Origin of the sequence: Saccharopolyspora elongata, from assembly GCF_004348985.1 — a bacterium.
Lineage (GTDB): Bacteria > Actinomycetota > Actinomycetes > Mycobacteriales > Pseudonocardiaceae > Saccharopolyspora > Saccharopolyspora elongata.
In genome coordinates this window covers 57,672-115,342 of sequence record NZ_SMKW01000023.1, presented here as the reverse complement: position 1 = coordinate 115,342, position 57,671 = coordinate 57,672, and the positions used below count along the sequence as shown (strand labels likewise).

The 57,671-nt window shown below is 71.3% G+C and carries 47 protein-coding genes (1 of these 47 only partly in view); 27 read left to right on the top strand and 20 right to left on the bottom strand.

The window, feature by feature from the left end; all coding sequences use genetic code 11:
• Positions 1–1,740, top strand: partial view of an acyclic terpene utilization AtuA family protein gene (locus E1288_RS18895; RefSeq protein WP_132486849.1) — the 3' portion only. Its footprint begins 21 nt before the window's first position; only the last 1,740 of its 1,761 coding nucleotides appear in the window; the start codon falls outside the window, past its left edge; its stop codon occupies positions 1,738–1,740.
• Between the two features lie 145 nt (positions 1,741–1,885).
• Here E1288_RS18895 and E1288_RS18890 read toward each other — a convergent pair whose 3' ends face one another.
• Together E1288_RS18890 and E1288_RS18885 are read right to left on the bottom strand one after the other, a co-directional pair.
• Positions 1,886–3,187 carry an MFS transporter gene (locus tag E1288_RS18890; protein ID WP_132486847.1) on the bottom strand — a complete coding sequence of 434 codons (1,302 nt, stop codon included), beginning with the start codon at positions 3,185–3,187 and terminating at the stop codon, positions 1,886–1,888.
• Between the two features lie 153 nt (positions 3,188–3,340).
• Positions 3,341–4,225: an NAD(P)H-binding protein gene (locus E1288_RS18885; RefSeq protein ID WP_132486845.1), complete on the bottom strand. Its 885-nt coding sequence runs from the start codon at positions 4,223–4,225 to the stop codon at positions 3,341–3,343.
• Positions 4,226–4,273: 48 nt separating this feature from the next.
• On the opposite strand from E1288_RS18885, the gene E1288_RS18880 reads away from it, so the two are divergent.
• Entirely contained in the window at positions 4,274–4,645 is a 372-nt protein-coding gene (locus E1288_RS18880) for a MerR family transcriptional regulator (RefSeq protein ID WP_207954432.1), read from the top strand.
• 4 nt (positions 4,646–4,649) lie between these two features.
• Here E1288_RS18880 and E1288_RS18875 read toward each other — a convergent pair whose 3' ends face one another.
• The 8 genes from E1288_RS18875 to E1288_RS18845 form a co-directional block, all read right to left on the bottom strand.
• Complete coding sequence (locus E1288_RS18875; RefSeq protein ID WP_132486841.1) at positions 4,650–5,267, bottom strand: TetR/AcrR family transcriptional regulator; 618 nt, start codon at positions 5,265–5,267, stop codon at positions 4,650–4,652.
• Positions 5,268–5,528: 261 nt separating this feature from the next.
• Positions 5,529–6,476 (bottom strand): acyl-CoA dehydrogenase family protein, encoded by a 948-nt coding sequence (locus E1288_RS47975; RefSeq protein ID WP_207954431.1) that lies wholly within the window; start codon positions 6,474–6,476, stop codon positions 5,529–5,531.
• Complete coding sequence (locus E1288_RS47970) at positions 6,473–7,561, bottom strand: acyl-CoA dehydrogenase family protein (protein WP_207954430.1); 1,089 nt, start codon at positions 7,559–7,561, stop codon at positions 6,473–6,475. The genes E1288_RS47975 and E1288_RS47970 overlap by 4 nt, the downstream gene beginning before the upstream one ends.
• On the bottom strand, positions 7,558–8,889 hold the full coding sequence (locus tag E1288_RS18865; protein WP_132486839.1) for an MFS transporter: 1,332 nt from the start codon (positions 8,887–8,889) through the stop codon (positions 7,558–7,560). Before E1288_RS18865 ends, E1288_RS47970 begins: the two co-directional genes overlap by 4 nt.
• A gap of 3 nt (positions 8,890–8,892) precedes the next feature.
• Positions 8,893–10,968: an acetate--CoA ligase family protein gene (locus E1288_RS18860; protein ID WP_132486837.1), complete on the bottom strand. Its 2,076-nt coding sequence runs from the start codon at positions 10,966–10,968 to the stop codon at positions 8,893–8,895.
• On the bottom strand, positions 10,965–11,747 hold the full coding sequence (locus tag E1288_RS18855) for an enoyl-CoA hydratase/isomerase family protein (protein WP_132486835.1): 783 nt from the start codon (positions 11,745–11,747) through the stop codon (positions 10,965–10,967). Before E1288_RS18855 ends, E1288_RS18860 begins: the two co-directional genes overlap by 4 nt.
• A 149-nt stretch (positions 11,748–11,896) precedes the next feature.
• Positions 11,897–13,225, bottom strand: a complete 1,329-nt coding sequence (locus E1288_RS18850; RefSeq protein ID WP_268951846.1) for an MFS transporter — start codon at positions 13,223–13,225, stop codon at positions 11,897–11,899.
• 109 nt (positions 13,226–13,334) lie between these two features.
• Positions 13,335–13,988 (bottom strand): GntR family transcriptional regulator, encoded by a 654-nt coding sequence (locus E1288_RS18845; RefSeq protein WP_132486831.1) that lies wholly within the window; start codon positions 13,986–13,988, stop codon positions 13,335–13,337.
• Between the two features lie 164 nt (positions 13,989–14,152).
• Between E1288_RS18845 and E1288_RS18840 the strand changes: the two genes are divergently transcribed.
• From E1288_RS18840 to E1288_RS18820, 5 genes are all read left to right on the top strand, one after another.
• On the top strand, positions 14,153–14,941 hold the full coding sequence (locus tag E1288_RS18840) for an IclR family transcriptional regulator (RefSeq protein WP_207954429.1): 789 nt from the start codon (positions 14,153–14,155) through the stop codon (positions 14,939–14,941).
• Positions 14,942–14,967: 26 nt separating this feature from the next.
• On the top strand, positions 14,968–16,581 hold the full coding sequence (locus E1288_RS18835) for an OPT/YSL family transporter (RefSeq protein ID WP_132486829.1): 1,614 nt from the start codon (positions 14,968–14,970) through the stop codon (positions 16,579–16,581).
• Between the two features lie 146 nt (positions 16,582–16,727).
• The gene (locus E1288_RS18830; protein ID WP_132486827.1) at positions 16,728–17,792 is read left to right on the top strand and encodes a M29 family metallopeptidase; all 1,065 of its coding nucleotides are present in this window, start codon (positions 16,728–16,730) and stop codon (positions 17,790–17,792) included.
• A gap of 186 nt (positions 17,793–17,978) precedes the next feature.
• Positions 17,979–19,250 carry an alpha/beta fold hydrolase gene (locus E1288_RS18825; RefSeq protein WP_132486825.1) on the top strand — a complete coding sequence of 424 codons (1,272 nt, stop codon included), beginning with the start codon at positions 17,979–17,981 and terminating at the stop codon, positions 19,248–19,250.
• Positions 19,251–19,312: 62 nt separating this feature from the next.
• Positions 19,313–20,548: a PAS domain S-box protein gene (locus tag E1288_RS18820; protein ID WP_132486823.1), complete on the top strand. Its 1,236-nt coding sequence runs from the start codon at positions 19,313–19,315 to the stop codon at positions 20,546–20,548.
• An 8-nt stretch (positions 20,549–20,556) separates the two neighbouring features.
• On the opposite strand, the gene E1288_RS18815 is transcribed toward E1288_RS18820, so the two are convergent.
• The 3 genes from E1288_RS18815 to E1288_RS18805 all read right to left on the bottom strand — a co-directional run bounded on the left by E1288_RS18815 (position 20,557) and on the right by E1288_RS18805 (position 23,899).
• Positions 20,557–21,924 carry a dihydrolipoyl dehydrogenase family protein gene (locus E1288_RS18815; protein ID WP_132486821.1) on the bottom strand — a complete coding sequence of 456 codons (1,368 nt, stop codon included), beginning with the start codon at positions 21,922–21,924 and terminating at the stop codon, positions 20,557–20,559.
• Positions 21,925–22,271: 347 nt separating this feature from the next.
• A complete protein-coding gene (locus E1288_RS18810) occupies positions 22,272–22,955 on the bottom strand; it encodes a nitroreductase family protein (RefSeq protein ID WP_132486819.1) in 684 nt (227 codons plus the stop codon).
• Positions 22,952–23,899: an alpha/beta hydrolase gene (locus E1288_RS18805; protein WP_132486817.1), complete on the bottom strand. Its 948-nt coding sequence runs from the start codon at positions 23,897–23,899 to the stop codon at positions 22,952–22,954. The genes E1288_RS18810 and E1288_RS18805 overlap by 4 nt, the downstream gene beginning before the upstream one ends.
• Before the next feature lie 409 nt (positions 23,900–24,308).
• Here E1288_RS18805 and E1288_RS18800 point away from each other — a divergent pair, with 409 nt between their 5' ends.
• The 3 genes from E1288_RS18800 to E1288_RS18790 all read left to right on the top strand — a co-directional run bounded on the left by E1288_RS18800 (position 24,309) and on the right by E1288_RS18790 (position 27,756).
• Entirely contained in the window at positions 24,309–26,186 is a 1,878-nt protein-coding gene (locus E1288_RS18800; RefSeq protein ID WP_132486816.1) for a 2-oxoacid:acceptor oxidoreductase subunit alpha, read from the top strand.
• Positions 26,183–27,244 (top strand): 2-oxoacid:ferredoxin oxidoreductase subunit beta, encoded by a 1,062-nt coding sequence (locus E1288_RS18795; RefSeq protein WP_132486814.1) that lies wholly within the window; start codon positions 26,183–26,185, stop codon positions 27,242–27,244. The genes E1288_RS18800 and E1288_RS18795 overlap by 4 nt, the downstream gene beginning before the upstream one ends.
• Positions 27,245–27,366: 122 nt before the next feature.
• Entirely contained in the window at positions 27,367–27,756 is a 390-nt protein-coding gene (locus tag E1288_RS18790; protein WP_132486812.1) for a hypothetical protein, read from the top strand.
• A 143-nt stretch (positions 27,757–27,899) separates the two neighbouring features.
• Here E1288_RS18790 and E1288_RS18785 read toward each other — a convergent pair whose 3' ends face one another.
• From E1288_RS18785 to E1288_RS18775, 3 genes are all read right to left on the bottom strand, one after another.
• Entirely contained in the window at positions 27,900–28,091 is a 192-nt protein-coding gene (locus E1288_RS18785) for a hypothetical protein (RefSeq protein ID WP_132486810.1), read from the bottom strand.
• Positions 28,092–28,107: 16 nt separating this feature from the next.
• Entirely contained in the window at positions 28,108–28,938 is an 831-nt protein-coding gene (locus E1288_RS18780; protein ID WP_132486808.1) for an LLM class flavin-dependent oxidoreductase, read from the bottom strand.
• 206 nt (positions 28,939–29,144) lie between these two features.
• Positions 29,145–30,230: a hypothetical protein gene (locus E1288_RS18775; protein WP_132486806.1), complete on the bottom strand. Its 1,086-nt coding sequence runs from the start codon at positions 30,228–30,230 to the stop codon at positions 29,145–29,147.
• A gap of 311 nt (positions 30,231–30,541) precedes the next feature.
• On the opposite strand from E1288_RS18775, the gene E1288_RS18770 reads away from it, so the two are divergent.
• From E1288_RS18770 to E1288_RS18705, 14 genes are all read left to right on the top strand, one after another.
• On the top strand, positions 30,542–32,227 hold the full coding sequence (locus E1288_RS18770) for an amidohydrolase (RefSeq protein WP_235883650.1): 1,686 nt from the start codon (positions 30,542–30,544) through the stop codon (positions 32,225–32,227).
• A 301-nt stretch (positions 32,228–32,528) separates the two neighbouring features.
• Positions 32,529–33,269, top strand: a complete 741-nt coding sequence (locus E1288_RS18765) for a polysaccharide deacetylase family protein (protein WP_132486803.1) — start codon at positions 32,529–32,531, stop codon at positions 33,267–33,269.
• A gap of 318 nt (positions 33,270–33,587) precedes the next feature.
• The gene (locus tag E1288_RS18760) at positions 33,588–34,934 is read left to right on the top strand and encodes a nucleotide sugar dehydrogenase (RefSeq protein WP_132486801.1); all 1,347 of its coding nucleotides are present in this window, start codon (positions 33,588–33,590) and stop codon (positions 34,932–34,934) included.
• 15 nt (positions 34,935–34,949) lie between these two features.
• On the top strand, positions 34,950–36,260 hold the full coding sequence (locus E1288_RS18755) for a carboxylate--amine ligase (protein WP_235883649.1): 1,311 nt from the start codon (positions 34,950–34,952) through the stop codon (positions 36,258–36,260).
• Complete coding sequence (locus E1288_RS18750) at positions 36,257–37,480, top strand: NAD(P)-binding domain-containing protein (protein ID WP_132486799.1); 1,224 nt, start codon at positions 36,257–36,259, stop codon at positions 37,478–37,480. The genes E1288_RS18755 and E1288_RS18750 overlap by 4 nt, the downstream gene beginning before the upstream one ends.
• Entirely contained in the window at positions 37,477–38,802 is a 1,326-nt protein-coding gene (locus E1288_RS18745; protein ID WP_235883648.1) for a sugar transferase, read from the top strand. Before E1288_RS18750 ends, E1288_RS18745 begins: the two co-directional genes overlap by 4 nt.
• A gap of 26 nt (positions 38,803–38,828) precedes the next feature.
• On the top strand, positions 38,829–39,941 hold the full coding sequence (locus E1288_RS18740) for a glycosyltransferase (RefSeq protein ID WP_132486797.1): 1,113 nt from the start codon (positions 38,829–38,831) through the stop codon (positions 39,939–39,941).
• Positions 39,941–40,915 carry an NAD-dependent epimerase/dehydratase family protein gene (locus tag E1288_RS18735; protein ID WP_132486795.1) on the top strand — a complete coding sequence of 325 codons (975 nt, stop codon included), beginning with the start codon at positions 39,941–39,943 and terminating at the stop codon, positions 40,913–40,915. Before E1288_RS18740 ends, E1288_RS18735 begins: the two co-directional genes overlap by 1 nt.
• A 12-nt stretch (positions 40,916–40,927) precedes the next feature.
• Complete coding sequence (locus E1288_RS18730; protein WP_132486793.1) at positions 40,928–42,136, top strand: glycosyl hydrolase family 18 protein; 1,209 nt, start codon at positions 40,928–40,930, stop codon at positions 42,134–42,136.
• Positions 42,137–42,163: 27 nt separating this feature from the next.
• The gene (locus E1288_RS18725; RefSeq protein WP_132486791.1) at positions 42,164–43,519 is read left to right on the top strand and encodes a glycosyltransferase family 2 protein; all 1,356 of its coding nucleotides are present in this window, start codon (positions 42,164–42,166) and stop codon (positions 43,517–43,519) included.
• 135 nt (positions 43,520–43,654) lie between these two features.
• Positions 43,655–44,323 (top strand): LuxR C-terminal-related transcriptional regulator, encoded by a 669-nt coding sequence (locus E1288_RS18720; RefSeq protein WP_132486789.1) that lies wholly within the window; start codon positions 43,655–43,657, stop codon positions 44,321–44,323.
• A complete protein-coding gene (locus E1288_RS18715; RefSeq protein WP_132486787.1) occupies positions 44,320–45,444 on the top strand; it encodes a glycosyltransferase in 1,125 nt (374 codons plus the stop codon). The genes E1288_RS18720 and E1288_RS18715 overlap by 4 nt, the downstream gene beginning before the upstream one ends.
• Before the next feature lie 242 nt (positions 45,445–45,686).
• Positions 45,687–46,265, top strand: coding sequence for a sensor histidine kinase (locus E1288_RS18710; protein ID WP_132486785.1), 579 nt, complete (start codon positions 45,687–45,689; stop codon positions 46,263–46,265).
• Positions 46,266–46,283: 18 nt separating this feature from the next.
• Positions 46,284–46,934 (top strand): LuxR C-terminal-related transcriptional regulator, encoded by a 651-nt coding sequence (locus tag E1288_RS18705; protein ID WP_132486783.1) that lies wholly within the window; start codon positions 46,284–46,286, stop codon positions 46,932–46,934.
• Between the two features lie 443 nt (positions 46,935–47,377).
• Here the strand turns inward: E1288_RS18705 and E1288_RS18700 are convergent, their stop codons facing one another.
• Positions 47,378–48,922 (bottom strand): acetolactate synthase large subunit, encoded by a 1,545-nt coding sequence (locus E1288_RS18700; protein WP_132486781.1) that lies wholly within the window; start codon positions 48,920–48,922, stop codon positions 47,378–47,380.
• Positions 48,923–49,367: 445 nt separating this feature from the next.
• Between E1288_RS18700 and E1288_RS18695 the strand changes: the two genes are divergently transcribed.
• The gene (locus E1288_RS18695; protein WP_207954428.1) at positions 49,368–50,252 is read left to right on the top strand and encodes an alpha/beta hydrolase-fold protein; all 885 of its coding nucleotides are present in this window, start codon (positions 49,368–49,370) and stop codon (positions 50,250–50,252) included.
• A gap of 15 nt (positions 50,253–50,267) precedes the next feature.
• Here the strand turns inward: E1288_RS18695 and E1288_RS18690 are convergent, their stop codons facing one another.
• Positions 50,268–51,107, bottom strand: a complete 840-nt coding sequence (locus E1288_RS18690) for an alpha/beta fold hydrolase (protein ID WP_132486779.1) — start codon at positions 51,105–51,107, stop codon at positions 50,268–50,270.
• A 167-nt stretch (positions 51,108–51,274) separates the two neighbouring features.
• On the opposite strand from E1288_RS18690, the gene E1288_RS18685 reads away from it, so the two are divergent.
• Positions 51,275–52,255: an ABC transporter substrate-binding protein gene (locus tag E1288_RS18685; protein WP_132486777.1), complete on the top strand. Its 981-nt coding sequence runs from the start codon at positions 51,275–51,277 to the stop codon at positions 52,253–52,255.
• Between the two features lie 58 nt (positions 52,256–52,313).
• Here E1288_RS18685 and E1288_RS18680 read toward each other — a convergent pair whose 3' ends face one another.
• On the bottom strand, positions 52,314–53,336 hold the full coding sequence (locus E1288_RS18680) for an aldose 1-epimerase family protein (protein ID WP_132486775.1): 1,023 nt from the start codon (positions 53,334–53,336) through the stop codon (positions 52,314–52,316).
• Between the two features lie 165 nt (positions 53,337–53,501).
• Positions 53,502–55,319 carry a glycoside hydrolase family 2 protein gene (locus E1288_RS18675; protein WP_132486774.1) on the bottom strand — a complete coding sequence of 606 codons (1,818 nt, stop codon included), beginning with the start codon at positions 55,317–55,319 and terminating at the stop codon, positions 53,502–53,504.
• Positions 55,320–55,520: 201 nt separating this feature from the next.
• On the opposite strand from E1288_RS18675, the gene E1288_RS18670 reads away from it, so the two are divergent.
• Positions 55,521–57,269 carry an AMP-binding protein gene (locus E1288_RS18670; protein WP_207954427.1) on the top strand — a complete coding sequence of 583 codons (1,749 nt, stop codon included), beginning with the start codon at positions 55,521–55,523 and terminating at the stop codon, positions 57,267–57,269.
• Positions 57,270–57,671: the final 402 nt, after the last annotated feature.

Here is a 57,671-nt window from a genome sequence, read left to right as displayed (position 1 = left end):
GCCGGCTTCTCCGGCTACCTCGGTGACCGGCGCAGCGCCTTCGCGGAAGCGGTGGCCGGCGATCCGTGCGACGTGCTGATCGGCGACTACCTCGCCGAGTTCACGCTGGCCATGCTGGCGGCCCGGCACCGCAGCGACCCGTCGAAGGGCTTCGTCGAGTACTTCCTCGACCAGCTGCGCCCGCACCTGGCGACGCTGGCCGAACGCGGCACGCGGGTCGTGGTCAACGCCGGCGGCTTCAACCCGGCCGGCCTGGCCGACGCCGTGCGGGCGCTGATCGATGAGGCGGGCGTGCGGCTGCGCGTCGCGCACGTCGAAGGCGACAACGTGCTGTGCGCATTGGACGATCTGCAGGCCGCCGGGCACCCGTTGCAGAGCCTCGACAGCGGCGCGCCGCTGACGGACTGGGGAGTCCGGCCGATCGCGGCCAACGCCTACCTGGGCGGCTGGGGCATCGCGGCCGCGCTGCGCGAAGGCGCCGACATCGTGGTCTGCGGTCGCGTCACCGACGCCTCGCTGACCGTCGGCCCGGCTGCCTGGTGGCACGGCTGGCGCAACACCGACTGGGACGAACTCGCCGCCGCGGTGGTGGCCGGGCACATCATCGAGTGCGGCCCGCAGGCGGTCGGCGGCAACTTCTCCGGGTTCACCCAGGTGCCAGGCATGGTCGCGCCGGGATTCCCGGTCGCCGAGATCGCCGCCGACGGCACCGCGATCATCACCAAGCACGCCCGCGACGGCGGAATGGTCACAGTGGACACCGTGACAGCGCAGCTGGTGTACGAGATCCAGGGCCCTCGCTACCTGAACCCGGACGTCACCGCGCACCTGGACACCGTGCGACTGCGGCAGATCGGCCCGGACCGGGTGGAGCTCTCCGGCACCACCGGCTCGCCGCCACCGCCCACAACCAAGGTCGCGGTGTTCGCCCCTATCGGCCACCAGTTCGTCTCGACGCTCTACGCCACCGGGCTGGACATCGACGAGAAGGTCGCGCTGATCCGCGCCCAGGCCGAGGCGCTGCTCGACGGCGCGGATGCGGAGCTCGACGTGAGCGCCCTCGGCACCGCGGCGGAAGACCCGGAACGGCAATGGGACGCCACGGTCCAGGTGCGCATCATGGCCACCGCCGCGGAGCGGGCGCCGCTGGAGAAGCTGGCGGAAGGACTCGGCGGCCTGTTCCTGTCGAGCATCCCCGGCTTCTACACCGACAGTGCCGCCCGCCAGTCCGGCACGCCCAAGCCGCGCATCGACTACTGGCCGTCGCTGCTGGCGATGGACGCCGTACCGCACGAGGCGGTGCTCGACGACGGCACCCGGATCCAGATCGCCCCGCCGCCGGCCACCGAACAACCGGCGCAGCCCGCGCATCCCGAGCCCGAGCCGAACCCGGCGGGCGAAACGCGCCGCGTCCCGCTCGGCCGGATCGCGCACGCGCGCAGCGGCGACAAGGGCGGCAACAGCAACGTGGGCCTGTGGGTCGACGACCCGAAGGCCTGGCCGTGGCTGCGCGGCCTGCTGAGCACGGAGGAGCTGCGACGGCTGATGCCGGAGGCGAAGGACCTGGAGATCGTCCGGCACGAGTTCCCCAACCTCCGCGCGGTGCACTTCGTCCTGCGTGGACTGCTGGGCACCGGCGGTTCCAGCAACCTGCGGGTCGACCCGATCGGCAAGGCGGTCGGCGAATTCCTCCGAGCCCGCCACGTAGAAGTCCCGGTGGAGCTGCTGGACGGGCCATGACGGCCGCGACCGACCGGCTCGTGGCCGGGTGGTGAGCGCCGGTTTCGCGCGAAACCGCCGATCCCACGCATGCGAGGTGACGATTCCGCGCGAAATCGCCCTGATTTCCAGGCGGTCACGGCTCACATGTGCCCGCACCGCGTTCCTAAAGTGCGCGCTCTGGGGCGAGCGGATGCGCGAGCTCGTCCGCGGGCAGCCTGCCCAAGACGATCGCCGCCACGGCCGCGATCGCCGGCACCGTTCCGGCGGCCAAGAAGGTCGCCGGCGTCCCGATCAGCTCCGCGACCGGGCCCGCCACCGCCATCGAGACGGGCAGGAACGCGATCGACACGAAGAAGTCGAGGCTGGTGATCCGGCCCAGCAGGTGCGGCGGAACCCGGCGCTGGAGCAGCGTTCCCCACAGGACCATCGGGCTGGAGAACATCGCACCGACGGCGAACGCGGCCGCGATGATGATCCAGAGCTCGCCCGCGAACGCGATGGCCACGAGCGGCAGGCAACTCACCCCCCACAGCCCGATCAGCACCGTCAGGTAGCGGCGGGGCATCCGCAGCGACCCCATGACCAGCGAGCCGACGGCGCCGCCGATTCCCCACGCGGCCAGCACCAACGCGTGCTGCTCCGCCCCGCCGCCGAGCCGGTCCTTGATGAGGAACGGCAGCACCACCTGCAGCGGGCCCATCAGCATCATCACCATGAGCGAGGCGAAGATCAGCGACGCGAGCAGCCACCGCGTGGCCACCATGTAGCGGAATCCCTCGGCGATGTCGGCGACGACGCTGCGCGCATCGTCCCGTCTGCGCACCGGCGTGCGCGGAACCGCCAGGAACGCGCAGAAGGCGGCGAAGGCCGTCGCCGCGGCCACGGCCATCGCGGCGCCGGGGGAGGCGGCGGCGATGATGACGCTGCCGACCGCGGGCCCGGCGGCCTGCTGGATGGTCGGCCGCAGCATTCCCTCGAACCCGTTGACCGCCATGAGCTCGTCCTCGGCCAGCAAGGCGGGCAACCACGCGGAGTACGCGGGGAAGTAGAACGCCGTGGCGGTGCCGCCCAGGAACGCGACCACGACGAGGTGCCACAACCGGAGCTGGTCGGTCAGCGCCAGCAAGGCTGCGGTGGTCAGGACGAGCGTGTGGGCGCCCTGGACGACGATCAGGATCGTCTTCTGCGCCACCCGGTCGGCGACCGCGCCGCCGAGCAGGAGGGGCAGCAGCGCGCCGAGCGACGCCGCTGACGCGACGAAGGACAGCTCGCTGGCGCCGCCGCCGATCCGCACCACTTCCCAGACCTGCGCGACCACCCACAGCCCGCTCGTGCACAGCGCGAAGAACAGGGCGGCGGCGAGCCTGCGGTAGGAGGAACGGCGGAAGGGCAGCAGCACGCGGGGAAATCCAGGCGGCGCGGGCGTCGGTGCCAAGGTGTCGGCCGCGGTGTCGTTTTTCGTCATGGCCGCTCACGACTCCGGGAGTCGGCGGATAAGTTCTCGATCACGCGGTCGACGCTAGAACCTCGACAATGCTGGAGGTCAACTTCGCGGCCCGGAAACTGCGGCCCGGTGGCGGGAGAGGGGGCGATTTCGCGCGAAATCCCCATCCCGCTCTCACGCGGAGTGATGATTTCGTGCGAAATCGGCGGCGTGGTCGACGGCCCAGCGCCCGAAGGTGCCAGGCGGCCGGCCGGTCAGGCGCTCCACGTGGTCGGTGATGAGGCGCGACTCCGGGCGGTGCACCGAAGCGGCGACCAGCGCCTCCACCAGGTGCTCGGGACGACCGTCCGCGAGCATCCGGGATCGCGCCAGATCCCGGGGAACGGCCTCGAAGCGCAGGCGGCGGCCCAGCGCGGCACCGAGCAACGCGACCTGATCGGCACGTCCGAGGATCTCGGGGCCGGTCAACACGTACGGTCCACGTTGGTCGTCGTCCGCGAGCAGCACGGCCGCAGCCGCATCGGCCACGTCGCGCTCGTCCACGACGGCCGTCCGCGCGATGTCCGGGCCGGACACCACATCACCCGCCTTCAACTGAGCCGCCCAGCCCCGGGCGTTGGACGCCAACGTGTCGCTGCGCAATGCCACCCACCGCAGGCCCGAATCTCCGAGCAGGGCTTCCACGTCCGAATGCACCTGAACGATGGGATCGCTCTGGCGGGCGGCCTCGTCGTCGATGGCCGTCGAGGACACGTAGACGACGCGAGGCGCCGCCGCGGCGAGCTCGGCGACCAGGTCATGGGCAGGGGTCGCATCGAGCAGCGGCCACATGAGGAGCACGGCGTCCACACCTCCGAGCGCGGAGCGGACGACGGCGGGGTCGGTGAGGTCGCCGCGCACCGACTCGACGCCCTGCAACGGGCGGCGCGAAAGGCAGCGAACCCGCACACCACGGGTTCGCAACCGGTCGACGACTTCCCGGCCGAGGTTGCCGGTGGCACCGGTGACCAGGACTGATGGGGTCCGCTCGCCGACCGCGGGGAGAATGGTTCCAGACATGCCGCGGACACTAGGGGTTCAGGTCGACATGAAGGCAAGGTGCGCGTGGTGAGGACGATCGGGGAAGCGGCCGCAGAGCTCGGCATCGAGGCCCACGTGCTGCGGCACTGGGAACAGGCCGGCGCGCTCGCGGTGCGCCGCGACGGCAACGGCTACCGCATCTTCGACGACGCAGCCCTGGAACAGGCGCGCACCGTGCTGAAGCTACGGCGCGTGGGACTCTCGCTGCCGGAGGTCACCGCCGCCATGGCGCCGAAGAAGTCGGCGGCGCAGGCGGTCGTGCGGGAGAAGATCGCCGCCCTCGAAACCGAAGTCCGCCGCATGCAGCAGGCCATCACGTACCTCCGGCACACTGCAGACTGCCGACACCGATACCTGGACGACTGCCCGGACTGCGCGGCTTTCGTCCGCGAGCTCTGAGCCGTCAGGCGCCGACGACGCGCAGCGCGATCGCCACGTAGCGGTCGGCGAGTTCGGCCGCGCCCACATCGCGTTCCGGGTCGTACCACTGCGGGATCGCGTTGCAGGCGGCCTGGATCGCGCGGCGGGCCTCGGCGGGGTGCTCGCAGCGGAATTCCCCGCGGCGCACGCCGTCATCGATGATGTCCTGGAACAGCCGGGTCGCCGACTCGCGCAGCGCGCCGAGCCGACGCGCGTGCTCGTCCTCCAGGTTGCGGATCTCCCGCACCGCGATGGTGCTTTCCACCCGCCGCCGCACCCGGTAGTCCACGGTGGCGCGCACGATCGCGCTCAGCCGTTCGGCCGGATCGTCGCCGCAGTCGCGCAGGGCCGCGTCGCAGGCCTGCACGTAGTCGTTGACGCTGTCCTCCAGCAGCCCGGCGAACAGCTCCTGCTTGCTGGAATGCCAGTAGTACAGCGCGGACAGGCTCAGCCCGGCCCGCTTGGCGATGTCCCGGATGGACGCGCCGTGGTACCCGCGTTCGGCGAAGATCTCGCGCGCCGCGATGGAAAGCGCGTCGCCGCCCTGGCCGCGCGGGATGGCGGAGCCGTTGTGGGCAGAGGATTCGGATGCCGCCGTCACGCCATCAGAATACGGGCTGCGGCCCGGCATCGGACATGGTGCGGGGTCGGGCAGTCCGGGCTTGCCCCTTTGGGCCGGTCCGAACCCGGGCAGGCGCGGTTCTGGCACGGGCGTGCCCGTGGCCCTGCCGGCGCGCCTTTCCTGCCCGAGGAATTCGTCCTGCTCGCGCACCGCGACAACGGCACGGTGCACGATTCCAGCCAAGTCGTGGCCGGTTGCGCCGCAGCCGAGCTCGCGGTGCGCCGCAGGCTGCTGGTCCGCTCAGGCGGTGAGCTGCTCCCACAGACCGGTCTCGCCTGCCGCGAGCGCCGCCCGCCCCAACTCCGCCGACCAGCGGCGCTCGCTGCCGTATTCGTCGCGCCACGCCCACAACTTCCGCGTGACATGGTGCAGCGAGTGCTCGCGGGTCACGCCCATCGCCCCGTGCAGCTGGTGCGCGGCACGGGCGATGCTGGTGGCCGTCCGGGCTGCGGTGATCTTCGCGACCGCGGAGGCGGCAAAGGCGCGTTCCGCGGAGTCCTCCTCGTTGATCCGCACCGCCCGCGCCACCGCGGCTTCGGTGGCGACCAGATGGGTGCTCATCTCGGCCAGCCCGTTGGCCACCGCCTTGAGCGCGACGAGCGGGCGACCGAACTGCTCCCGCTGTGTGACGTGCTCTCGGGTGCGCGCGTACGCGCCGCGCGCGGCGCCGAGCAGCGCGGAGGCATTGAGCACAGCGGCGCGGGCGAGCACGGCGTCGTGCGGAGGAGCGTCGGGCAGGGGAGTCGCGGCACCCGAAACCCGGATCGTGTCGCGCGGTTCCCCGGCGAGGTTCTGCCCGTGCTCGACGTCGCCGTTCGGCTCGACCAGGTAGGCGGATTCCCGCTCGGGGCACACCACGACGTGGTCGGCGTGCCTTGCCCACGGGACGTTGTCGAGGCCGGTGGCCGCGACGACCAGCCCCGCCGGGAGCTGCTCGCCGAGAATCCACTGCGCCAACGACGTTTCCAGCAGCGGCACGCTCACGCCGCTCGCCGCCGTCGCGGCGATCAGCTCCACCAGGTCGCCCATCGTCCCGCCGGCTCCGCCGCGCTCCTCGGGGATGCCGACCTGCGGCCAGCCCAGTTCGACCAGCGTCGGCCACAGCGGGTGCAGCGCACCCTCCGGCGCCTCCGGCGACGCCCCGGACAGCACGTCCGAGGCGACCTCGGTGATCAGCGAGTTGCTCAACGTCGGGCCTCCTGCTTGGCGAGGATGGACAGCAGCACCTCCGAGGAGCCACCGCGGATGCTGAAACCGGGCGAGGCGAGGATGGCCTCGCCCAGCGTGCTCTCGGGCGAGACGATTCCGGAATCCATTGCCCGGCGGGCGCATTCGAGCACGTCGCGCTCGAAAGCGGTGCCGAGGTACTTCAACGTCGCGGCCGCCTGCACGGGAGCCTCGCCCGCGTCGACCGCTGCGGCGACCTGCGCGCACAACGCCCGCAGCGTTGCCAGCCGGGCCACCAGCTCGCCGACCTCGGCCGCCATGTCTTCGTTGTCGCCGCCCAGCAGCTCTTCCAGCACCGGATACGTGGACAGCACCCGCTCCGGCCCGCCGCGCTCGTAGGCGAGCTGCGCGGTGACCTGCCGCCAGGCGTTGCCCTCGACGCCGATCACCCGCTCCTCGGGCACGAAGACGTTCTCGAACACCACCTCGTTGAAGTGGTGCGAGCCGGCCATGTCGACGATCGGCGACACCGACACCCCGGGATCGCTCATGTCCAGCACGAACTCGGTCAGCCCGGCGTGCTTCACCTCGGACTTCTCGGTGCGCGCCAGCAGGTAGGCGTGCGTGGCGCGGTGCGCGTGGCTGGTCCAGATCTTCCGGCCGTCGATGCGCCAGCCGCCCGCGACGCGGGTGCCGGTGGTGCGCACCGCGGCGAGGTCCGAGCCGGCGTCGGGTTCGCTCATGCCCAGGCAGAACACGAACTCGCCCGCGGCGATGCCAGGCAGGATCTCCTGCTGCAGCCGCGGCGTGCCGTGCCGCAGGATCGACGGGCCGATCTGCCGGTCGCCGATCCAGTGCGCGGCCACCGGCGCGCCCGCCCGCAGCAGTTCCTCGGTGACCACCAGCCGCGCCAGGTTGGACCGCTCTGCGCCGCCCACCGAACGCGGCCAGGTCATGCCCAGCAGGCCGCGCTCGGCGAGCTCCTTGCTGAAGTCGAGGTCGAAGGACCGCAGCCAGGCGTCCGGCCGCGGCCGGTACCGGCCGTCGGCCCGCCAACTCCGGCACAGGTCCCGCACTTCCCGGCGCAGGTCGGACAGCGGACTCATGCGACGGTCTCCTTTCCGCTGCTCTGCAGCTCCTGCTCGGCGCGGCTCAGCGCCGCGGTCCTGGTCTCCGGCATCAGCAGGTAGGTCAGCAGCGACACCAGGCCGCAGGCCGAGACGTAGAAGAAGAAGTAGTTCTCGACGCCCGCGTCGCGGAACGCCAGCGCCACGTATTCCGCGGTGCCGCCGAAGATCGCTTGTGCCAGCGCGTAGGGGATCGCGACGCCGACCGTGCGGATGCCGGTCGGGAACAGCTCGGCCTTCACGCAGGCGTTCACCGACGAGTACCCGGCCACGATCGTCAACGCCAGCATCGTCAGCGCCAGCGCGACGCCGAAGCTCGGCCAGCGCTGCATCGACGTCATGATGGGATAGGTGCCCAGCGTGGTGCCGACGCCGAAGAAGATCAGCACCGGCCGGCGGCCGATCTTGTCCGAGATCGCCCCGCCCAGCGGCAGCAGGACCGTGAACAGGCACAACGCGATGAACATGACCCGGGCCGCGTCGGGCTTGCTCAGCCCCACGGAATTGCTCAGGTACTTCGTCAGGTACGTGGTGTAGGTGTAGAACGCCACGCTGCCGCCGAGGGTCAGCGCGAACACCAGCACCGCGGCACGGCGGTGCTTCCACACCTCGCGCAGCGTGCCCCGGCGCATCTGCGCGTCGTGCGACTCCTCTTCGACGTAAGCCGACGTCTCGTGCATCCGGCGCCGCAGGTAGAACACCACGAGCGCGGCGACCGCCCCGATGACGAACGGGATGCGCCAGCCCCACGAGGTGAGCTGTTCCTCGGTCATGACGGCCTGCAGCACCATCAGCACGACGAGCCCGAGCAGCTGCCCGATCGTCACCGACACGTACTGGAAGCTCGAACCCAGGCCGCGCCGGCCCCGCTGCGACACCTCGGTGAGGTACGCCGCGCTGGCCGCGTACTCGCCGCCGACGCTGATGCCCTGCATGATCCGCGCGATCAGCAGCAGCACCGCGCCGAGGTAGCCGGCGTGCTGGTGGGGCGGGGCGATGGCGATCAGCAGCGCGCTGAACGACATCATCGTCACCGACAGGGTCAGGCCGAACTTGCGGCCCCGGCGGTCGGCGATCCGGCCGAGCACCCAGCCGCCCAGCGGGCGGGCCAGGAAGCCCACCGCGAACACCGCGGCGGTGTTCATCAGCTGCGCGGTGGGATTGCCCTTCGGGAAGAACTGCCCGGCGAAGTACAGCGCGAAGTTCGCGTAGACGAACCAGTCGTACCACTCGACGGTGTTGCCGATCGACCCGCTGAGCACCGCGCGGGCGTGGGTGAACCGGCGGGGCTTCGTCGACCCGCTCATGTGCTACCTCCGGGTTCTTCCGGTCACGACGAGGTCGGCGGCGATCGCGCCGGACCCGTGGACCACGAGCGGGTTGATCTCCAGTTCGCCCAGCCGGTCGCCGAGTTCCACGGCCGCCTGGGAAATCGACGCGATCGCGGCGGCGGCCGCCGCCACATCGCAGCGCGGACGGCCGCGGAAGCCGCCCAGCAGCGGCCAGCCGCGCAGCCGCCGCAACAACACGGTGGCCTGTTCGGCGTCCACCGGGCCGAGGGCGGAGACGACGTCCCGGTACAGCTCGGTCGTCGTGCCGCCCATGCCGACGGTCAGCACCGGCGGGTAGCCGTCCTCGCCGCCCTGCACGCCGACCAGCAACTCGACCCCGCCGGGCAGGAGTTCCTGTACCAGTACGCCGTCGATGCGGGCTTGGGGCGCGTTCGCTGCGACGGTTTCGAGCATGTCCTCGGCGGCGTCGCGAACCCGCTCCGCCGGAACGCCGACCACGACGCCGCCGACATCGCTTTTGTGCGCCAGATCGGGGGATTGGACCTTCAGCACGACCCGGTCGCCGAGTTCCCCGGCTACCGCGGCGGCCTCGGCCGGACCGGCCGCCAGCCGTCCGCGCGGCCGGGCGATCCGCATCGCGTCGAGCAGTTCCGCGCCATCGGCCTCGGTGAGCGCCGGCCGGCCCAGGAAACCGGCCAGGCCGCGCGGCGCGGCGACGGCGGCGCGCCGCTCGTCGTGGGGCACCAGGTGCGCGATGAGGCGCAGTGCGGCGGTCGTCGTGCCCAGCACGGAAACACCGTTGCGGCGCAACAACGAGGCCGCCTCGGCGATCTGGTCGTGGGAGTAGATCCAGGCCACGACGAAGGGCTTGGCGGAGCGCTTCGCGGCTCGCAGGATCGACTCGGCCACCGCCACCGCGGGCTCGCCGCCGATGGTCGTCAGCACCACCAGCACGGCGTCCACCTCGGCGGATTCCGCGACGGCTTCGCACACCGCGCCCAGCTGCGCGTGGTCGTTGATGACCTGCGCGGTGACGTCCACCGGGTTGACGACGCTGCCGAACGACGGGACGAGCGGCGCCAAGGCGGCCCGCGTCGCGACGTCGAGTTCGGGCAGCGCCAAGCCGTTGCCCTCGGCCTGGTCGGCGGCCAGGCCGCCCGCCCCGCCGGAACTGGTGATGACGCCGATGCGGCCCGCCCGCAGGCTCGGGGCGCCGGTCAACGCGACCGAGACGTCCAGCAGTTCGTCGAGGTCGTCGACTTGGATCGCGCCGGATTCCCTGGTGAGCAGGTCGAAAGCGGCCCCGGAGCGCACCAGCGCGCCGGTGTGCGAGGCGATGGCGCGCTCACCCGCCGAGGAGCGGCCCGAGCGCAGCACGACGATGTGCTTGCCGAGCTCGGCGGCGCGCGCCGAGAGCCGGGCCCACCGCGCCCCGTCGGGCAGTTCCTCCAGGTAGCAGGCCAGCACCCGGACGTTCGGGTCGGCCACCAGCAGTTCGGCTGCGTCGGTCGCGGTCAGGTCGGCCTGGTTGCCGACGCTGATCCAGGCGGTGAGCCCGATCCCGCGATCCCGCGCCAGCCCGAGGAAGCTGCCGCCGAGCGCGCCGCTCTGGCCCACGTAGGCGATGCCGGATTCGCCCGGCTGCTCCCCGTCGGCGGCGGCGGTGAACGTGGCGGTCAGCCCGGTGGGCCGGTAGATCAGTCCCTGGCAGTTCGGGCCGATCACCCGCAGCCCGTGCCGCTTCGCCGCCGCCACCAGCCGGTCCTGGAGTTCCCGGCCGTCCGCGCCGATCTCGGCGAACCCGGACGACAGCACCACCACGCAGGACGCGCCCGCGCGGCCAGCTTCCTCGATCACCGGCAGCACGCGCGACGCCGGGACCAGCACCAGCACCAGGTCGACCGGGCCGGGCAGTTCCAGCAGCGACGGGTAGCAGGGCAGCCCGTGGATTTCGCTGTGGTTCGGGTTGATCGGGTAGACGGCGCCGTCGAAGTCCCGCAGGTAGCGGGTGAGCCGCCCGGCCATCGCGGAGCGCTCCGAGGCGCCGACGATCGCCACCGACCGCGGCCGCAGCAGTCCATCCACAGTGGTCACCGGCCCCGGAACTCGGGCTTGCGCTTCTCCTTGAAGGCCTGCATCGCCTCGGCGGAGTCCTCAGTGGACTGCACGACGGCCATGTGCGAGGAGATCAGGTCCAGCGAGGTGCGCAGGTCGGTGCGGGCCGACTGGTACACGGTCCGCTTGATGGCCCGGATGGCCACCGGCGGGCCGTCGGCCAGGCGCCGGGCGAACGCGTAGGTCTCGTCCATCAGTTCGGCGTCGGGCACGCACCGGCTGGCGATGCCGATGTCCACCGCGGTCTTGGCGTCCACGAAGTCGCCGGTCCACAGCAGCTCCAGCGCCTTCGCGGTGCCCACCAGCCGCGGCAGGTAGTAGCAGCCGCCGTCGCCGGGGACCAGGCCGACGCGGACGTAGCCCTCGGAGAGCCTGGCCGACTCGCCGACGAACCGGATGTCGCACATCAGGGCCATGTCCATGCCGGCGCCGACCGCGACGCCGTTGACCGCCGCGATGACCGGCTTGTCCAGGTCCTCCAGGGCGAGGGCGACCTGGTGGATCCGGTCGGTGAGGACGGTCTTGTGGTCCAGCACGGACTTCTCGCCCGAGGTGAAGGCGTCCAGGTCGACGCCCGAGCAGAACGCGTCGCCGGCGCCGGTGAGCACCAGGACCCGCACCTCGGGGTCGAAGCGAGCGGAGCGGATGGCCGCGGCCCACTCGTCGATCATCTCCATGGTGAAGGCGTTCTTGCGCTTCGGGCGGTTGAGCAGGATCGTCCCGATCCCGTCGCTGACCTGGTACTCGAGATCCGCCATGTCCGTCCCTTCCCGTCGCCTGCGTCGGGCCCGAGTTAAGCACTCGACGCGCACGGAGTCCATACAAAATTGTATTCAATTTCTGAGATCGCCCAGCCCGGTGAGGAACCGGTTGTGCTCGCCCACGATGCACGCAGGCATGGGTGTGGTCAGGTGGTGGGCAGGGTGTGCGTCGTCGCGGTCGTGGCGGCGGCGTAGTCGCCGAGCCGTGGCTTTTCCGGGCGGCGAGCGACCAGCAGCGCGAGCAGCACGCCCGCTGCGGAGAAGGCCGCGAGCGCGATCGACGCTCGCGACAGGCCGATCGCGAGGGAGTCCGCGAGCGGCTCGCCCCCGGTTGCGCTCTTCACGGCGACCTGCGCGTAGATCCCGGCGACGACGGCCGTCATGACCGCGCCGCCCACGTAGCGCGCCATGTTCGAGATCCCGGACGCCGCACCCACCTGCTCGCGCGACACGGACGCGGTGGCGACCGACGACGCCGGGCTGTTGGAAAGGGCCAATCCCACGGCGATGCCGAGCAGCGTGAGGACGAACGCGCCGTAACCCCACGACGGCCGAACCGCCGCGAGTGCCACGAACGCCGCCGTGAGGATCGCGAAACCGGCCACGATGACCGGGCGTGCGCCGAAGTAGTAGGCCAACGGCGCGACCAACGGCGCCACGAGGACCACCACCGCAGCGACCGGCAGCGTCGCCAGACCCGCTTGCAGGCTCGTCATCCCCAGGGTTTGCGGTGCCTGGAAGTACAGGCTCACCAGGAAGCTGAGCGCGGCGATCGCCCCGGCCCCGATCAGGATCGCGCCGGTGGAACCCACCAGCAGGGCGTTGCGCAGCAGGCCCAGGTCGACCAGCGGGGCGGCCACCCGGCGTTCGACCACCACGAACCCGACCGCGGCCAACGCGGACAGGACCAGGCACAGCAAGGTGGGCGGCGACAGCCATCCCCAGGACGAGCCCTCGGTCATGGCGAACACGAACGGCACGAGCGCCGCGGCGACCAGCCCGGTGCCCGCCAGGTCGATCGTGCGGGCGCGGTTCGGGTCGCGGGATTCCGGCACCGCGCGCAACGTGAACGGGATGCACGCCAGCGCGATCGCCGCGTCGATCCAGAACAACCCCTGCCAGCCGGCGAGCTCGTTGAGCACGCCGCCTACCACCGGCCCCGCAGCGGCCCCGGCCGCGGCGGCAGCGCCCCACAGGGCGACGGCCTTCATCTGCGCCGCCCCCGACGAGTTCACCGCGAGCAGGCTCAGCCCGCTGGCCAGGATCGTCGCGCCGGCCGCGCCCTGGATCAGGCGCCCCAGCACGACCAGCACCCCGGTTCCGGCGAGGGCGATGAGCGCGCACGACACCACGAACAGCGCCAGACCGGCCAGGAACAAGCGCCGCCGGCCGAAGATGTCGCCCAGCGCGCCGGAGGTGACGATCACGGCGGCCCCGACCAGGAGGTAGCCGCCCGTGCGAGACGTGGCCGTCAGGAACGTGGGGCGCTGATTTCGCGCGAAACCAGCGCTTGGCGTGGGGGCGGGTTGGCGCCGGGCGCCTTCGGGGATGAGCTTGCCCGGAGCCGTTGCAACGGCCTCCGACTCATCCCGGCAGTGGCAGGCTGACGCCGAGAGCGGGGGCGAGCTGGGCCGGGGTGGCGTCGCGGTGCGAGTCCATGATCTGGATCGCTCGCTCGGTCTGCCCGCGGCGCAGCGCGTTGATCAGCTGACGGTGCTCGCGGACGATCCGGCGGCGCGCCGACTCGTCGTAGATGTACACCGCGCGGTACGCCTCCGTCATCTTCCAGATGCGTTCGATCTCGTCGACGATCAGGTTCAGGCCCGAACTGCGGAAGATGACGAAGTGGAAGTCGTGGTTGAGCTCGATGATCCGCAGGACGTCGACCGCTTCGGCCGCCTCCGCGATGCGCTCGTTGATCTCGGTCAGCTCGATGATCTGCGCCGTGCTCAGGCGCGGCAGCTCGCGCAGCACGACCGCCTCCAGCGCGGCGCGCATCAGGTACGCCTGGCGCAGTTCCTCCGCCGAAAGCCGGGTCACCGTGTAGCCGACGTTCGGCTGGTGGCGCACCACGCCCTCGGCTTCGAGCGCCTTCAGCGCCTCGCGGACCGGCACGCGGCTGACGCCCAAGCGTTCGGCGAGCGCCTCCTGGCGCAGCGGCTGCCCCGGCAGCAGCTCCTGGCTGCGCATCATCTGCCGGATCAGTTCGACGGCGCGGCCCACCGAAGTCTCCGCCATGCCCTCACCTCACGCTCCGCTGGATCGGTGCTCGCGAGCGTAACGCACCGTGGTGATCCGACTTCGGGCGCAACGTATTGACAAACCCGCTGGCCGGGCGCACCGTATCCCCCAACGCGGTGCGCAAATAGCGACAGCGTTGTGCATATCGCAACACTCTAGGCTTGGAGGCCGGTTTGGCGAGCTCGGGACTCCTGCAGACCGCGGATCGGGCCATGCAGGTGCTGCTCTCCTTCTCCGACCAGCGGCCGGAGTGGGGAGTCAGCGAGCTCGGGCGCGAGCTCGGGCTCGACAAGTCCGTCGTCCAGCGGTTGCTGGCCACGCTCGCCAATCGCGGCTTCGTCCTCGCCGACCCCGAAACCCGGCGGTACCGCCTCGGGCCGGCGATTTCGCAGCTCGCCCGGGTCGCCGAGCGCAGCGGCGCGCTGAGCCTGATCGCCAGGCCGGTGCTCGCGAAGCTGGCCCGGGAGACGGGGGAGAGCGCCGTGCTCAACGTCGCGCACGGCGGCTCCTACCGCACGGTGGCCGCGGTCGACGCGCGCGGGCCGTTGAGCTACTCGGCGATCGTCGGGCACGTGATGCCCGGTCACGCTGGGTGTTCGGGGCACGCGTTGTTCGCCGGGCAGCCGCTGGAGGAGGTCCGCGAGCTCTTCGGGCCCGAGCCGCTCACCCGGTTCACCCCGAACACCCCCACCACCTACGCCGAGCTGGTGCGGCGGTGGCAGGAGGTCGCCGACACCGGGAGGTCGGTGTCCGACGGCGAGTTCGACGCCAACGTCGGCGCCGTCGCGGTGCCGCTGCTGCTCTCCGGCGCGACCGTCGCCTCCCTGACGCTGATCGGACCGGCCGAACGCGTGACCGGCCGGATCGACGAGCTGACCGCCCCGCTGCGCGCTGCGGGCGCCGACCTGTCCAGCCGACTCGCGCCCGGCGATGCCGGGGCGCCCAGCTGACCGACCGCTTTCCGGAAAGGCTGCTCATGACCATCAGCGACCCCGTGGCCGGCGCCGAACGTGCGCATCCGCGGGCCTTCGAGCCCACCGTGCTGGTGATCACCATCTTGCTCTCCGTGGTCGGGGCGATAATCGGCCTGCACCTGATCACCACGCTCGGGATCTCGGCCAACACCTCCGTCATCGGCGCGCTGATCGCGATGATCATCGGCCGGATCAACGTCGCCGCGCTGCGCAAGATGCGCTCCGTGCACCGCCAGAACCTGGTGCAGAGCGCCGTTTCCGGCTCCACCTTCGCCGCCGCGAACTCGCTGCTGGCGCCCATCGCGGTGCCCTTCGCGTTCGGCCGCGCCGACCTCGTGTGGCCGGTCTTCGTCGGCGTCGCGATCGGGTTGTTCGCGGATTCCTTCGTGCTGTACCGGCTTTTCAACTCGCGGCTGCTGCCCGCGCAGGCCGCCTGGCCGCCCGGCATCGCCGCCGCCGACACCATCATCGCCGGGGACAAGGGCGGCCGGCGGGCCGCCGTGCTGGCCGGCGGCGCCGTCCTCGGGTTCATCGGCGCGTTCTTCAAGCTGCCGGTCTCGGCGGCGGGCGTGGCCTTCATCGGCAACATCTGGGCGCTCGCCATGTTCGGCATCGGGCTGCTGTTCAGCCAGTACAGCCCCACCTGGTTCCACATCAACATCGGCAGCCTCTACATCCCGCACGGCGTGATGATCGGTGCCGGCCTGGTCGCCCTCGGGCAGGCCGCCTACCTGATGTTCCGGAAGAAGGACGGGAAGGCCGAGCGCACCGCCTCCATCGACCCGAGCGAGGTGCCGCAGGTCGACGAGAAGGCGCTGCGCAAGGGAGTCCTGCAGGGCTACGTGCTGTTCGTGGTCGGTGCCGCCGTCGTCGCCCTGGCCGGCGGGCTGATCTCGGAGCTGTCGGTGCCGGCGCTGATCCTCTGGGTCCTGGCCGCCGCGCTGGCCGCGATCATCCACGAGATCATCGTGGGCCTCGCCGCGATGCACTCCGGCTGGTTCCCGGCGTTCGCCGTGACGCTCATCTTCCTGGTGCTCGGCCTGATCCTCGGGGTGCCGCCGGTGGCCCTGGCACTGTTCGTCGGCTACACGTCCGCGACCGGGCCCGCGTTCGCCGACATGGGCTACGACTTCAAGGCGGGTTGGCTGCTGCGCAAGGAACACCGGCCCTACGACGCCTTCGAGCGCGCCGGCCGGTTCCAGCAGTACCTCGCCTCGCTGGTGGGCTTCGCGGTGGCGACCATCGCGGTCGCCGTGTCCTGGCAGGCGTTCTTCGGCGGCGGGCTGCTGCCACCGGTCGCCAAGGTCTACGCCGCCACCATCCACGCCGGGTTGTCCGACCCGAACGTGCTGATGACGCTGCTGCTGTGGGCGATTCCCGGCGCGCTGATCCAGCTGCTCGGCGGCGCGAACCGGCAGATGGGCGTGCTGCTGGCCACCGGCCTGCTGATCGCCACCCCGCAGGCCTGCTGGCTGGTCTTCGGCGCCCTCGTGGTGCGGATCGTCTACCGCTGGCGGCGTGGCGACAAGGCGGACGAGGACCTCAACCTCGTCGGCGCGGGCCTCATCGCGGGCGACGCGCTCTATTCGACCAGCCGGATCTTCGAGTCCAAGTGAGTTGTCATGCAGATCGGCGTCGGGCAAATCCGGCGTTCTACTGGGCATGCACAAGTCTGGGATCCCGGAGTCCAGGCGGCGTCTGAGGTTCCGCTACCGGCGCCGCTACGCAAGATGAGTTCGTCAAACAAATTTGAGGAGTTGTCGTGGAGGTTGTGAGCCGAGTCGAGTCCCGGCCGGAGTACCTGTCGTGGGAGGCCGCGATCGGCGCCCGCAAGCTCGTCGAGCAGGTCATGCTGGTCAAGCCGGGGGAAGAGGTGGTGCTCACCGGTGACACCTCGACCGACCGGCGCGTCGTGGAGCTCACCGCGCAGGCGGTCGCCGCTGCCCGGGCCACGCCCACCGTGATCTGGTACGAGACGCGGCCGAGTTCGGCGATGGAACCGCCGGCCCCGGTGGCCGGCGCGGTCGCCAAGGCCGACGTGTGGATCGAGTTCAGCGTCGCCTACATCATGCACAGCGACGCCTTCCGCGCGGCCATCGCGAACGGCGCCCGCTACACCAACCTGACCGGCATGGACATCCCGATGCTGGTCGACACCGTCGGCAAGCCCGACTTCGAGGGCGTCATGCGGCTGGGCCGCGCGCTGGTCGCGCTGCTGGAGCAGGCCGACGAGGTGCGCATCACCGCCGCCAACGGCACCGACCTGGTCGGCCGCAACCAGGGCCGCCCGATCAACCTGCGCGGCAAGCCCGCCGAGAAGCCGGGCGAGACCGTGATGCTCTCCGGCCAGATCTCCTGGAACCCGATCGAGGAGACCCAGAACGGCACCCTCGTGTTCGACGGCGCGCTGTGGCCGCCGGCGGAGATCGGGCTGCTGCGCTCCCCGGTGCGCTGCAAGGTGGAGAACGGCGTGGTCACCGAGATCACCGGCGACCGCGACGCCGAGGTGTTCCGGAACTGGATGGAGTCCTTCGACGACCCGAACATGTTCCGGCTGGCGCACTGGTCGCTGGGCTTCAACCCGGGCGTGCTGGTGCCCACCGGCCGCATCGTGGAGGACGAGCGGGTGTTCGGCTGCGTGGAGATCGGCATCGGCACCAAGGGCGCGTGGATCGGCGGCGAGCCGTGGGTGGCGGCGGCGCACACCGACGGCAGCGTGCTCGGCCCGTCGATCTACCTCGACGGCGAGGCCATCGAGCTCGACGGTCGTTACGTGCACCCGGAACTGGTGCGGATCTGCCGAGAGATCGGCGCCCCCGGCTACTGATCCGCGGCCGGCCCGCACGACGGCGCGGGAGCGGTTCCCGAGTACTCCGCAATTTCCATTGAAACCGAACCTTCGGTTTCAATGGAAATTGCGGACGCGCGGTGTTCGGACCAGGGTCCGCCGAGAGATCCTCGGGTCCGTTCCCGTGCCGTCCCTGGAATATCGGTCCACTGTGGAGGAAACGCGATGTCCGATGTCACGTACCGCCGTCCGGGCCTGGTGGCCCGGGACCACGTCTTCCGGGTGCCGTTGCGCCACGACGACCCGGGCGCCGGGGAGATCGAGGTCTTCGGCAGGGAGGTGGTGGCCCCCGGCAAGCAGGACCAGGCGCTGCCGTGGCTGGTCTACTTCCAGGGCGGGCCGGGCGGCAAGGCGGAACGGCCGCTGAGCACCAGCGCGTGGCTGGGCCGCGCCCTCCAGGACTACCGCGTGCTGCTGCTGGACCAGCGCGGCACCGGGCGCAGCACGCCCGCCAACCGCCAGACGCTGGCGGGCCTGTCGGCGGCCGAGCAGGCCGAGCACCTGAGCCTGCTGCGGGCCGACTCGATCGTCCGGGACGCCGAGGTGCTGCGCAAGCAGCTGATCGGCGACGAGCCGTGGTCGGTGCTGGGGCAGAGCTTCGGCGGCTTCTGCGCGCTGACGTACCTCTCGCTGGCGCCGGAGGGGCTGCGCCAGGTGATGATCACCGGCGGCATCCCGACGCTCACCGGGCACGCGGACGACGTCTACCGAGCCGCGTATCCGCGCACGTTGCGCAAGAACGACGCCTACTTCGCCCGCTACCCGGAGGACGCCGTCATCGCGCGCCGCGTCGTCGACCACCTCGCCGAGCACGAGGTGATCATGCCGACGGGGGAGCGGCTGACCCCGGAGCGCTTCCAGGCGCTGGGCATCCAGTTCGGCCAGGCGTCCCGGTTCGACGCGCTGCACTACCACCTGGAGGAGGCGTTCACCGGCGACGTCCTGTCGGACACCTTCCTGCGCGGCGTCGACGCGGCGCTGTCCTTCGCCGAGCGCCCGCTGTACGCGGCGCTGCACGAATCCATCTACTGCCAGGGCACCGCGTCGAAGTGGTCGGCGCAGCGGGTGCGCGCGGAGTTCGACGAGTTCGACTGGTCCCGGGGCGGCCGCGTCAACTTCACCGGCGAGATGATCTACCCCTGGATGTTCGAGCAGGACCCGGCGCTGGTGCCCCTGCGGGAGGCCGCCGAGCTGCTGGCCGCCAAGTCCGACTGGCCGCACCTCTACGACCTCGACCGGCTGGCCCGCAACGACGTGCCGGTCGCCGCGGCGGTCTACCACGACGACATGTTCGTCGACCGCGACCAGGCGCTGGAGTCGGCGCAGCATGTGCGCGGCGCGCGGGTGTGGGTGACCAACGAGTACGAGCACGACGGGGTCAAGGCATCACCGTCCGTGCTGGACCGGTTGCTGGCGATGAACGGCGGCGACGCCTGACGCGCACGGTGGGCCACCACGCCGATGCGTGCCGCGGTCGCGCCCGCTATGGTTCGGTTCTCATGTCCCCCTCGGAGCCGAATTTCGCCGCTGGCGTGCCCTGGCAGCGCGTCTTCGACCAGGCGGCGTCCGCGATGGCGATCCTCGACTTGCAGGGCCGGTACCTGTACGTCAACGAGGCCATGTGCCGGATGCTCGGCTACCGGCGGGAGGAGCTGGAGGGTCTGGACTACCGGGCGGTGACGCACCCCGACGACATCGACCCGGAGGGGCCGATGGAGTCCCCGGACCTGCTGGAGAAGCGCTACATCCGCTCCGACGGCAGCGTCATCTGGGCCCTGGTGGCACGGTCGTTCATCCGGGACAGCCATGGGCGGGCGATCCACTTCCTGTCCCAGATCCAGGACATCACGCGGCGCCGGGAGGCGGAGCTGCTCTGGCAGCGCAGCTTCGCCAACGCCCCGATCGGCATGGCGCTGCTGGACCTCAAGGGCGCGTGGACCGCGGTCAACGACACGCTCTGCACCATGCTCGGCTACACGCGCGAAGAGATGCTCTCGATGTCGTTCACCGACATCACCTACGAGGAAGACGAAGAGCAGGGCATGGCGGCGCTGTCCGAACTGGTCGAGGGCCACGTGGACAGCGCCAGCGTGGAGAAGCGCTACCGGCACAAGCAGGGCCACCCGATCTGGATCCTGATCAGGGCGACCACGGTGCCGGGTGCCGACGGAACCCCGGCGTACGTGGTCAGCCAGTACGAGGACATCGGCGAGCAGCGCCTGGTGGACGCCCGCCTCGCGCACCTGGCGCTGCACGACCCGCTGACCGGGCTCGCGAACCGCGCGCTGCTGTCCGACCGGCTCGACCACGGCCTGCAGCAGCTTGCGCGCGGCAACGGCGTGCTGGCGGTGGTGCTGGCGGACCTTGACCAGCTCAAGCCGGTCAACGACCGCTTCGGGCACGCGCTGGGTGATCAGCTGCTGATCGCCGCCGCGCGGGAGCTGCAGCTGGCAGTGCGCGCCGGCGACACCGTCGCCCGCATGGGCGGCGACGAGTTCGTCGTGGTCAGCCTGCTGCCGGACGAGGACTCCGCGCGGGCGCTGCGGGATCGCGTCGAGCGGCACTTGAACACCGATGTGTCGGTGCACGGGGTCCGGATCCGGCTGCGCGCCAGCGTCGGCTACACCGCGACCGCCGACCCCGCGATCGCGCCGGACATGCTGCTGCACGACGCCGACCGGGACATGTACGCCAGCAAGCGGCGTCGCCGCGAGTCGCACGGCGGGGGCCGCTGACCGGCGAGTCAGGCGTCCAGCTCGACCAGGGCCGCTTCGATCGCCCGGTGGAACGTCGGGTACGCGAAGATCATCTCCCGCAGCCGCTGCACCGGCACCTCCGCGTGCACCGCCACCGCGAGCGCCCCGATGATCTCGCCGCCCGCCGGCGCGACCACGGTGGCGCCGACCAGAACGCCCCGGCCGGCGTCCGCGACGAGCTTGATGATGCCCTCGTTGCCGACCTTGTGGATCCAGCCGCGCGTCGACGCGGGGATCTGGGTGATCGCGGTGCGCACCTGGATTCCGGCGTCCCGGGCCCGGGATTCGGTCAGCCCGACGGTGGCGACCTCGGGGTCGGTGAAGATGACCGAGGGCATCGCGCGGTAGTCAGCGACCTCGGTGCCCTGGCCGAGAATGTCGGCGGCCGCGATCCGCGCCTGGTAGACCGAGGTGTGCGTGAAGGCCCCGTGGCCGGTGATGTCGCCGATGGCCCAGACGCCGTCGGCGGCCCGCATCCGCCCGTCGACCGGGATGGTCCGCGCCTGCTCGTCCAGCCCGACGGCCGCGACGCCCAGCGCGCGCAGGTCGGTGCGCCGCCCGGTGGCGACCAGCAGGCTTTCGCCGGTGAACACCTCGCCGGACTCCAGGTGCACCTGGAACTGGTCGTCGTGCTTGACGCGGTCCACGGCGCAGCCGGTGCGGACCTCGATGCCGCAGGCGTGGAACGCCGCGGTCAGCACCTCGGAGGCCTCCGGTTCGGCCATCGCCAGCAGCCGCGGCCGCGACTCCAGCACCGTCACCGAGGCGCCGAAGCGGGCGAAGACCTGCGCGAACTCCACGCCGACCGGCCCGCCGCCGAGCACCAGCAGCGACTCCGGCACCCGGGTCGCGGGCACCGCGTCGCGATTGGTCCAGTACGGGCTCTCGGCGAGGCCGTCGATGGGCGGGACCAGCGGGTCGGTGCCGGGGTTGAGCACGATGCCGCGGCGGGCCCGGAACACCTGGTCGCCGACGGTGACCTCGCCGGGCGCGCTGATCCGCCCGACGCCGCGCACCAGCCTGCCGCCGGTGTCCTCGAGGCGCCGCACCGCGATCTCGTCGTTCCAGTCGGTGGTCGCCTCGTCGCGGATGCGGTTCGCGACCGGCGTCCAGTCCGGCCGCACGGTGGCCTGCCCGGCGAGCTCGGGCACCCGCCGCGCCTCGCCGAGGGCGTCGGCGGCCCGCACCATCATCTTGGTCGGGACGCAGGCGAAGTACGGGCATTCGCCGCCGACCAGCCGCGATTCGACCGCGATCACGTCCAGGCCCGCGTTCGCCAGCCGGGCCGCCACGTCCTCGCCGCCCGGGCCCATGCCGATGACGACGACGTCGACCTCTTCGGGCACCGCACCCACCCCTTTTCAGCTTCCGGTGTCGGTTCCAGCCCAACACCGCGGCCCTGCCTGCGCACGTCGAATGTCGTGAGTGATCATGGCCGCTCCAGCGACCATGATCACTCACGACCGTCTGCCCGCTCTGGCGACCACTGCCGCTCACGAACGCGCACGGGGTGTTCCGCAAGCGCATCGGCACGAAGCACATCCGCGGTGCACGTGCCCAGAGCCCGACGGTTTCCGCTGGTCAGGACCCGTGCGTGTTTTGTGTTGCCAGAGCGACAAAAAGTGCGCACGGTCCGCCTGCGCCGCTGGGAGCTCTGCCCGGCGGGCGGGTGGGATCGGTGAAATCGTGCGGCTTCCGGGTGTCAGCGCCAGATCAGGGCCTCGTCGAGGGGCTTGCGGGTCAGGTCGGGCACCTCGCAGTCCTCGGCCGGGTAGCCGATCGGGAACACGATGTACGGGCGCTCGTTGGTGGGCCGGTCGAGGATCTTGGTCAGGAACCCCATCGGGTTCGGCGTGTGCGTCAGGGTCGCCAGGCCCATGGTGTGCAGCGCGGTGATGAACAGCCCGCAGGCGATCCCGACGCTTTCGTTGACGTAGTAGTGCTTCTGCCGCCCGGCGCCGGTCACGCCGTACTTCTGGGCGAACGCGACGACGATCCACGGCACCACGTCGAGGTAGTCCTTGTTCGCATCGGTCTCCAGCCGTGACAGCGCCCCGTGCCACTGCGGGATGTCCTCGCGTTCGTAGAACGACTTCTCCTCGGCCTCGGCGGCCAACCGGATCTGGTGCTTGAGGCCCGGGTCCTGCACCGCGACGAACGTCCACGGTTGCTGGTGCGCTCCGCTGGGCGCGGTGTTGGCGACGCGCACGGCCAGCTCGATCGCCTCGCGCGGCACCGGGTCAGGGCTGAAGAACCGCACGCTGCGCCGGGCGTCCAGGTGCTCGAAGAGCTCCTGCCCGCGGCGCAGGCCGTCCGCGACCGGTAGTCGTTCCGGGTGGTAGGGCACGAACGGATGGGAGTGCGGACGAGGCGACGGTGCGGTCATTTCTCCTCCGGTACAAGAGCTTCCCGCAGCACGCGGTGCACCTCGGCCATCGCAGCGCCTGCGATCGGCAGCAGGTCGGCGCCGCCGGCGAAGCCGTGGAACAGCTCCGGGCAGTGCTGGACGCTGGTGGGCACGCCTGCCGCCTTCAGCCGCTCGGCATAGCGCTGGCCTTCGGTTCGCAGCGGGTCGCGGCCCGCGGTGAGGACGTGCGCGGGTGGCAGCCCGGCGAGGTCGGCGGCGCGCAGCGGCGAGACGTGCGGGTGGTCGCGATCGGCGGTGCCGGGCACGTACTGGTCCCAGAACCACATCATGTGCTGCGCGGTCAGCAGGCAGTCCGGCCCGCTGTCCACATAGGATTCGGTGGTGAAGTCGTGGTCGGTGACCGGGTAGACCAGCATCTGGAAGGCGATGTCCGGGCCGTCGGCCTCACGGGCCCGCAACGCCGTGACCGCGGCCAGGTTGCCGCCGGCGCTGTCCCCGGCGACGGCGAGGCGCGCCGGGTCGCCGCCGAGCTCCGCGGCGTGCTCGGCGGCCCACCGCGTTGCGGCGAACGCGTCGTCGGCGGCCGCCGGGCAGCGGTGTTCCGGTGCGAGCCGGTAGTGCACGGCGATGACGATCGCGCCGACGCCGTTGGCCATCGCGCGGCAGACGCCGTCGTGGCTCTCCAGGTCGCCGAGTACCCAGCCGCCGCCGTGGCAGTACACGATCACCGGCAGCGGCTCGCCGTCGACGCGCGGCCAGTAGATGCGCACCGGGATCTCGACGCCGGGCGGTCCGGGGATGAGCCGGTCCTCGACCCTTGCGACCGGCTGGCGCGGCCGCTCCGCGGCGCCTGCGTTCAGCATCGCGCGGGCCTCGGTGGCGTCGGTGACCGCGCCGCCGAGATCGGGGAAGTAGTCCTGCATGAGCGCGACGAACGGTTCGGCGTCCGGATGCAACGGCATTGTCTTCCTCCAGCGCGGATGGAGCGTCGCAGTGATGTAAACCGACGGGGAGGCGCCGAAGGTATCGGCCGTTCCGGCGAACGTGCTCCCGTATCATGGGAAATGCAGCGAAGTGGCGCGGATCACATGACACTCGAGGAATGGGGTATGGCCGAGGTCACACGGCCCGATTTCGGTTCCGCGGCCGGTTGCCCTGGGTGGACACCGGGTACTTCGATACAGGGGTCGCCACCTGCGGCCGAATCTGGAACTCGATCGTTCCGGTGAAGATCGCGGTGGTCGGGGGGATTGCGTGCGGGCGCGTGCGGACCGTGACGGCGTGGGGCCCGGTTGTGATCGGAATAAAAACCGGGGCTGTATCGTTCGCCACAGGATGAGCGTTGCCTGCAGGTGAAGGGGAACGGGTCAATTGAGTACGACGAACGGGCACCGGTCCAACGGAACCCGGAAGCTGAACCGGGTCGTGATCCGGTTCGCGGGTGACTCCGGCGACGGGATGCAGCTGACCGGCGACCGGTTCACCTCGGAGGCGGCGGCCTTCGGGAACGACCTGGCGACGCTGCCGAACTTCCCGGCCGAGATCCGGGCCCCCGCCGGCACCCTGCCCGGCGTCTCCAGCTTCCAGCTGCACTTCGCCGACTACGACATCCTCACCCCGGGCGACCGCCCGGACGTGCTGGTGGCGATGAACCCGGCGGCGCTGAAGGCCAACATCGGCGACCTGCCGCACGGCGGCATCCTCATCGTCAACACCGACGAGTTCAGCAAGCGCAACCTCACGAAGGTCGGCTACGACGCCAACCCGCTGGAGACCGGCGAGCTGGAGCGCTACGCGGTGCACCAGGTCGCGATGGCCACCCTGACGCAGGGCGCGCTCGAGGGCACCGGGCTGGGCAAGAAGGACGCCGAGCGCTGCAAGAACATGTTCGCCCTCGGCCTGCTGTCGTGGATGTACCACCGGCCCACCGAGGGCACCGAGCGGTTCCTGCGGGAGAAGTTCGCGAAGAAGCCGCAGATCGCCGAGGCCAACATCCTGGCCTTCCGGGCGGGCTGGAACTACGGCGAGACGACCGAGTCGTTCGCGGTCACCTACGAGGTCGCGCCCGCGAAGCTGCCGACGGGGACCTACCGGCAGATCACCGGCAACACCGCGCTCGCATACGGCATCGTCGCCGCCGGGCAGCGCAGCGGCCTGCCGGTGTTCCTCGGCACCTACCCGATCACGCCAGCCTCGGACGTGCTGCACGAACTTGCCAAGCACAAGAACTTCGGCGTCACGACCTTCCAGGCGGAGGACGAGATCGCCGGTGTCGGCGCCGCGCTGGGCGCCTCCTTCGGCGGCGCGCTGGGCGTGACCACCACGTCCGGGCCGGGGCTGGCGCTGAAGTCCGAGACGATCGGCCTGGCCGTGACGCTGGAACTGCCGCTGCTGGTGTGCGACGTCCAGCGCGGCGGGCCGTCCACCGGGTTGCCGACCAAGACCGAGCAGGCGGACCTGCTGCAAGCGCTCTACGGCCGCAACGGCGAATCGCCGGTGCCGGTGATCGCCCCGCGCTCGCCCGCGGACTGCTTCGACGCCGCGCTGGAAGCCGCGCGGATCGCGCTGGCCTACCGGACCCCGGTGCTGCTGCTGTCCGACGGCGCGATCGCCAACGGCTCCGAGCCGTGGCTGATCCCGCAGGTCGACCAGCTGTCCGACCTGGGCGTCGAGTTCGCCACCGAACCCAACGCCCCGGACGGGTCCGGCGAGTTCTGGCCGTACGTGCGCGATCCGGAAACCCTGGCCCGCGACTGGGCGGTGCCGGGCACGCCGGGGCTGGAGCACCGCGTCGGCGGCCTGGAGAAGGCCGACGGCAAGGGCAACATCTCCTACGACCCGGACAACCACGACAAGATGGTCCGGCTGCGCCAGGCCAAGATCGACGGCGTGCGGGTCCCGGACCTCACCGTCGACGATCCCGACGGCGACGCCCGCGTGCTGGTGCTCGGCTGGGGCTCGTCGTTCGGGCCGATCGGCGCCGCCTGCCGCCGGGTGCGCGCCCAGGGCATGTCGATCGCGCAGGCCCACCTGCGCCACCTCAACCCGATGCCGGGCAACCTCGGCGAGGTGCTGCGCGGCTACGACAAGGTGATCGTCCCGGAGATGAACCTCGGCCAGCTGGCGATGCTGCTGCGCGCCCGCTACCTGATCGACGTGCAGTCCTACACGAAGGTCGCCGGACTCCCGTTCCGGGCCGAGGAGTTGCAGAACGTGCTCACCGATGTTGTGCAGGGGGTGCCCGCGTGACCACGACCGATCTGGGAATCCCGGTCCTCGGCGGGTTGGCCGGCGTGCCGACCGCTGACGAACCGCAGAAGGCCAAGGACTTCAAGTCCGACCAGGAGGTCCGCTGGTGTCCGGGGTGCGGCGACTACGTCGTGCTCAACGCGGTGCAGAGCTTCCTGCCGTCGCTGGGGCTCAAGCGGGAGAACATCGTGTTCATCTCGGGCATCGGGTGCTCGTCCCGGTTCCCGTACTACATGAACACCTACGGGATGCACTCCATCCACGGCCGCGCCCCGGCGATCGCCACCGGCCTGGCCACCAGCCGGCCGGACCTGTCGGTGTGGGTGGTGACCGGTGACGGCGACGCGCTGTCCATCGGCGGCAACCACCTGATCCACGCCCTGCGCCGCAACGTGAACCTCAAGATCCTGCTGTTCAACAACCGGATCTACGGGCTGACCAAGGGCCAGTACTCGCCGACCAGCGAGGTCGGCAAGGTCACCAAGTCGACCCCGGCCGGCTCGCTGGACCACCCGTTCAACCCGGTGTCGCTGGCCCTGGGCGCGGAGGCGTCGTTCGTGGCGCGGGTGATCGACTCGGATCGCGCGAGCGTGACGGAGACGCTGAAGGCGGCGGCGGAGCACCGCGGCAGCGCGCTGGTGGAGATCTACCAGAACTGCCCGATCTTCAACGACGGTGCGTTCGACGTGCTGAAGGACAACGACGAGAAGCAGCGCCGGATCGTCCCGCTCAAGCACGGCGAGCCGATCGTGTTCGGCCCGGAGGACGAGCGCTTCGGGGTGGTCCAGGACCGCGACGGCTTCCGCGTCTCGAAGCTGTCCGAAGTGGACGAAGCCGAGGTCGTGGTCCACGACGCGAACCGGGAGGATCCGTCCTACGCGTTCGCCCTGTCCCGCCTCGGCGGCCAGGATCTGAACCCGTCGGTGACGGGCATCTTCCGGGCGGTCCAGCGCCCGACCTACGACGACCTGGCCCGAGCCCAGGTCGCGGAAGCCCAGCAGGCGAAGCCGGCGGACCTCCAAAAGCTCCTGACGGGCAACGACACCTGGACGATCTGACCGGTCGGGGCATCGTTCGCACTGCCCGGGCATCCGTCGTCGTGAGACTGCGGATGCCCGGGCAGTGGCCGGTTGCTTCGGAAGTCGAGATCTCGTCCGGACTGCTGCGATAGCCTTCCCGAATGGGAGAAGGCCGCGATCCCGATGCCGTTGAGCCCGATATCGACAACACGATCTCGGGCGGGAATTTCAACGGTCCTGTGGGGCAGTTCGGCTTCGTCCACGGCGACGTGCACTTGAATCCCCCGAGAAGTCCTGAAGAGGCGGCGTTCCGCGCGCGCTACATGAAGAAGATGCAGGAAGAGTGGGACGCGCAGAAGAAGGCGAAGAGGGACGCTGAGAACAAGCCGGCGGTTGGGGGGTGCGCGATTCTCTACGGCATCGTGTTCATCGTGGTCTTCGGCTTCCTGGCCTGGAGTGCCTGGAAAGCTTACGACAATTTCCATCGCGAGAAGCAGTCGAGCTGCGTCTACATGGAGAACGGCGGCCCTCCGCAGGAGTGTCCGTGGTGAACGTCAAGCACACTGCCCTCGGGCACTAGCCACTTCTGTTCGTGACTCTAATCTGCCCTCAGGCAAGCGCGTTCCGCCCAGGCCCGTGAGTGTTTTGGGGCGCTGTAGCACCCCAAAACACTCACGGGGGCCGGTGTCCGGCGCTATGTCTGGCCGCCTGCCAGCAGTTCGGCGGTTGCCGGTGGTACTTGTCCCGCCAGGCCTGCCGGGAGGGTCAGGCCGTGGCGGAAGAAGTCCGGGTCATCGGTGTTCAGCACGGCCTCTTCCAGATCGCGCTCGCCGATCTCCGCGGCCGGGTCGATCTCCCAGCCCCGGTAGAAACGTTGTGCCTGCATCCGTCGGTCTCCCGGTTCAGCGGGTTGCCACGACGTCGGCCAGGCGGTGGACCTGGTCCGGGTCGGGGGACCAGCAGTAGAGGATCGCCTCGTCGGCGCCGAGGTCTTCGAGGCGTTGCAGCTGGGCCTTCAGGTCGGCGGTGGTGGTGACCATGGCGTTGGCGAAGCCTGGATTCCCGTAGTACTCCGTCATTTCCGCGCGCGCTTCGTCGGCCACCTCGTCCGGGCCGATCGCCGCGTTCAGCTGGCCGATCAGGCGAGGCCTGCCCGGCCGGCCGTGGGCCTGCCAGGACTTCTCGGCCAGGCCGAAGGTCGTTTCCATGTACTCCGGCGGGCCCGCCGCCAGGAAACCGTCACCCCAGCGGCCGACCCGGTCGATCGCCGCCGGGACGAAGCCGCCGAACACGACCTCCGGGCGGACCGCAGGACCGATCGGGCCCGCCTGGTCGGAGTGGGGCTCGCTGGCCCAGAGCCGGTGCATGAGCTGCATCTGCTCGTCGAGGATCCGGCCGCGGCGCTTGATGTCCGTGCCGGCGGCCACGTGGTCATCCTCGCGGCCGCCGACGCCGATGCCGAGCGTGAAGCGGTTTCCGCTCAGCTGGGCCAGCGTCGCGCTCTGCTTGGCCAGCAGCGGGGCGTGGCGCAGCGGGGCGAGCAGGACCTCGGTCTGGACCCGGATGCGCCGCGTCGCGCCGGCGAGCGTCGCGAGGCTCACCAGGGGTTCGGGGTTGTCGTACACCAGGCGGTCCAGCAGGCCGAGCGTGCTGAACGGGCCGTCATCCGCCCGTCGCGCCCACGTCAGCAGGGCGGTGGGGTCGGCAATGGGCAGGCCTAGGCCGATCTTCATGACTTGCGCCTCCAGAAAAGGGCAGGGTGAACACCTGTGCCGCCCCCTCGTTTCGCGCAAGCGGGTTCCCGTTCTGCGGCGCACTCCTGGGGAACCTGATCAGAGTGCCGTCACCCTATCGCGGCGGTCGCCCGGCGCGCACCCGGGTTTCCGCCATGTGCGCGAAAGCGCCACCCGGAACTCGGATGGCGCTTCGCACCCGGGCCTCAGCCCGCGTAGACCGCGGCGTAGGGCTTCGAGTCGTCCTGGCCGGAGTTCGCCGCACCGACGGCGAGCAGCTTTCCGTCGTCCAGAACGACCCCGCTGAAGGTGACCACCGACCTGCCCTGCGGCGGGACCGGATCCGGCACGTTCTGCCAGTTCTGGCCGTCATACCGCAGTACGTATGGGCTGTTCGAGTCGTACCCGACGGCCCAGAGCGCGCCTTTGCCTGCGATGACATCGTCGATCTCACCCAGTTCATCCGGCACCTGCCCGGGCGACCACTGCCCGCCATCCCAATGCAGCGCGACCGGACGCCGAGCGACGGTGCCCTGGTCCCGGAAGCCGACCGCCCACACGTCGTCGGGCGCCAGCACGAGCGCGTCCTCCAGGCTCACGCTCCAGTCCGGCACGTCGACCTGCGGCTGTTCCTGCCACTGCTCGCCGTCCCAGTGCAGGATCAGCCCGACCACCTTGCCCTTGCCGTCGACCGTGACGTGCTTGCTGCCCACCGCCCACAGGTCGTTCGGCGAACTGCCGTCGATCGTGGACACCTTCCACCAGTCCCCGAGACCGAGCTGCAGTGGAACCTCGTTCCACGCCTTGCCATCCCAGTGCTGGATCGAGCCCCGCCGCCAGGCTTCGTTCGCCTCGGTCGCCGATCCGGCGGCCCACACGTCAGCGGCGCCGAACACCTTCGTCCCGTGGTACTGGGTGTAGGTGTTCGGTGGGGACGTGAGCGGCACCTCCTGCCACTGCTCGCCGTCCCAGTGCATCGACCTGCCGTCGCCGACCGACCACACGTCGTCACGGTTCACCACGGCGGCGGTGTTCACCCGGCCGATGTTGGGTGCCGGCACCTGCTCCCACCCCTGCTGACCGCGGCGGAAGGCCTGCGTGCGGAACTCCTGCCCGTCGAAGTCGACGCCGAAGGACCACGTGACGCCATCACCGCCGACGGCGGTGTGCAGGGACGACTGGTACTGCTGCGGCGGAATTGGCTCCTCCGCCCAGGTCCCCGCGGCCGAGACGGACTGCCCGAGCAGCAGCGCGGTGGCGCCCACCGCCCCGGCGATTACCAGATGCTTCACCCAATGCCTCCTTGGAGAAAAGGTTCACGCCGGTTACCCGCCGGTGCGGAGAAAGGTTTACGCCTCGGTGGAAGTTGCGCCGAATGCTCCAGCCTCGGTCGGCATTGGTCGCAAGGATGGTGATCTCCGAGGCGCACCAGGGCTGTGGCTCGGCGCAAGGAGATGTGCGGATCGGAGTCGCATTACCCACTGGCAGTTGATTGACCGATCAAGGACTTCGAATTACGTTGCCTGGCAGATGATCAACCGAGCGCGACCACCGGAGGTCGGCGATGTGTCAGGAGTGCTGTCGTCCTTCCCCACAGCCTCGGATGTCCCGGGCGCAGTTCCTGAAGCTGGTCGGGCTGGCCACCGCGGGCGCGGCCTTCTCCGCCGGTTGCGCGAGCGGTGACACCGGAGCCGGGCAGTCAGGCGGGCGGAAGCTGATCGACAACGTGCGGGGCTTCACGCTGACCGCCGACGGGCCGCGCGAGTTCGGCAGCCTGCTGGTCGAGGCGGACGGCCGCGTCGGCGGGCTCGACGTCGGCAGCGCCGGCGGCGCGGAGCGCATCGACGGGCGGGGCCGGGTGCTGATCCCCGGGTTGCACGACGCGCACGGGCACTTCGGGCAGCTCGGCGCCAACGTCTCGCAGCTCAACCTCGCCGGGACGAAGTCCCTGCAGGAGGCGATGCAGGCGCTCAAGACCTTCGCCGCGCAGCACCCGGAGCGCCAGTGGATCCTCGGGCGCGGCTGGAACGACGTGATCTGGGGGCTCGGGCGGCTGCCCTCGGCAGCCGACCTGGACGCGGTGGTGCCCGACCGGCCGGTGTGGCTGGTCCGGGTCGACGGGCACGCCGGGGTGGCGAACTCGGCCGCGCTGCGGCAGGTCGGCGTCACCCGCGACACCCCGACGCCCTCGGGCGGCGAGATCGTGCGCGGTGCGGACGGCATGCCGACCGGTGCTTTCGTCGACGCGGCGCAGGACCTCGTCGAGCAGCACCTGCCGAAGCCGACGGTCGACGACCTCAAGCAGAACTTCCTCGCCGCACAGCGCAAGCTCAACGAGGTCGGGCTCACCTCGGTCAGCGACGCGGGCACCAGCGCCGCCGAACTCGCGGTGCTGCACCAGCTCGCGGGCTCCGGCGAGCTGACCACCCGCACCAACTCGTTCCTGACCTACGACGCGTTCCGCGAGCTCGGCGCGAAGGCCCGCACCGACTCGGTGGCGGGCGACATGCTCCGGGTGCGCACCGTGAAGCTCTACATCGACGGTGCCCTCGGCAGCCACGGCGCCGCGATGCTGCAGCCCTACGAGGACGATCCGGGCAACTCGGGGCTGCCGCAGCTGGACGCCGCCGAGCTGCGGAACCGGGTCTCGCAGGTCATGCGGGAGGGCTTCCAGGTCGCCACGCACGCCATCGGCGACGCCGGGAACCGGATGGTGCTCGACGCCTACGAGGCCGCCTCGGCGGAGTCGGCAAGCGGCATGCGGCACCGCATCGAGCACGCGCAGGTCCTCGCGGTGGAGGACATCCCGCGGCTGCGCGCGCACGGCATCATCGCGTCGATGCAACCGGTGCACGCCACCGATGACATGAACATGGCCGAGAAGCGGGTCGGGCACCGCCGCATCGCGGGCGCGTACGCGTGGCGGACCATGCTCGACCAGGGCATCACCATCGCCTCCGGCTCGGACTTCCCGGTGTCGTCGGAGAATCCCTTCGACGGCCTGCACGCCGCAGTGACCCGCACGGACCGGGACGGGCAGCCGGTCGGCGGGTGGTACCCGGACCAGGCGATGAGCCCGCACGAGGCGCTGCGCTCGTTCACCCTCGACGCCGCGTTCGCCGCGCACCAGGAACGGGTGCTCGGCAGCCTGGAGCCGGGCAAGTGGGCGGACTTCGTCATCCTCGACCAGGACCCGCTGGAGCCGCCGCCCGGCCGGGCCCGCTGGCAGACCGGGACCCTGCAGACCTGGGTGGCGGGCCGCCGCGTCGGCGAGTACGGATCGCTGTGACGCGCCGTTTTCGCGCGAAACCGTCGCTGGCACGCGTGGCGAGTGCCGTTTTCGCGCGAAAACGCCACGTTCACCCGGGTGGCGAAGGTAGTGACGCTCCGTTGTCGGCAGGCTCGGGTGGCGCGTGATTTCGCGAGAAATCGGTGTTCACCCGGGTGGTGGTGAATTGCTCGCGAAATCGCGGGCCCTTCGGGTGAGGATCGTACGAGTGGGGTAGCGGGCTTACCGCAGCGGACGGATCCGGATGGGGTACGGCGTCCTTACGTTGGCAGGAACTGCTGCCGAGGAAAGCGGCGACGCCATGACGCAGACCGTTACCAGGTGGGCCCGGAGCGAGACCGAGCGCCCGTTCCCGTACGTCCTGATGTACCACTCGGTGGCCACCTACTCCCGCGACCCGTACCTGGTGACGGTCGATCCGCAGCGCTTCGAACGGCAGTTGCGCTGGCTGCGCCGCAACGGGCTGCGCGGGGTGTCGATGCGCGAGCTGATGCAGGCGCGCCAGGAGGGGGACGCCAGCGGCCTGGTCGGGCTGACCTTCGACGACGGCTACACCGACTTCGTCCACAATGTACGGCCGTCGCTGGAGAAGTACGGCTGCACCGCGACCGTCTTCGTGATCGCCGGGCGGCTCGGCGGGCACAACGCCTGGGACGCCGATGGACCGCGCAAGCGGCTGGTGACCGCGGAGGAGGTCCGCGGGATCGCGGCGGCCGGCCTGGAGGTCGGCTCGCACGGGATGCTGCACCAGCAGATGTCCGAATTGGACGATGAGGAGCTGCTCGTCGAGATCGCCGAGAGCCGGGAGCGGCTGCGCGACCTCACCGGCCAGGACGTCGGCGGGTTCTGCTACCCGTACGGCGACGTCGACCTGCGGGTGCGGAACACGGTCGAGGCAGCCGGCTACGACTACGCCTGCGCCATCTGGCGTTCCCCGGTCTCCGGACGGCACGCCCTGCCGCGCACCTACGTGGGTGACCGGGACGGCGGGCTGCGGCTGCTGGCCAAGCGCCTGCGCCACGCGCTGACGGCCAACCGCTGATCCAGCCCGGAACCCCTTCTCCTGGCGCGACCTCCGCTGTCGGGGTGCGTGCGCCTGCGTCCGACCCGGATCGTGCGGGCGAGGTGAACGGCCCGTTCGTCCCGTCTAGCGCAGCGATCAGGCCGTTGACTCCACCCCGCCCCGCGAACGGGTGACGCCCCGATCGTGCAGGTTTCGTTGGGGCGGAAGGGGTTTCGCCGGGAAAGATCGCGCGGGCTCGTCCTGATTCGGTAAACGCGCTCCCCCCGCTGTAGGAGAACCGGCCGGTAATCGGATGCGAGGGTTCTTCCAGCAGCACGGCGAACTGGGGGAGGAACCGTGACTGAACATCCGCTCGCCTTGGCGGTCAACGGCCGCGAACGCCTGTTGGCGGACCGGCTGATCGCGTTCGAACCGCGGCGGCCCGAACGAGCCGAGTCGGTGGTCGTCGTCGGGCTGGGCTACGTCGGCCTGCCCACCGCGTGCGCCCTGCAATCACCGACTGCGCAGGTCACCGGCTTCGACATCAGCGAGGACCGGCTGCGGGCCATCAAGACCGGCGAGGTGGATCTGCCCGAGCCGGAGCGGCGCGCGCTGTCGGCGTCGCTGGCCGCGGGCATGCTGGAGCTGTCCTGCGATCCGTCGGTGCTCGCCGACGCGGACGCCGTGATCGTGTGCGTGCCGACGCCGGTGGACGCCGCGCACAAGCCGGACCTGACCGCCTTGCGGGCGGCGTGCGAGACAGTGGTGTCCTTCGCGCGCCGCGGCCAGGTGATCATCCTGACCTCGACGACGTTCGCCGGCACCACCCGGCAGCTACTGGTCGAGCCGCTGGCGCAGCGCGGCCTGCAGGTAGGCACCGACGTGCACGTGGCGTTCAGCCCGGAGCGCATCGACCCCGGCAACTTCGACCACGTGCAGCGGGAAACGCCGCGCGTCGTCGGCGGTGCCACGGCGGAGTGCGCCGAGCGGGCCGCCGAGGTCGTCCGGCGGATGACCGATTCGGTGTACTTGGTCAGCTCGCCGGAGGCCGCCGAGCTGACCAAGCTCTACGAGAACATCTTCCGCGCCGTGAACCTGGCGCTGGCCAACGAGATGGCCGACGCGTGCGCGGTGCTGGGCCTGGACCCGATCGAGGTGACCATCGCCGCCGGCACCAAGCCGTACGGGTTCCTGGGCAGCTTCCCGGGGCCGGGCGTCGGCGGGCACTGCATCCCGTGTGACCCGCACTACCTGCTATGGCAGCTGGGGCAGCAGGGACTTTCGACGCCGGTCATCGAGCAGGCGATGCGGTCGATCGACCGGCGGCCGGGCCAGGTGGTGCAGCGGGTGGTGGAGCTGCTCGCCGAGGCGGGCCTCGACCACGCGGGTGCCCGGGTGCTGGTCGCCGGGGTCAGCTACAAGGCGGGCGTGCGGGACCTCCGCGAGTCGCCCGCGTTGCCGATCCTCGCCGGGCTGCGGCGGATCGGGATCGACGTGCACTACTTCGACCCGCTGCTGCCGGAGATCACCCTGCCGGACGGCACCCGGATGACCAGCGAGCCGGCGCCGCACGGCCGCGACTGGGACGTCGCGGTGCTGCACACCGTGCACCCCGGCGTCGACTACGGCTGGGCGCGGGAGTGCCCGCAGGTGCTCGACGCGACCTACCAGTTCGACGCCGTGCCGCACCGGCGCGTGCTCTGAGGGGGGTGGGCGCCGGTGTTCGACACGTCCATGCCCGCGGTCGTCTTCAAGCTCGACCCGAACGTCCTGCACCACGGCGGGCTCGGGGTGATCCGCAGCCTCGGCCGGGTCGGGGTCCCGGTGTACGCGGTGCAGGAGGATTCCCTCGCCCCGGCGGCGCATTCCCGCTACTTGCGCGGGCGCTGGCTGTGGAGCCCGGACCCGGCGGATACCGACGAGCTGCTCACCGGGCTGGCGGAGCTCGCCGACCGGATCGGCCGGCCGTCGGTGCTGATCCCAACCGACGACGCGGGCGCGATCTTCCTGGCCGAGCACGGCGATCCGCTGCGCCCGTACTTCCACTTCGCCCAGCCGCCGCGGGACCTGCCGCGCCGGCTGGCCGGGAAGTACTCGATGTACGAGCTGTGCAGGCAGCTGGACGTGCCGTGCGCGGCCGCGTGCCTGGTCGGCAGCTGGGACGAGGCGCAGGATTTCGCCGCCCGGGTGGGATATCCGCTGGTGGCGAAGCTCGCCGAGCCGTGGGTCACGACGAAGGGCAAGGTGCGCAGCACCACGATCGTGGGCGACGCCGAGGAGCTGGCCGCGCTCTACGAGCGCTGCGGGAAGGCCGCGGTCGGCGGGCTGATGCTGCAGGAGTTCATCCCGGGCGGGCCCGGCGATGACTGGTTCTTCCACGGCTACTGCGACGCCGCCGCGGTGTGCCTGCCGGCCTTCACCGGCGTCAAGGAGCGCTCCTACCCGGCGCACGCCGGGCTGACCAGCCTCGGCGCCTGCGCCGAGAACGAGGAGCTGCAGGGGGAGGCCACGAAGCTGCTGGAGCGGCTGGCGTTCAACGGCATCGTGGACCTGGACTTCCGTTGGGACGCCCGCGACCGGCGCTACAAGCTGCTGGACTTCAACCCGCGGCTGGGCGCCCAGTTCCGGCTCTTCCGCGACAGCGCGGGGATGGACGTCGCGCTCGCGTCCTACCTGGACCTCTCCGGGCAGCGGATCCCGGCCGGCCGGCAGCCGGTCGGCCGCCGCTTCCTGGTGGAGAACTACGACCCGATCGCCGCGGTGCGGTACTGGCGGCGCGGCGAGCTCGGGTTGCGGTCGTGGGCGTCATCGGTGCGCGGCGTGGACGAGACCGCCTGGTTCGCGCGCGACGACCTGCTGCCGTTCTTGCTGATGTGGCTCTGGATGGCCTGCCGGGTGGTGGCCCGGCCGTGGCGTCGCCGGACCCGCCATCCGGAGCTGCACCGGCCCGAGTACGTCCCCGGGCGCAACTGCGCACCGGGCAAGTCGACAAGACGCCGCCAGAAGCGGCTGTTCGAGGAGTACAGATGAGCGATCTCGTCGATGTGGCCATCGTCGGCGCCGGGCCGTACGGCCTGTCGCTGGCCGCACACCTGCGTCGGACCGGCCTGTCCTTCCGGCAGTTCGGGTTGCCGATGAACCTGTGGCGCGCGCACATGCCACGCGGCATGTACCTGAAGTCGCAGGGCTTCGCGTCGAACCTGTCCGACCCGGACGGCACCCACACGCTGCGCAACTTCTGCCTGGAGACCGGGCGCCGCTACGCGGACTACGGCATCCCGGTGTCGCTGGAGAACTTCGTCGAGTACGGCGAGTGGTTCCAGCAGGGCCGCGGCCTGGACGTGGAGGAGCAGCTGGTCGCCGGCATCGAGCAGCGGCCGGGGCGCTTCGAGCTGACGCTCTCGGATGGGGAGCGCGTCGAGGCGAGCCAGGTGGTCGTCGCGGTCGGCGTGGAGTACTTCGCGCGAGTTCCGGGCGTGCTCGCGGACCTGCCCGCCGAGATCTCCACGCACAGCTCGGTGCACGACGACCTGAGCGGCTTCGACGGTCAGGACGTGATCGTCCTGGGCGCCGGGCAGTCGGCGCTGGAGACCGCGGCGCTGCTGCACGAAAGCGGTGCCAACGCGCGGCTGGTGGCGCGTGCGCCGGGCATCGCGTGGAACGGCAAGCCGCTGCTGCCCGATCGTCCACTGTGGAACCGGATGCGCGAGCCGGAGGCCGGGCTGGGCTCGGGCCTGTCGACCTGGTTCTACTCCGAGCACCCGAAGCTGTTCCGGCACCTGCCGCGCTCGACCCGGATCTACCGGGCGCGCACCGCGCTCGGGCCGGCCGGCGGCTGGTGGCTGCGGGAGCGGGTCGAAGGACGCTTCCCGGTGCACGTCGGGCACCGGCTGGACTGGGCCAAGGCCACCGGGGACCAGGTCCGGATCGGGGTGCGGGTCGGCGGCGGGGTCCGCGAGTTCACCGCGGACCACGTCATCAGCGCCACCGGCTACCCGCCGGACCTCAGCAGGCTGCCGATGCTCTCGCCCGGGCTGCGCGCGGCGATCCGCACCATCGACGCCACGCCGCGCGTCGGCCGCGACTTCGAGTCGTCGGTGCCGGGCCTGTACTTCGCCGGGCCGCTGGTGGCGCCTAGCCACGGTCCGGTCATGCGGTTCGTCTACGGCGCCGACTACGCGGTGCGGATGATCACCGACCGGCTCGTCGCGACCACGGCTCGCCCGATCGCCGTCGGAGGTGCCGGATGAGCATGACCGACCCCGCCGTCGCGCAGCCGTGGCCGCTCGCGGCCGGCAATCCTGGGCTGCAGGTGCGGCGGCAGGTCGGGGGCTGGGTGCTGCCCGCGGTCGACCTCGTCGCGCTGGTGCTGCTGATCCCGGTCGCCGGGGCGAACTGGCTGCTCGACGCGGGGTACGCGCTGGCGGCGTTCGCCGGGCTGGCCGCGCAGGGCCAGCACCGGCTGCGGATCTGCCTGCGGGTGTCGGACCAGCTGCCGCAACTCGCGGTCGCGGCGGCGGCGCCATTGGTGGTGCTGCTGCCGTGGCTGCCCGGTGGCGCCGTGCTCCTGACCGGCGCCTCGGCGTTCGCGGGCCTGGCCGTGGCGCGCGGCGGCCTGTACGCGGTGCTGCGCGGCGGGTACCGGCGCGGAATCCTGGGCGAGCCGACGCTGATCGTCGGATCGGACCGGGTGGCCGCGGAGATCGCCGAGATGGCCGCGGAGCACCCCGAGTTCGGGCTGCGGCCGCGACTGCTGGAACGGCCCGGCGAGCTGGCGGAAGTCGTTGCCGCACAACGCATCACGCGGGTGCTGGTGTGCGGCGACGGCCCGGATCTGGTCACCGCGATCCGGGCCGCCCGCCCGCTGCCCGCGGACGTGTGCGTCGTGCCGCGCCTGCACGAGCTGGGCATGGCGCTGCCGCGCGCCGGGCTGGACGAGATCTGGGGCGTGCCGCTGATCCCGTTGCGCCGCTTCGGGCACGGCCGGGCGGGCGAGCTGGTCAAGCGCGGCACCGACGTCGTCCTCAGTGGACTGATGCTGCTGGTGTTCGGGCCGCTGCTGCTGGTGCTGACCGCGCTGGTCGCGCTCGGCGGCCGGGACCGGGCGTTCTTCCGCCAGTTCCGGGTGACGCGGGCCGGCCGGATCAGCGAAGTCATCAAGCTCCGCACCATCGACGGCGACCTCGGGCAGACCTGGGCGGTGACCGCCGACCAGTGCACCGCGCTCGGCCACTGGCTGCGCGGCACGCACCTCGACGAGCTGCCGCAGCTGATCAACGTCCTGCGCGGCGACATGTCGCTGGTCGGGCCGCGCCCGGAGCGGCCCTACTACGCGGTGCGCTTCGGCCGCGAGATCCCGCGCTACGCGGACCGGCACCGGGTGCGCGGCGGCATGACCGGCTGGGCGCAGGTGCAGGGCCTGCACGGGGACACCTCCATCCCGGACCGGGCGCGGTTCGACAACCAGTACATCGAGTACTGGTCGCCGTGGTGGGACGCGGTGATCGTGGCCAGGACGGCCGGGATCGTCCTGCGGGCCGGCCTCCGGCGCGCGCACCGGAGCGGGAAATGACCTGGAAATCCGAAGAGGGGAACGTGATGAAGGTATTGCACGTGATCACCGGGCTCGGCGTCGGCGGAGCCGAGCTGCAGCTGCGGTCGATCCTGCAGCACACCAGGCACGACGCGGACGTGGTCTCGCTGTACAACCCGGGCGACGTGGCCGGGATGATCACCGGCGACGGGGTGCGGGTGCGCGATCTCGGCATGACCCGCAACACGCAGATCGGCGCCGTGCTGCGGCTGCGCGAGGTGATCCGCGACGGCGGCTACGACGTGGTGCACACCCACCTGTACCGGGCGTGCGTGTACGGGCGGCTCGCGGCCCGGCTGGCCGGCACCAAGGTGGTGGTCTCCACCGAGCACTCCATCGGTGAGACCCACCTGGAACGCCGCCGCATGACGCTCGGGGTGCGGGCGCTCTACCTGGGCACCGACCTGTGCTCGGACGCCACGATCGCGGTGTCCGACACCGTCGCCGAGCGGCTGCGCAACTGGGGCATGCCGGCGCGCAAGATCACCGTCATCCCCAACGGCGTCGACTTCGGCCGGGTCGAGTTCGACGGGGCCGCGCGCGCCCGGGTGCGCCTCGAGCACGGGATCGGCGACGGCGCCTACGTGGTCGGCGTGCTCGGGCGCCTGGACCCGAACAAGCGCTTCAACCTGGTGATCGACGCGATGGCCCCGATGCTGGGCCAGGAGACCAAGCTGCTGATCGTCGGCGACGGGCCGGACCGGCCGCGGCTGGAGGCGCTGGCCCGCGAGCACGGCGTCGCCGAGCACGTGATCTTCGCCGGGCAGCGGCACGACGTCGCCGCGATGCTGTCCGCGCTGGACCTGTTCATCGCCTCCTCCGAGCAGGAGACCTTCGGCCTGTCGGTGCTGGAGGCGATGGCCAACGGCATCCCGGTGCTCTACACCACCTGCCCGGCCCTGGAAGGCATCGAGACGGACCGGGCCCGTCAGGTGCCCGGCAACGCGGAGCGGATGCGCGCGGAGATCGCCTCCGAGATCCTGGCGGCCCGGCCGCGCGCCGACGAGCCCGCGATCCGCCGGGCCTACGGCATCGAGGCCGTCACCGACCGCATCGACGACCTGTACACCCGGCTGTGGCAGCGGCGCGGCAACGCGGTGCCCGCGGGGAGGCCGTGATGCGCGCACTGGTCACCGGCGCCGCCGGTTTCATCGGCTCGCACCTGGTCGAACGGCTGCTCGCGGACGGCCACGAGGTGGTCGGGCTCGACGACCTCAGCACCGGCCGGACCGCGAACCTGCCGGTCGGCGACCCGAACCTGCGGATGATCCCGGGCACCATCCTGGACGCCTCCCTGGTGGACGAGGCGATGGCGGGCGCGGACGTGGTGTTCCACCTGGCCGCCGCGGTCGGGGCGTTCGTCATCCAGGAACGCACCCTGCAGGGGCTGCTGACCAACGTCCACGGCACCGAGAACGTGCTGGACGCCGCCCTGCGGCACGGCGCGCGGGTGCTGGTCGCCTCCACCAGCGAGATCTACGGCAAGAACGGCAAGATCGGGCTGTCCGAGGGCGACGACCGGATCATCGGCTCGCCGCTGAAGGCCCGCTGGACCTACTCCGAGGCCAAGGCCATCGACGAGAGCATCACCTTCAACTACGTGCGGGAGCTCGGGCTGCGCGCGGTGATCGTGCGGCTGTTCAACACCGTCGGACCGCGGCAGAGCGGCCGCTACGGCATGGTCATCCCGCGGCTGGTCGCGCAGGCGTTGCAGGGGCGGCCGGTGACGATCTTCGGCACCGGCAAGCAGATCCGCTGCTTCTGCCACGTGGCCGACGTGGTGCCCGCGCTGGTGCGGCTGGTGCAGCTGGACGGCGCGGAGGGCATGGCGATCAACCTCGGCAGCACCGAGCAGGTGACCATCGAGGAGCTCGCGGACCGGATCATCGCGATGACCGGTTCGTCCAGCGGCACCGTCCACGTGCCCTACGAGGTGGCGTACGGGCCGGACCACGAGGACATGCAGCGACGGGTGCCGGACTGCACCCGTGCGCTGGAGCTGATCGGCTTCCAGCCGCAGCGCACGCTGGACGACATCGTCCGAGATGTGATCGACGAACAGATGCGGGCCGGACAGGCCGTGACTGCTTGAGGCGAGAACGTGATGAAGCAGAGCACTGAGAAGAAGCACTGGCTCGTCGAGTGGGTCCGGCCCGCGGGGAACGCGCGGCAGCGCGGCGATGGGCGCAGGAGGTCCACTTCGGACCGTCCGGCCGCGGTTCACCGCACCCGGACCTTCCGGAACCTCGGCGGCTCCCTGTGGTTCCTGGCGCTGATCGCGGTGGCGGTGCTGGTGGTCGTGGTGACGGTGTCGCCGCGCGGCGCGCCGCCGCAGGCCGGCTCGCTGGTCGTCGCGTCGCTGCCGTTCTGGAACTTCGACAACGGCACGTCGATGGTGGTGCAGAACCAGAAGGCGGTCAACGAGGTCTCGCCCTGGATGTACGGGGTGGGGCAGGACGGCGGGCTGACCAACCAGTACCCGCCGGAGCAGACCGCCGAGGTCGCCAGGCGGATCGAGCAGCTGCGCGAGGCCGACGTCCCGATCGTGCCGTCGATCGCCAACATCACCGACGGCATCTGGGCCTACGAGCCGGTCGCCCGGATGCTGCACGACCCGGCGAAGCGGCGCGACCACATCGCCCAGATCGTCGAGCTGGTCAAGCGCGAGGACTACGCGGGCATCGACATCGACTACGAGAACCTGCGCGCCGGCGACCGGCAGGTGTTCAGCGACTTCGTCACCGAGCTGGGCAAGGCGATGGACGACGAGGACAAGACGCTGTCGGTCGCGGTCTTCGCGAAGGCCACCGACGCCGGCTACGACGAGCGCAACGTGGCGCAGGACTACGCCGCGATCGGCCGGGCCGCCGACGAGGTCCGGCTGATGGGCTACGACTTCCACTGGGCGACCTCGGATCCGGGGCCGGTGGCGCCGATCGCCTGGGTGCGGGAAACGCTGGACTACGCCAAGAGCCAGATCCCGCCGGAGCGCGTCGTGCTCGGCGTGCCGCTGTACGGCTACGACTGGGTGGACGGCCACGGCACGGCGGTGACCTGGCTGAAGGCGTTCCAGCTGGCCACCGAGCACCGGGCGAAGGTCGGCTACGACGCGCCGACCCAGTCGCCGTGGTTCCGCTACACCGACGCCCAGGGCCGGGAGCACGAGGTGTGGTTCGAGAACGCCGCCAGCTCCAAGGCGAAGTTCGAGGCGGCGCGCGGCTCCGGCATCCGCGGGGTCTACCTGTGGATGTTCGGCTACGAGGACACCGAGACCTGGCGGGAGCTGCAGCACAGCCTTCCGCTGGACAGTTGAGCGGCCGGTCCGCTGTGGAGGATTCGGATGATTCCCTGGTGGGTGCTGGCCATCGCGGTGTTCGGGACCAACTTCACGCTGTGGGGCCTGATCGGGCTGATGCGCCTGCTCGAGAGCTCGACGCGGCGCTGGTGGCGGCAGCGGGGCGGGGTGGCCTCGCCGGAGCAGGACTTCCTGGTGGGGCGCCACCGCGTCCAGCGCCGGCGCGCCCGCCCGGTGCGGCTGGGCGTGGCCGACGTGGCCGTGCTGATGGCCGCGCACAACGAGGAACGCGTCATCGTCGACAGCATCCGGGCGATCACCGCCCTGGTGCCGCCGGAGAACGTGCACGTGGTCTCCGATGGTTCGACCGACCGCACCGTGGAACTCGCGGAGGCGACCGGGGTGAACGTGATCAGCACGACCCGCAACGTCGGCAAGGCCGGCGCGCTGCAGGAGGCGATCCGCCGGTTCGGGCTGGTCGACCGCTTCGGGGTCGTGATGCTGCTGGACGCCGACACGCACGTCGAGCCCGGGTACTTCCGGGCGGCGCTGCCGCTGTTCGACGATCCCGGGGTGGTGGCGGTGGCGGGCTGCGTCCGGACCTCGTGGCGGGACCGCGCGCTCGGGCCGGTCGGCAAGCTGGTGGCCTTCCACCGGCAGCGGATCTACACCATGACGCAGTACCTGCTGAAGTTCGGCCAGACCTGGCGGCGGGTCAACGCGACCCACATCGTGCCCGGCTTCGCCAGCATGTACCGCACCGAGGTGCTGCCGCGCATCGAGGTCAACCCGCCGGGGCTGGTCATCGAGGACTTCAACATGACCTTCGAGGTGTACCAGAAGCGGCTCGGCAAGGTCGGTTTCACGCCGTCGGCGGTGGCGACCACGCAGGACCCGAGCAGCTTCGGGGACTACGTGAAGCAGTGCAAGCGCTGGGCGCTGGGCCTGTGGCAGACGGTCCGGCGGCACCCGCCGCGGACCAACCTGTTCACCGCGATGCTGGCGTTGCTGCTGCTGGAGATGCTGGCGAGCAGCCTCATGCTGGTGCTGCTGCCGTTGGTGGCTCTGGTGCTCGTCGTGCCCGCCGTGTTCGACGGCGTGCTAGCGATACCGGTGGTGAACGAGGCGCACGACTTCGTCGCCGGGTTCGCGTCGCTGGAGACGCTGCTTTTCGGCGTGGTGATCCCGGATCTGCTGCTCACCTGCATCGTCGCCGTGCTGCACCGGCAGCCGAGGTTCCTGCTGTTCGCCGGCTTCTTCCTGGCGCTGCGGGTGCTGGACGCGGGCATCGCGCTGTACGCGATCCCCTCGGCCTGGCTGTCCAGTTCGTCCGGCCGGTGGCGCAGCCCGGATCGCCGCTCCGTCGGCCCGGCCGCGCCGAGCACGGCACCGACGCGATGAGACGTGAAGGGCCTTTTTCCCCGTTGTGCGGGGAAAAGGTGAACGTCACCCGTCAGACCGCCATGCGGGTGCGGGAGGGTGCATTCGTGCGATTGGAGGAGGCCCGGTCGGTCCGGGGCGGTCAGGCTGGGGGGCGTGGACGTGGTGCGGCTGCTCATGGTGGATGACCACCTCATGCTGGCCGAGGCGCTCAGCGCCCGGCTGGCCGAGGTGCCCGACCTGTGGGTCGTGGGGCACTGCCCGACCGGCGACCCGCGGCTGCCCGATCTGGTGCGGCAGTCCCGGCCGGACGTGATCACGCTCGACTTGGAGCCGGCCGGTGCCGGGCGCCTGGTGCGGCGCCTGCAGGAGGTCCGGCCGGCCGCGGAAGTGGTCGTGCTGACCGGGATTCGCGACGTCCGGAAGGCCGTCGAAGCCGCCCGGGACGGCGCGGCCGCGTGGGTGCCGAAGGAACGGGGGATCGAACGCCTGACCGAGGTGTTGCGCGGCGTGCGGCGCGGGCAGAGCTGGTACCCGCCGGACCTGCTCGGCCCGGTGCTGCGCGAACTGCGCGAGGACGTCGTGCGGGCGGGGCAGCGCAACGGCCCGCTGGACGCGCTCAGCGACCGCGAGCGGGACGTGCTCGCCGGCATGGTCGCCGGCAAGCGGGGCGCGCAGATCGCCGGGGAACTGCTGATCTCCACCGAAACGGTCCGCACGCACACGCGCAGCATCCTGGCCAAGCTCCGGGTGCACAGCCAGCTGGAGGCGGTCAGCGTCGCCCGTGCGGCGGGCCTGCGCGGTGAGCCGGACGGCGAACCGTGACCGCCGGGCCGCTGCGGGTGGCCACGGTGATCACCCGCTTGGCGGGCGGTGCCGGAGTGCTGGCGCTGCGCGGGGCGAAGGCGCTGGACCCGGCCGCCCACCAGGTCGCGGTGATCACCGGGTCCGGCGGCCTGCTGCCCGACGCGGAGGCCGCCGGGCTGGAGGTGATCGTCGAACCCGCGCTGCGCGCGCCGATCTCGCCGGGCCACGACCTGCTCGCCCTGCACCGCCTGACGACTCTGCTGAGGCGGCGCCACTTCGACGTCGTGCACACGCACTGCTCCAAGGCCGGTGCGCTGGGCCGCATCGCTGCGCACCGCGCCGGCGTCGGGCGGATCGTGCACACCTACCACGGATTCGGGTTCCACGAGTTCCAGAGCGGATTGCGGCGGCGCGCCTACGTCGAGATCGAACGCGGCCTCGGCCGGATCACCGACCTCGCGCTGTGCGTGGGCAGCGGCGTGGCGGTCGAGGCGCTGCGGCGCGGGCTGCTCGCCCCGGACCGCATCCGCACCACCGGGGTGGCCGTCGACCACGACGTGCCGACGCGCACCGCGCGGGCCAGGAGGCGCGCCCGGCAGCGGCTGGGGCTGGCGCCGAGCGACGTCGTGGTCGGCGCGGTGGGGCGGCTGACCTACCAGAAAGCGCCGGAGGACTTCGTCGCGGCGCTGCGCGCGCTGAACCGGCCCGGCGTGGTGGGGGTGTGGATCGGCGACGGCGAGCTGGCCGAGCCGATGCGCGCCTGCGTCGCCGCGAGCGGCGTCCGCGTGGTGCTGGCGGGCGAGCGCGACGACGTCGCGGAGCTGCTGCCCGCGTTCGACGTGTTCGCGCTGCCCAGCCGGTACGAGGGGCTGCCGCTGGCGATCGTCGAGGCGATGGTGTGCGGCGTGCCGGTGGTGGCCACCGCCGTCAACGCGGTCGGCGACGTGGTGGTGCCCGGCGAGACCGGGCTGCTGGTGCCGCCCGGGCGGCCCGAACTGCTGGCCGCGGCGATCGCGCACCTGCTGGACTCGCCCGGCGTCGCCGACCGGCTCGCCGCGGCGGCGCGCGCCAGGGTGGACGGCTGCCACCGCATCGAGGCGCTGGCCGGAGCGCTCGTCGAAGCGTACGGAGCCCGGTAACCGACGGTAGCCGGGTTACCGCGGGAACAGTACTTCCGCGTGCCTGGACCTCGGGCATCTGCTGCACGTGGAGTAGTCACCCTCCTCTTTTCGCAGCAACTGCAACGCTGCGCGCGCGGCATCCGATTTGCCGGATAGCACAAGACTGCCGTTGGGGGAGAGGAGTCGAGGTGCACACGATTACCGATACGGCGATATCGCGCGGGCGCCAGCGGAGGGCGACGTCGCGAGGTGGCGCGGAGTTGCACAGCCTGCTGCACGATCTCGGGCACGGTCTTGCGACGCTGTCCTACCTCGCGGACGGCCTGCGCACCGACCCGGCGCTGCCGGGTGACGCGGCGCACCGGCTGCAGCTGATGGAACTGGAGCTGGACCGGCTGCTGGAACTGGTGGACCTGCGAGCCGCGCAGCGCAGCGAGGAGACCTTCGCGCCGCGCGACCTGCTGGCCCAGCTCGTCGCGGTGAAATCGCTGTCCGGGACGGCCGAGATCACCCTGTGTGCGGACGAGGACGTCCGGCTGCGCACCGACGAGACGCTGCTGTGGCGGATGGCGTCGAACCTGCTGGACAACGCGGTGCGCGCCGCCGGGAGCGGCGGCCGGGTCGAGGTGGCGGTGCGCCGCGCCGAGCCCGGCGGGGTGCGGATCGAGATCACCGACGACGGGCCGGGGTTCGGCCGCGGGCCGCGCGGATCGTCGTCGCTCGGGCTGGGCATCGTGCTGGCGCTGGCGCAGCGCTGCGGATCCGACCTGCGGATCGAGCCGGCACCAGGCGGGGGCACCCGCGCGCTGCTGGTGTTCCCGTCCGGCTGCGCGGCCTGAGCGGGGGGAATGCCGAACATGGTCGATCTGGTACTCGGCGACGATCACGCGATCTTCGTCGACGCGCTGGCAGCGACGCTGCCGCGGCACGGCTGCCGCATCGTCGGGACCGCCGACAACGTGGCCGGGGTGGTCGGGGTGGTCCGGGAGCACCGGCCGGACATCTGCCTGCTGGACCGGTACTTCGGCGACGGCGACGCGCTCGACGTCATCGGCGAGATCCTCGACGCGGGCGGAAGCACCAGGGTCCTGGTGCTCACCGCGGACGGCGACGTGCAGGGCATGCGCGACGCCCTGGCCAGGGGCGCGGCGGGATACGTGAACAAGATGTGCGGGCTGTCGGTGCTGGCCGGGGCGATCCGCGGGGTCATGGACGGCGAGGTCGTCGTCGAACTGGCGGCGGCGCGGGCACCGCGCCTGGCGGGCACCACGGACGCCCGGCGGCTCGCATCGCACTTGACCGCGCGGGAACGGCAATGCCTGCGGATGCTCGTCGAAGGCGCGCACACGACGGCGATGGCGAAGCAGCTCGGGGTGGCGCCGACGACGGTGCGCACGCACGTGCAGTCGGTGCTGACGAAGCTGGGCGTGCACTCCCGGCTGGAGGCGGCCTCGTTCGCGATGCGCCACGGCTTGCTCGACGACGAGCGGATGCCCGTCGCGGGCTGATCACTGGGGGTCCGTGAGTCCCTTTGGATTGGGGGCCGAAGGGACTCACGGTCAGTTCCCGCGCCCGGTACTCCGTGAGTGCTGGTGGTCGCCCTAACGACCACCAGCACTCACGAGCCGCGCACGCCGCCGCGAGCGTTGGTCAGAGTGGACGGGACTCTCTGAACGCTTTCAATCCTGGTCGGCCCGCAGTCGCGGGTCGCAAAGCTGCACGTCGATAGGGTGTCGCATGCGCCGCAGGCGCATAGCCCACCTACGACACTTGCGACGCCGCGGGTTCACGGTGCCCACCCCTCCGGGGTTCCCTCGGCGAGGACGGCCCTGACGCCGTGTATTGGACATACATAAGTCAGGGCACCCACAGACCAGGGGAGCCTCTGAGGTTCCACTACCCGCACCGCCACGCAAATTGAGGTTGGAAAACCGCAAATGGGATCGCCGTTTCACAGCACGGCTTCGATCAGGTGGGGGCCCGGTTCGGCGTGCGCCTTGCGGAGCGCCGCGAGCAGTTCTTCGCCCGTGGCCGCCCGGCTGCTTGGCACGCCGAAACCGCTCGCCATCGCCGTCCAGTCCATCGAAGGCTCCGCGAGGCTGGTCATGCTCGCCGCCGCCGCGCCGGGCTCGGCGACGCCCGCGCGCCGCAGCTCGGCTTCCAGGATCCCGTAACGGGAGTTCGCGCAGATCACCGTGGTGACGTCGAGGCCCTCGCGGGCTTGCGTCCACAGTGCCTGGACGGTGTAGGCGGCGCTGCCGTCCGCCTGGAAGTTGATCACCGCCCGGTCCGGGCAGGCCACCGCGGCGCCGGTGGCCGCCGGCATGCCCATGCCGATCGCGCCGCCGGTGTTGGTCAGCTCGGTGTGCGGCGGCGCGGCGGCGGCGATCGCCGGGTACGCCGCCCCGGAGGAAATGCCCTCGTTCACCACGATCGCGTGCTCGGGCTGGGTGAGCACGATCGCCGCCGCGATGCTCGCCGCCGTCAACGGCCCCGCCGGGGCCTGCGCCTGCGGACGCTCGGTGCTCGGCACTTCGGCCGCCGCGCTGCCGGTCGCGTCGGCCAGCGCGCGCAGCGCCTCGACGGCGTCCTGGTCGGTGTCGGCCAGGGTGCGCACCTTGAGGTCGTTGGGCAGCGGGAAGCTCGGCATGCCCCGGTAGCCGAAGAACGCCACGGGGGTCCGCGCGCCGACCAGCACCAGGTGCGAAAACCCTTCGAGGGAACGGAGAACGTCTTCCGGGAAGTACGGCAGCGACCGCACGGCAGGGATGCCCGGGCCGCGCTCGATGCGCGCGGGCGAGCGCTCGACCAGCACTTCGCCGCCCGTGGTCGCCACGATCCGCGCGGCGGTGCGGATGCCTTCGGCGCTCAGTGCGTGCCCGCCCAGCAGCAGCGCGGTCCGGCCGCTCCCGCCGGCTAGCAGCTTCGCGATCGCGGCGATCTGCTGGTCGTCGACCGCGGGCCTCGCCGATGCGGCCGGGACGGCGGCGGGCTCGCCGCCCTGGCTCCACATGTGGTCGGCGGCGGCGATGAGCGTGGCGGGCAGGCGCTGCCCGAGCGTCGCCCGGTAGGCCTCGGCGAACTCGCCGGCGGCCGAGGCCGGCGAGGTGGTGCGGCCGACCCAGCCCGACACCGGCCGGGCCAGCGACTCGATGTCGCTGGCCAGCGGGGCGTCGGCGGGCTGGTGCCAGGAGGCGTGCTCACCGATGATGTTGATCATGGGCGTGCGGGCGCGGCGCGCGTTGTGCAGGTTCGCGATCCCGTTGGCGAACCCCGGTCCGAGGTGCAGCAGGGTCATCGCGGGAACGCCCGTCATGCGCGCGTAGCCGTCGGCGGCGCCGGTCACCACGCCCTCGGACAGCGCGAGCACCGCGCGCACGCCGGGGACTTGGTCGAACGCTTCGACGAGTGGGATCTCGGTGGTGCCGGGGTTGGCGAAGCAGACCTGGACGCCGGCCGCGGTCGCCGTGGCCAGCAGGCTCTCGGAACCCTTCACGTGCCACTGCTTCCTACTTGTTGTCGGTAGCTGTCTGAGTAGGACATTTCGCTCTCCGCCGTACCAAAAGCACGGCTGGAGTCCAGGCTGGGCAGTCTCAGCCGATCGGCCACCCTATCCGCAACTTGCGGAGGTGACTACGGTTCCGCTCCTTCTTCAGGGAACCCCGCACGAACGGTGACGCACCGGCCTAGACCGATACGTGTGATCCCTGAGTTTGAAACGGGCCGTTATCGGGAACATCCCGACACTTGGCACCCTACTCGATCTCTCCAGCTCTGATCAAATGCGGTCAATTGAACCGCGACTAGTTAACTCCTCCAAGCATCTCGCTGCCGTCCGCGTGGACGGATCTCGGGTGCCATGCTCTCCGTCACCCGCGGGCCGGGCAAGCGACGAACGCGGTTAGGCTGGTGAACCGGACCAACCGGACGGTGGAGGTGGCGTGGCTCGCGGGCGGATCTCCCGGCGCTTGCTGATGCCGGTGCTGCTGGTCGCGGGTCTGTCCGGTTGCGCAGCGCCGCCGATTGCGGACGTGCCGTCACCGGCGCCGGTCGTCGAGCCCGCACTGTCCGAACAGGACATGCCGGTCATCCGCACGGAGTACGTGCACTCCGAGCACCGCAGCGTCCCGGTGGAGCTCTACCTCGCCTACCCGCGCGGCCTCGAATCCACCGAGGACCTGCCGATCGTGCTCTACCTGCACGGCCGCGACGGCGTCCAGCCCACCCCGATCCCGTACGACACGCTGGCCTCGCTCGAGCGGCTGCACCGCGAAGGCACGATCCCGGCGTTCGGCTTCGCCGTCCTCGACGGCGGCTACAACCCGTACTGGAACGACGGATCGGCCAACGGCGACCTCGCCGCCATGCTCCAGGAGGAGCTGCCGCGCTGGCTGCGCGAGCGCGGCCTGGGCGACGCCGACGGCCTGCCGTTCGCCGTGGCGGGCATCTCCACCGGCGGCTTCGGCGCGCTGAACTACGCAGCGGACCGCAACCTGGCGGGTCACCCGGTCGCCGCGGTCGGGGAGGTCGCGCCCGCGCTGCAGGTGAGCTGGGAGGGCATGCGGGAGAAGGAGGCCTTCGCCACCGAGGAGGAGTGGCTGGCCGCGGACCCGTTGCGCCGCCTCGGCGACCTCGGCGGCGTGCCGGTCGGCGTGTGGACCGGCGACTCGGACCCGTTCCTGGACGGCATCGACCAGCTGATCGAGCGGTACCCGAACACCCCGGTGGTCACCTACCTGCCCGGCGGACACGAGGGCGCGGTGTTCGAGGCGGTCGGCACCGAGTTCGTCCGGTTCCTCGCCGACGCCCTGCCCGCCGCGGACTGAGCGCCCGCGGGCCCGTCACGCCTGGTGGGCCACCAGGTGCTGGAGGAGCAGGCGGGTGAGGGTGTCCGGGGCCTCCTCCGGGATCCAGTGCGAAACGTCCTCCAGCATCTCGAACCGGTAGGGCCCGGTGACGTGGTCGCCCGTGACCAGCGCCGCCGTCGAGCCGATCGCGGTGTCCTCGGTGCTCCAGACGTACAGCGTAGGCACGGTGATCGGGCCGATCTTGTGTTTCTCGAAGCGGTGCGCGCGGTACCAGTTCAGCGCCGCCGTCAACGCGCCCGGTTCGGTGAACCGCTGCACGTAGTCGTCGACGTGGTGCTGGGGCACGCCCGGGTAGTAGATCTGCCGCAGCTTCTTGGCGTTGTCGGCGAGCAGGGTCTTCTCGGCGGTGGAGGACCGGTACAGCTGCATGTACGCCGACCGCTGGTGCTGGTCCTCGTCGGTGCGCATGGCCTCGCCGAACGGGTCCAGGTGCGGCACCGACACCGCCGTCAGGGTGCGGACGCGGTCCGGGTGCTCCGCCGCCGTCGCCCAGGCGACGATCGCGCCCCAGTCGTGGCCGACCAGGTCGAAGCGATCCCAGCCGAAGTGCTCGGCGATGGCCAGCACGTCGCCGACGAGCTCCTCCAGCCGGTAGTCGGAGACCTTCTCGGGCCGCACGCCGGGGGAGTAGCCGCGCTGGTCCGGCGCGACCGCGAAGCACTCCGCGCCGCCGAGCACCGAGAGCTGCTCGCTCCACTGCACCGCGGCCTCCGGGAAGCCGTGCAGCAGCAGCACCGGGCGGCCGTCCTCGGGACCGGCGGCCAGGGCGTCGAACTTCCCGGCGGGAGTCGGGATCTGGATGTACTCGGCCACCCGGTCACTCTACTGGTGCGCCGAACGGCGGATCATAGAGCAGCGGGACAAGAAACACACCTCCTTGATCAGGGAAGGCTTGCCTAATTAAGGTTCGTGCGGTTTCGCCGGTCGCGGGGGGCGCGTCGGCGGTGTCGACGTTCAACCCCGATCGAGAGGAAACCCAGATGCGCCAACGACGAATCGTGCGCACCGCGGGCGCACTGGTCGCCGCCGGGCTGGTCGCGCTGACCGCGGCCTGCGGCGGTGCCGCGCCGAACGGTGCCGCCCCGGCCGCCGAACCGGGAACGGGCTTCCCGCGGACCATAGCCACCGCCAAGGGCGAGGTGACCATCCCGAAGAAGCCGGAGCGCGTGGTCGTGCTCGACACCGCCGAACTGGATTCGGTGACGCTGCTGGGGATCACGCCGGTCGCGGCGATCCCGCCGCACCTGTCCACCGGCGAGGCGTTTCCGGCCTACCTGCGGGACAAGCTCGGCGACACCGCCCTGGTCGGCCCGTCGGACTCGCCGAAGCTGGAGCTGATCGCCTCGCTCAAGCCGGACCTGATCCTCACCAGCAGGGTCCGCCACGACGCCCTCTACGACCAGCTGGCCCGGATCGCGCCGACGGTGATGACCGAGACGACCGGCTTCCCCTGGAAGCAGAACCTCGCCATGCACGCCGCGGCGCTCGGCAAGGAGGCCGAGGCGCAGGCCGCGCTGCAGGCCTACGAGGCCCGGGCGAAGCGGATCGGCGACGCGATCATCGCCAAGAACGGTGGCACCGCCCCGACGGTGTCGGTGACCCGCTTCATGGCGGGCAAGATCCGGCTCTACCAGAAGTCGAACTTCTCGGGCGTGGTCCTCGCCGACGCCGGGATGGCCCGGCCGCCGTCGCAGAACGCCGACGAGTTCGACAACGAGATCAGCCCCGAGCTCATCGACATGGCCGACGCGGACACCGTTTTCGTCACCACCGCGGTGTCGCCGGAGAAGACCCAGCAGAAGGCCGTGGAATCCAGCGCGCTGTGGACCCGGATGAACGCGGTCCGCAACGACCGGGTGTTCCCGGTTCCCGACGAGACCTGGATGTCGGGCATCGGCGTGCAGGCCGCCAACCTGGTCCTCGACGACCTGGCCGGGGCCTACGGCGTGGCTCCGGCCTGAGTGCAGGAGTCGTGAGTGCGCAACCGGGTTCCAGCCCGGTTGCGCACTCACGACCCGATCAGCCCGCGATGCGGTAGCCCCAGGTGCCGCGGTGGATCGCGCCCGGCCGCAGGGTGATCAGGCCGTCGCCGGTGACGAACGCGTTCGGCGCGCACGTCATCGGCTCCACGGTGATCCCGGCCCGCCCCGGGCGGTCGGTCGCCGGGCTGTCGTCGGTGTAGACCTGCAGGTAGCCGTGCGTGCGGTCGACCCAGAGCTCGGCGGTCACGCCGTCCGGGCGGGCGAACCGCACCACCGCGCCGCCGTCGGCGCCGCGGCTGAGCCCGGTGAACGCGGTGTCCATTTCGGTCGCTCCGATCGGGCGCGGCGACCGGAAGTCGTAGTCGGTGCCCTCGACCGGGGCGGTGCCGGTGGGGATCAGCCGGTCGTCGACGACGTAGTAGGTGTCGGCGGGCAGCTCGAAGACGATGTCGTCGATGCGGTCCCCGCCGGCGCCGAGGTAGGTGTGGTTGGCGGTGCCGAACGGGGCCGCGGTGTCGCCGATGTTCTTGGCGCTCAACGTGCTTCGCACTCCGGTGGCGTCCACTTCGTACTCGATCCGGAACGCCAGCCGGAACGGGTAGCCGTAGTCCGGCGGCAGCACGTACTCCAGGACGACGCCGTCGGCGCGGTGCCGCACGGGCTGCCACTCCACGAAGCTCATCAGCCCGTGCAGCGCCGTGTCCCGCTCCGGCTCGTTGATCGGGACCTGCAGCTCCTCGCCGCCGAAGGTGTAGCGGCCGTGGTCGATCCGGTTGGGCCAGGGCAGGATCGTCTTGCCCTGGTAGCCCTCGCCGACTTCGTCGGCCGGGTGCGTCAGCAGCATTTCGACGCCGTCGGCCTGCCACGACAGCAGCGTCGCCGACACCCCGGCGATCACGGCCCGCTGCCGCCCGGAGCGGATCTCGTACAGCCGCCCGTTCGCCGTCCACCGGCCGCCGCCGGGATCGGCCGACTGCGCGGTGGCGCTGCCGCCGAGCGCGGCGGCGGTGGTCGCACCGGCAGCGGTGGCGAGCGCGGCCCGCCGGCTGAAACGTCGCATCCTGGACCTCCTGGGGAGTGCGCGATTCCGCGAGAAATCGACGTTCACCCGGGTGACGGTCGATTTCTCGCGAAATCGCGCCGGTCCCGGGTGATGTGGCCGAGCTCCGATCAACGGTCGTGATCGCCATCCACTGTGGCCGGTGGCCGACCGGGTCGCCAGTCGTCAGGGCGTGCCGGCGTCGATCACCGCCTGGTTGCGGGCGCGGACCACGTCCGGGTTGGGCTTGAGGATCCGGCGGTCGTAGGTGAAGAAGCCGTTCACCTCGTTCTCCACGTCCGTGGTCTGGGTGTAGATCGCCGCGGACAGGCCGTTGGCCGAGACGATGCGGGCCAGGTCGCCGCTGACCTCGGCGTAGCGGTCGGTCAGCTCGGCGCGGCTGTTGGTCATCTCGTACGCGCCGGGCTCGCCGGGCCACAGGTGGCCCTCCTCGACCAGCCCCAGCCCGCCGTACTCGCCGTCCACCGACGCCCGCTCGCCGCGCACCTCCGGGCTGCCGGGGCCGACGTAGGTGTGGTCGTCGTAGATGTCGCCCGCGCGGCTGTCCGGCAGCGAGTAACAGCAGTTCACCCCGCTGTTGGCGTTGACCAGCCGGGTCGGGTCGGTGCGCCGGACCAGCTCGGCGATCTCGGCCGTGTCGAACTCGCCCCAGCCCTCGTTGAACGGCACCCAGGCCACGATGGACGGGACGCTGCGCAGCTGGTCGATCATGGCGGTGAGCTCGTCGCGGAAGTGCGCGCGGGCTTCCGCGCCGGGCGGCGGGTTACTGCCGGGCGGGTCGGCGAGGTCGATCGGCAGCGACGGCATGTCCTGCCACACCAGCAGGCCCAGCCGGTCCGTCCAGTAGTACCAGCGGGCCGGCTCGACCTTCACGTGCTTGCGCACCATGTTGAACCCGAGCCGCTTGGTCTCGGCGAGGTCGAACCGCAGCGCCTCGTCGGTGGGCGCGGTGTAGATCCCGTCCGGCCAGTAGCCCTGGTCCAGCGGACCGTGCTGGAACAGGATCCGGCCGTTGAGCGCCATCCGCGGCCGCCCCTGCGAGTCGTCGACCAGCTCGATGGTGCGCAACCCGGCGTAGCTGCCGACCTCGTCGACGGTGCGCCCGTCGGCGCCGACCAGCCGGACCGTGAGGCCGTAGAGGTAGGGGTCGTCGGGTGTCCACAGGTGCGGATCGGCCATCGCCAGCCGCAGAGCCGTGTCGGCAGGTCCGTCGGCGCGCCCCACCTCGCGGCCCTCGGCGTCGAAGGCGACCGCCTCGATCCGTTGCCCGGCGCGCGCGGAGGTGCGCGCGGTCAGGTCGAAACCGCGCAGATCCGGGGTGATGTCGAGCTTGGCGATGTGCGCCTCGGGCACCGGTTCGAGCCAGACGGTCTGCCAGATCCCGGACGCGCCGGTGTAGAGGATCCCGCCCGCCTTGTTGCGCTGCTTGCCCACCGGGTACGGGTTGGCGTCGTTTCGGTCCTCGACGGCCACCGCGAGTTCCTGCTTCGCGCCGGGGCGCAGCGCGTCGGTGATGTCGGCGCTGAACCCGGTGTAGCCGCCCTCGTGCACCGCGACGGTCCGGCCGTTGACCGACACCTCGGCCTTCTGGTCCACCGCGCCGAAGTGCAGCAGCAGCCGGTGCCCCGACCAGTCCGGCGGCACCTCGAAGGTCCGCCGGTACAGCATGTGGTCGTCGTGGCGCTGGATGCCGGAGAGCCCGGACTCCGGAGGGAAGGGCACCAGGATCTGCTCGGTCGCCGCGGCCGGCGGGGTCGATCCGCCGCCGTAGGACCACAATCCGTTGAGGTTCAGCCAGCGCTCGCGGGTCAGCTGCGGGCGCGGGTACTCGGGGAGGGCGTTGTCCGGGCCGACCTCGTCGGTCCACGGCGTGGCCAGCGGTGGCGGTTTCGGGCGCCAGGGATCGGCGGCCACGGCGGCGGTCGCGGGAATCCCGGAGGCGGTGGCCAACAGCGTGGTGAGCAGCAGGGCGCGCAGCAGCACGATTGCCTCCAGACCGACTTGCCGAAGAAGGCGAAAAGCAATCACCATTAACCGACAACAATGACCATGAACGCACGCACAGTCAACGCGGCCGAAAGAGCGCCCGCAAATCGGCGCAAGCGCCGTGGATCGGTAGGGCGCATGAGGTTACGTTGTTGGCCCGCTCAAGTGATCGGGTGAATCAGCCGAGTCCAGGAGGGTGTGCACGTGACCGGTCATTCCTCAGCCCAGCAAGGCACCGCGACGGAGGTGTTCCGCACCGCCCGGGACTTCTTGCTGCGGCACCGCGAGGACTACGACACCGCTCGCCGCGATTTCGAGTGGCCGAAGCCGGCCGAGTTCAACTGGGCGCTGGACTGGTTCGACACGATCGGCGAGCGCCGCGACGGCATCGCGCTGTGGATCGTCGACGCCGACGGCAGCGAGCACCAGGTGACCTTCCGCGCCATGACGCGCCGTTCGAACCAGGTCGCCAACTGGCTGCGCGGGCTCGGTGTGTCCCGCGGCGACCGGCTGGTGCTGATGCTGGGCAACCAGGTCGAGCTGTGGGAGACGATCCTGGCCGCGATGAAGCTGGGCGCGGTGATCATCCCGGCGACCCCGCTGCTCGGGCCGGCCGACCTGCGCGACCGGATCGACCGCGGCCGGGCCCGGCACGTGGTCACCACCGCGGCCGACGCGGCGAAGTTCGCCGACGTGCCCGGCGACTACACCCGCATCGCGGTCGGCGACCCGGTGCCGGGCTGGGAGTCCTATGCGGACAGTTCGGCGGCCGACGCGGAGTTCGCCCCGGACGGCCCCACCCGCGCCGAGGACCCGATGCTGCTCTACTTCACCTCCGGCACCACGGCGAAGCCGAAGCTGGTCGAGCACACCCACGTGTCCTACCCGATCGGCCACCTCTCGACCATGTACTGGATCGGGCTGGAGCCGGGCGACGTGCACCTGAACATCTCCTCGCCGGGGTGGGCGAAGCACGCGTGGAGCAACGTCTTCGCGCCGTGGAACGCCGAGGCGACGGTGTTCATCTACAACTACACCCGGTTCGACGCGGCCGGGCTGATGGCGCAGATGCAGCGCTGCGGCGTCACCAGCTTCTGCGCGCCGCCGACGGTCTGGCGGATGCTCATCCAGGCCGACCTCGGCACCCTGACTACGCCACCGTCCAAAGTGGTCGGTGCAGGCGAGCCGCTGAACCCGGAGATCATCGAGCAGGTGCGGCGCGCCTGGTCGGTGACCATCCGGGACGGCTTCGGCCAGACCGAGACCAGCGTGCAGGTCGCCAACACGCCCGGGCAGCCGGTCCGGCCGGGCTCGATGGGCCGCCCGCTGCCCGGCTTCGAGGTGACGCTGCTCGACCCGGTCACCGGGGAACCCGCCGAGGAGGGCGAGATCTGCCTGGCGCTGCAGCCGCGCCCGGTCGGGCTGATGACCGGCTACGCCGACGACACCGAGCGCACCGCCGAGGTGACCCGCGGCGGGCACTACCACACCGGTGACGTCGGATCGCGGGACGCTGACGGCTACATCACCTACGTCGGGCGCACCGACGACGTGTTCAAGGCCTCCGACTACCGGATCTCGCCGTTCGAGCTGGAGAGCGTCCTGCTGGAGCACGAGGCGGTGGCCGAGGCGGCGGTGGTGCCGTCGCCGGACCCGATCCGGCTCGCGGTGCCGAAGGCGTACGTGGTGCTGGCCGGGCAGCACGAGCCGACGCGGGAGACGGCGCTGTCGATCCTGCGCTTCGCGCGCGAGCACCTGGCCCCTTACAAGCGGGTGCGGCGGCTGGAGTTCTACGAGCTGCCGAAGACGATCTCCGGCAAGATCCGCCGCGTCGAACTGCGCGGCCGGGAGGATGAACTGCACCGGTCCGGCGGTGGGTCCGGTGACGGACCCGGCGGTGAGAACCGCGAATTCCGCGAAGAGGACTTCCCCGAGCTGAAGGGCTGAGCCGGGCGTTGCTGCGGTGGCACGCCTCGGGGGCGCGTGCCACACTTCCCCAGGGCCGATGCGGCGAGGAACCTTCCGCCGATCGTCCCGGGCGGGGGGAGCGTGAAGCATGCCTGATGGGGGAGGGCGGCGGCCGGGGGCCGGGTCCGGCGCGGAAAAATGGCTCGCATGCGTGAGGTGGGCACCGTAACATCTGTGCTCCGCGCCGCGATGAACTCAATGAAAAGAGAAAAAGTCAACCGCCACGCTGCCCAGTCTTCATAATTTTGACGGGAATCGCGGTTGTGTAATTTGCAGTTGTTGTGGTAAGGCAAAGCGGGCGTCAGTATACACAGATCGCTGACATTCTGCACTCGCGTGATCGTTGCGTCCCTCGAAATGCGCCGAATCGGCGCAGGTGGC

Bases quoted from the DNA above. Each gene is read 5' to 3' on its own strand.
- E1288_RS18750 (WP_132486799.1), top strand. From the start codon at position 36,257: ATGAGCGATCTCGTCGATGTGGCCATCGTCGGCGCCGGGCCGTACGGC.
- E1288_RS18865 (WP_132486839.1), bottom strand. From the start codon at position 8,889: ATGAGCGGGTCGACGAAGCCCCGCCGGTTCACCCACGCCCGCGCGGTG.
- E1288_RS18780 (WP_132486808.1), bottom strand. From the start codon at position 28,938: ATGAAGATCGGCCTAGGCCTGCCCATTGCCGACCCCACCGCCCTGCTG.
- E1288_RS18825 (WP_132486825.1), top strand. From the start codon at position 17,979: ATGTCCGATGTCACGTACCGCCGTCCGGGCCTGGTGGCCCGGGACCAC.
- E1288_RS18735 (WP_132486795.1), top strand. From the start codon at position 39,941: ATGCGCGCACTGGTCACCGGCGCCGCCGGTTTCATCGGCTCGCACCTG.
- E1288_RS18820 (WP_132486823.1), top strand. From the start codon at position 19,313: ATGTCCCCCTCGGAGCCGAATTTCGCCGCTGGCGTGCCCTGGCAGCGC.
- E1288_RS18845 (WP_132486831.1), bottom strand. From the start codon at position 13,988: ATGGCGGAGACTTCGGTGGGCCGCGCCGTCGAACTGATCCGGCAGATG.
- E1288_RS18890 (WP_132486847.1), bottom strand. From the start codon at position 3,187: ATGACGAAAAACGACACCGCGGCCGACACCTTGGCACCGACGCCCGCG.
- E1288_RS18790 (WP_132486812.1), top strand. From the start codon at position 27,367: ATGGGAGAAGGCCGCGATCCCGATGCCGTTGAGCCCGATATCGACAAC.
- E1288_RS18835 (WP_132486829.1), top strand. From the start codon at position 14,968: ATGACCATCAGCGACCCCGTGGCCGGCGCCGAACGTGCGCATCCGCGG.
- E1288_RS18680 (WP_132486775.1), bottom strand. From the start codon at position 53,336: ATGCGACGTTTCAGCCGGCGGGCCGCGCTCGCCACCGCTGCCGGTGCG.
- E1288_RS18685 (WP_132486777.1), top strand. From the start codon at position 51,275: ATGCGCCAACGACGAATCGTGCGCACCGCGGGCGCACTGGTCGCCGCC.
- E1288_RS18745 (WP_235883648.1), top strand. From the start codon at position 37,477: ATGAGCATGACCGACCCCGCCGTCGCGCAGCCGTGGCCGCTCGCGGCC.
- E1288_RS18855 (WP_132486835.1), bottom strand. From the start codon at position 11,747: ATGGCGGATCTCGAGTACCAGGTCAGCGACGGGATCGGGACGATCCTG.
- E1288_RS18785 (WP_132486810.1), bottom strand. From the start codon at position 28,091: ATGCAGGCACAACGTTTCTACCGGGGCTGGGAGATCGACCCGGCCGCG.
- E1288_RS18885 (WP_132486845.1), bottom strand. From the start codon at position 4,225: ATGTCTGGAACCATTCTCCCCGCGGTCGGCGAGCGGACCCCATCAGTC.
- E1288_RS47970 (WP_207954430.1), bottom strand. From the start codon at position 7,561: ATGAGTCCGCTGTCCGACCTGCGCCGGGAAGTGCGGGACCTGTGCCGG.
- E1288_RS18805 (WP_132486817.1), bottom strand. From the start codon at position 23,899: ATGCCGTTGCATCCGGACGCCGAACCGTTCGTCGCGCTCATGCAGGAC.
- E1288_RS18730 (WP_132486793.1), top strand. From the start codon at position 40,928: ATGAAGCAGAGCACTGAGAAGAAGCACTGGCTCGTCGAGTGGGTCCGG.
- E1288_RS18765 (WP_132486803.1), top strand. From the start codon at position 32,529: ATGACGCAGACCGTTACCAGGTGGGCCCGGAGCGAGACCGAGCGCCCG.
- E1288_RS18725 (WP_132486791.1), top strand. From the start codon at position 42,164: ATGATTCCCTGGTGGGTGCTGGCCATCGCGGTGTTCGGGACCAACTTC.
- E1288_RS18770 (WP_235883650.1), top strand. From the start codon at position 30,542: ATGTCCCGGGCGCAGTTCCTGAAGCTGGTCGGGCTGGCCACCGCGGGC.
- E1288_RS18810 (WP_132486819.1), bottom strand. From the start codon at position 22,955: ATGACCGCACCGTCGCCTCGTCCGCACTCCCATCCGTTCGTGCCCTAC.
- E1288_RS18705 (WP_132486783.1), top strand. From the start codon at position 46,284: ATGGTCGATCTGGTACTCGGCGACGATCACGCGATCTTCGTCGACGCG.
- E1288_RS18740 (WP_132486797.1), top strand. From the start codon at position 38,829: ATGAAGGTATTGCACGTGATCACCGGGCTCGGCGTCGGCGGAGCCGAG.